The organism is Clostridium sp. AM33-3 (assembly GCF_003480315.1).
Lineage (GTDB): Bacteria > Bacillota > Clostridia > Lachnospirales > Lachnospiraceae > Brotaphodocola.
The window spans coordinates 1-52,379 of the sequence record NZ_QUIV01000021.1 but is presented as its reverse complement, the minus strand read 5'-3'; the positions used below and the strand labels follow the sequence as shown (position 1 = coordinate 52,379).

Annotated in this window: 40 protein-coding genes; 11 read left to right on the top strand and 29 right to left on the bottom strand. The window is 47.8% G+C overall.

The window, feature by feature from the left end:
- Positions 1 to 266 precede the first annotated feature (266 nt).
- From srtB to DW819_RS11915, 9 genes are all read right to left on the bottom strand, one after another.
- Positions 267 to 1,034 (bottom strand): class B sortase, encoded by a 768-nt coding sequence (gene srtB, locus DW819_RS11955; RefSeq protein WP_118733483.1) that lies wholly within the window; start codon positions 1,032 to 1,034, stop codon positions 267 to 269.
- Complete coding sequence (locus DW819_RS11950) at positions 1,021 to 1,938, bottom strand: LPXTG cell wall anchor domain-containing protein (RefSeq protein ID WP_118733482.1); 918 nt, start codon at positions 1,936 to 1,938, stop codon at positions 1,021 to 1,023. Before DW819_RS11950 ends, srtB begins: the two co-directional genes overlap by 14 nt.
- Positions 1,925 to 2,791, bottom strand: a complete 867-nt coding sequence (locus DW819_RS11945) for a class C sortase (protein WP_118733481.1) — start codon at positions 2,789 to 2,791, stop codon at positions 1,925 to 1,927. The genes DW819_RS11950 and DW819_RS11945 overlap by 14 nt, the downstream gene beginning before the upstream one ends.
- 98 nt (positions 2,792 to 2,889) lie before the next feature.
- The gene (locus DW819_RS11940; RefSeq protein WP_118733480.1) at positions 2,890 to 4,530 is read right to left on the bottom strand and encodes a SpaH/EbpB family LPXTG-anchored major pilin; all 1,641 of its coding nucleotides are present in this window, start codon (positions 4,528 to 4,530) and stop codon (positions 2,890 to 2,892) included.
- Positions 4,531 to 4,644: 114 nt separating this feature from the next.
- Complete coding sequence (locus DW819_RS11935; protein ID WP_243025828.1) at positions 4,645 to 12,990, bottom strand: Cna B-type domain-containing protein; 8,346 nt, start codon at positions 12,988 to 12,990, stop codon at positions 4,645 to 4,647.
- Positions 12,991 to 13,928: 938 nt separating this feature from the next.
- Complete coding sequence (locus tag DW819_RS11930) at positions 13,929 to 14,876, bottom strand: HNH endonuclease (RefSeq protein ID WP_118733478.1); 948 nt, start codon at positions 14,874 to 14,876, stop codon at positions 13,929 to 13,931.
- 14 nt (positions 14,877 to 14,890) lie between these two features.
- Positions 14,891 to 15,253 carry a DUF1667 domain-containing protein gene (locus DW819_RS11925; RefSeq protein WP_118733477.1) on the bottom strand — a complete coding sequence of 121 codons (363 nt, stop codon included), beginning with the start codon at positions 15,251 to 15,253 and terminating at the stop codon, positions 14,891 to 14,893.
- A complete protein-coding gene (locus DW819_RS11920; protein ID WP_118733476.1) occupies positions 15,247 to 16,482 on the bottom strand; it encodes an FAD-dependent oxidoreductase in 1,236 nt (411 codons plus the stop codon). The genes DW819_RS11925 and DW819_RS11920 overlap by 7 nt, the downstream gene beginning before the upstream one ends.
- The gene (locus tag DW819_RS11915; protein WP_118733475.1) at positions 16,479 to 17,942 is read right to left on the bottom strand and encodes an NAD(P)/FAD-dependent oxidoreductase; all 1,464 of its coding nucleotides are present in this window, start codon (positions 17,940 to 17,942) and stop codon (positions 16,479 to 16,481) included. Before DW819_RS11915 ends, DW819_RS11920 begins: the two co-directional genes overlap by 4 nt.
- Positions 17,943 to 18,119: 177 nt before the next feature.
- Between DW819_RS11915 and DW819_RS11910 the strand changes: the two genes are divergently transcribed.
- Positions 18,120 to 19,022: a LysR family transcriptional regulator gene (locus DW819_RS11910; protein WP_147353175.1), complete on the top strand. Its 903-nt coding sequence runs from the start codon at positions 18,120 to 18,122 to the stop codon at positions 19,020 to 19,022.
- A gap of 131 nt (positions 19,023 to 19,153) precedes the next feature.
- Here DW819_RS11910 and DW819_RS11905 read toward each other — a convergent pair whose 3' ends face one another.
- The gene (locus tag DW819_RS11905) at positions 19,154 to 20,494 is read right to left on the bottom strand and encodes an enolase C-terminal domain-like protein (protein WP_118531620.1); all 1,341 of its coding nucleotides are present in this window, start codon (positions 20,492 to 20,494) and stop codon (positions 19,154 to 19,156) included.
- Between the two features lie 222 nt (positions 20,495 to 20,716).
- On the opposite strand from DW819_RS11905, the gene DW819_RS11900 reads away from it, so the two are divergent.
- Together DW819_RS11900 and DW819_RS11895 are read left to right on the top strand one after the other, a co-directional pair.
- Positions 20,717 to 21,637: a LysR family transcriptional regulator gene (locus DW819_RS11900; protein WP_118733473.1), complete on the top strand. Its 921-nt coding sequence runs from the start codon at positions 20,717 to 20,719 to the stop codon at positions 21,635 to 21,637.
- Positions 21,638 to 21,826: 189 nt separating this feature from the next.
- Positions 21,827 to 23,209, top strand: a complete 1,383-nt coding sequence (locus DW819_RS11895) for a gluconate:H+ symporter (protein ID WP_118733472.1) — start codon at positions 21,827 to 21,829, stop codon at positions 23,207 to 23,209.
- 161 nt (positions 23,210 to 23,370) lie between these two features.
- On the opposite strand, the gene nagA is transcribed toward DW819_RS11895, so the two are convergent.
- The gene (gene nagA / locus DW819_RS11890) at positions 23,371 to 24,672 is read right to left on the bottom strand and encodes an N-acetylglucosamine-6-phosphate deacetylase (RefSeq protein ID WP_118733471.1); all 1,302 of its coding nucleotides are present in this window, start codon (positions 24,670 to 24,672) and stop codon (positions 23,371 to 23,373) included.
- A 153-nt stretch (positions 24,673 to 24,825) separates the two neighbouring features.
- Between nagA and nagB the strand changes: the two genes are divergently transcribed.
- A complete protein-coding gene (gene nagB / locus DW819_RS11885; RefSeq protein WP_118531616.1) occupies positions 24,826 to 25,551 on the top strand; it encodes a glucosamine-6-phosphate deaminase in 726 nt (241 codons plus the stop codon).
- A gap of 81 nt (positions 25,552 to 25,632) precedes the next feature.
- Here the strand turns inward: nagB and DW819_RS11880 are convergent, their stop codons facing one another.
- Genes DW819_RS11880 through DW819_RS11870 form a run of 3 tightly spaced genes read right to left on the bottom strand, consistent with a single transcriptional unit; the run spans position 25,633 to position 28,746 of the window.
- Positions 25,633 to 26,535 (bottom strand): alpha/beta hydrolase fold domain-containing protein, encoded by a 903-nt coding sequence (locus DW819_RS11880; protein WP_118733470.1) that lies wholly within the window; start codon positions 26,533 to 26,535, stop codon positions 25,633 to 25,635.
- Between the two features lies 1 nt (position 26,536).
- Positions 26,537 to 27,436 carry an alpha/beta hydrolase gene (locus DW819_RS11875; RefSeq protein WP_118531613.1) on the bottom strand — a complete coding sequence of 300 codons (900 nt, stop codon included), beginning with the start codon at positions 27,434 to 27,436 and terminating at the stop codon, positions 26,537 to 26,539.
- 14 nt (positions 27,437 to 27,450) lie between these two features.
- Positions 27,451 to 28,746: an SLC13 family permease gene (locus DW819_RS11870; protein WP_182432638.1), complete on the bottom strand. Its 1,296-nt coding sequence runs from the start codon at positions 28,744 to 28,746 to the stop codon at positions 27,451 to 27,453.
- A 261-nt stretch (positions 28,747 to 29,007) separates the two neighbouring features.
- On the opposite strand from DW819_RS11870, the gene DW819_RS11865 reads away from it, so the two are divergent.
- Positions 29,008 to 29,997, top strand: a complete 990-nt coding sequence (locus DW819_RS11865; RefSeq protein ID WP_182432637.1) for a LysR family transcriptional regulator — start codon at positions 29,008 to 29,010, stop codon at positions 29,995 to 29,997.
- On the top strand, positions 29,994 to 30,890 hold the full coding sequence (locus DW819_RS11860) for a LysR family transcriptional regulator (RefSeq protein ID WP_118733467.1): 897 nt from the start codon (positions 29,994 to 29,996) through the stop codon (positions 30,888 to 30,890). Before DW819_RS11865 ends, DW819_RS11860 begins: the two co-directional genes overlap by 4 nt.
- A gap of 80 nt (positions 30,891 to 30,970) precedes the next feature.
- Here DW819_RS11860 and pflA read toward each other — a convergent pair whose 3' ends face one another.
- The 5 genes from pflA to DW819_RS11835 form a co-directional block, all read right to left on the bottom strand.
- On the bottom strand, positions 30,971 to 31,717 hold the full coding sequence (pflA, locus tag DW819_RS11855; RefSeq protein WP_118733466.1) for a pyruvate formate-lyase-activating protein: 747 nt from the start codon (positions 31,715 to 31,717) through the stop codon (positions 30,971 to 30,973).
- A gap of 118 nt (positions 31,718 to 31,835) precedes the next feature.
- Positions 31,836 to 34,088, bottom strand: coding sequence for a formate C-acetyltransferase (gene pflB, locus DW819_RS11850; protein WP_118733465.1), 2,253 nt, complete (start codon positions 34,086 to 34,088; stop codon positions 31,836 to 31,838).
- Positions 34,089 to 34,430: 342 nt separating this feature from the next.
- Positions 34,431 to 37,040 carry a cation-translocating P-type ATPase gene (locus DW819_RS11845; RefSeq protein ID WP_118733486.1) on the bottom strand — a complete coding sequence of 870 codons (2,610 nt, stop codon included), beginning with the start codon at positions 37,038 to 37,040 and terminating at the stop codon, positions 34,431 to 34,433.
- Positions 37,041 to 37,148: 108 nt separating this feature from the next.
- Positions 37,149 to 38,009, bottom strand: a complete 861-nt coding sequence (locus DW819_RS11840; RefSeq protein WP_118733464.1) for a hypothetical protein — start codon at positions 38,007 to 38,009, stop codon at positions 37,149 to 37,151.
- Between the two features lie 266 nt (positions 38,010 to 38,275).
- Complete coding sequence (locus DW819_RS11835) at positions 38,276 to 38,812, bottom strand: HD domain-containing protein (RefSeq protein WP_118733485.1); 537 nt, start codon at positions 38,810 to 38,812, stop codon at positions 38,276 to 38,278.
- Positions 38,813 to 39,041: 229 nt separating this feature from the next.
- Between DW819_RS11835 and DW819_RS11830 the strand changes: the two genes are divergently transcribed.
- On the top strand, positions 39,042 to 39,806 hold the full coding sequence (locus DW819_RS11830) for a hypothetical protein (protein WP_118733463.1): 765 nt from the start codon (positions 39,042 to 39,044) through the stop codon (positions 39,804 to 39,806).
- Between the two features lie 80 nt (positions 39,807 to 39,886).
- Here the strand turns inward: DW819_RS11830 and malQ are convergent, their stop codons facing one another.
- Together malQ and DW819_RS11820 are read right to left on the bottom strand one after the other, a co-directional pair.
- Positions 39,887 to 41,443 carry a 4-alpha-glucanotransferase gene (gene malQ / locus DW819_RS11825; protein WP_118733462.1) on the bottom strand — a complete coding sequence of 519 codons (1,557 nt, stop codon included), beginning with the start codon at positions 41,441 to 41,443 and terminating at the stop codon, positions 39,887 to 39,889.
- 13 nt (positions 41,444 to 41,456) lie between these two features.
- A complete protein-coding gene (locus DW819_RS11820; RefSeq protein ID WP_347560203.1) occupies positions 41,457 to 42,830 on the bottom strand; it encodes an MATE family efflux transporter in 1,374 nt (457 codons plus the stop codon).
- A 154-nt stretch (positions 42,831 to 42,984) separates the two neighbouring features.
- Here DW819_RS11820 and DW819_RS11815 point away from each other — a divergent pair, with 154 nt between their 5' ends.
- Positions 42,985 to 43,215 carry a hypothetical protein gene (locus tag DW819_RS11815; RefSeq protein ID WP_118733461.1) on the top strand — a complete coding sequence of 77 codons (231 nt, stop codon included), beginning with the start codon at positions 42,985 to 42,987 and terminating at the stop codon, positions 43,213 to 43,215.
- 88 nt (positions 43,216 to 43,303) lie between these two features.
- On the opposite strand, the gene DW819_RS11810 is transcribed toward DW819_RS11815, so the two are convergent.
- The 8 genes from DW819_RS11810 to DW819_RS11775 form a co-directional block, all read right to left on the bottom strand.
- The gene (locus DW819_RS11810; RefSeq protein WP_118733460.1) at positions 43,304 to 43,873 is read right to left on the bottom strand and encodes an NUDIX hydrolase; all 570 of its coding nucleotides are present in this window, start codon (positions 43,871 to 43,873) and stop codon (positions 43,304 to 43,306) included.
- Between the two features lie 60 nt (positions 43,874 to 43,933).
- On the bottom strand, positions 43,934 to 44,344 hold the full coding sequence (locus DW819_RS11805; protein WP_118733459.1) for a hypothetical protein: 411 nt from the start codon (positions 44,342 to 44,344) through the stop codon (positions 43,934 to 43,936).
- A 274-nt stretch (positions 44,345 to 44,618) separates the two neighbouring features.
- Entirely contained in the window at positions 44,619 to 45,308 is a 690-nt protein-coding gene (locus DW819_RS11800; RefSeq protein WP_118733458.1) for a LytTR family transcriptional regulator DNA-binding domain-containing protein, read from the bottom strand.
- Positions 45,309 to 45,629: 321 nt separating this feature from the next.
- Positions 45,630 to 45,794 (bottom strand): hypothetical protein, encoded by a 165-nt coding sequence (locus DW819_RS15800; RefSeq protein ID WP_207665309.1) that lies wholly within the window; start codon positions 45,792 to 45,794, stop codon positions 45,630 to 45,632.
- The gene (locus DW819_RS11795) at positions 45,795 to 45,989 is read right to left on the bottom strand and encodes a hypothetical protein (protein ID WP_118733457.1); all 195 of its coding nucleotides are present in this window, start codon (positions 45,987 to 45,989) and stop codon (positions 45,795 to 45,797) included. It abuts the gene before it with no gap.
- Positions 45,990 to 46,196: 207 nt separating this feature from the next.
- Positions 46,197 to 46,973, bottom strand: coding sequence for a hypothetical protein (locus DW819_RS11790; RefSeq protein WP_118733456.1), 777 nt, complete (start codon positions 46,971 to 46,973; stop codon positions 46,197 to 46,199).
- A 393-nt stretch (positions 46,974 to 47,366) separates the two neighbouring features.
- Positions 47,367 to 47,564 (bottom strand): hypothetical protein, encoded by a 198-nt coding sequence (locus DW819_RS11785; RefSeq protein WP_147353174.1) that lies wholly within the window; start codon positions 47,562 to 47,564, stop codon positions 47,367 to 47,369.
- A gap of 410 nt (positions 47,565 to 47,974) precedes the next feature.
- Positions 47,975 to 49,150: a hypothetical protein gene (locus DW819_RS11775; RefSeq protein ID WP_118733454.1), complete on the bottom strand. Its 1,176-nt coding sequence runs from the start codon at positions 49,148 to 49,150 to the stop codon at positions 47,975 to 47,977.
- Between the two features lie 328 nt (positions 49,151 to 49,478).
- Here DW819_RS11775 and DW819_RS11770 point away from each other — a divergent pair, with 328 nt between their 5' ends.
- The 3 genes from DW819_RS11770 to DW819_RS11760 all read left to right on the top strand — a co-directional run bounded on the left by DW819_RS11770 (position 49,479) and on the right by DW819_RS11760 (position 52,013).
- Entirely contained in the window at positions 49,479 to 49,895 is a 417-nt protein-coding gene (locus tag DW819_RS11770) for a hypothetical protein (RefSeq protein WP_118733453.1), read from the top strand.
- Positions 49,889 to 50,230 (top strand): IS66 family insertion sequence element accessory protein TnpB, encoded by a 342-nt coding sequence (tnpB, locus tag DW819_RS11765; protein WP_118733452.1) that lies wholly within the window; start codon positions 49,889 to 49,891, stop codon positions 50,228 to 50,230. The genes DW819_RS11770 and tnpB overlap by 7 nt, the downstream gene beginning before the upstream one ends.
- A 142-nt stretch (positions 50,231 to 50,372) precedes the next feature.
- Positions 50,373 to 52,013: an IS66 family transposase gene (locus DW819_RS11760; RefSeq protein WP_118733451.1), complete on the top strand. Its 1,641-nt coding sequence runs from the start codon at positions 50,373 to 50,375 to the stop codon at positions 52,011 to 52,013.
- The last annotated feature ends 366 nt before the right edge of the window (positions 52,014 to 52,379 follow it).

The window sequence follows — 52,379 nt, the reverse complement described above, 5'->3', positions numbered from 1 at the left end:
GCCTACTATATGCAAGGAATATCTAATCATACTTATCAGGATCTGATTCAGGATCTATCATTCATCATCAGGGAAACCGAAGATAAGTGCAAATTTCACGTCATCAGAGTTGGAGCATCTACTATACAAAATACGAACCGTTAAGATAACAACCAAAATTATAATATATTTTTTATGGCTAATAATATTAGTATTGTAATCATTATCCACCCTGAAAATATCTGTCATTTTCCGGGAGATAGGGTTCCAAAACCTAAAACTATCTTTTAGTCCATTCTAATCAACTGCCCCTGCACAACAAACCTTGCATTTTTCGTTTCATAGGAACAGGTAGACAGCGTCATAAGCGGAGTATCATTCTTTTCCGAAAATACTGGTACAATCTTGCTCTTCCCGTCCCACCGTTTTACATACGCTTCCCGTTCCTCTTGTGATTCAAACGCCAGATGATAAAGCTCTGAATCCCCTGTTATAATGCCCGCACGCAGAATTTCCAAGCGGTAATTCCCTGTTTCCGTCAAATAATAGAAACAACTGTGTGCTTCATAATATTCCTGGCTTTTGTATTTCTGAAGTTCCGCAAACATGGAACCATTTTTCATATGATGTCCGTAAAGGATTTCATTGGAAAACTCCGACCGCTCCGTATTCCGGCAGTCCATGAAAATGGAACCGGAACTATTCTTTGACCGGTCTGCCATGTGGGTTAGATAAAAGGTATTGTCCTTTCCCTGCACAACCGGATAATTGATTTTTGTATCTTCTCCGTAGATCCATCCTACAATATCCGGATTCATTTCTTTCAGTTCTTTCCAATTTATCGCAATTGGGCAGATCTCCTGTGCCTGATTGCTCTCAGCTTCCTCATTTTGTTGTTTTTCTGGTACTTCCTGCACATAAAATTTTTCCAATTTCTTGTATTCTCTTCCAGCCTCCAAATACGGCAAGAGCGCCCTTACGGTCATCGCAAGAGCGCCTAAAAATATAATTATAAAAATGATTAAAAGTCCGATTAGTCCTCTATTTTTCCTCATGCTTCTCGTCCTTTTCCCGTTTTTTAATCAGGATAACCAAGCCGATGATGACAAGCAGGGATACCTCCATCACGACAACATAGACCCCGATAGGGGAATCATCTCCTGTTTTCGGTGTTTCCGTAGAAGGTTCTGAAGATTCCGTTGGAATATCTGGCAACGTTTCTTCCGGATCAGATGGGGCGCTTTCCGTACTTGATGTACTTTCCGTCGGAATGTCTGGTCTGGAACTCTCCGGTGTCGTGTGCGGTTTTGTGCTGCCATCAGAAGAATGATGTCCACTGGAAGGACGATCCGGTTTTGTCTCAGATGGATTCGTTTCTTCTGGAGCTGTCGGTTTATCACCGCGTGATTCACTGCTTCTGGTAAACTTCGGTTCCAGTTCCACGTTCATGTAGTCCTTATCGCCAATATGCGACGGAATTTTTATTACTGCAGGTGCGCTGCTATATGTATATCCTCCATACACAAAATCGGCTCTCTGAATCATTAGATATATACCCGGATCCAAACCGTCAAACACAATGACTCCATCGCAGTTGCTGCTTCCTTCCTTTTCCAGAAACTTCTTTTCCACAACATACTCATAAAGATCTTTTGCAGTTTTTTCCTGAGATTTTGCATCCGTGAAATCCAGCTTTCCCTTAAAATCTGCAAAATCCAGTGTCAGCATCCAGTCATTGTTTTCCCAAGCTGCCACATAATAGAGTAAAAAATCCACATCTTTAATCCCGACTTCATGTCCTTTATCATCATCAACGATGACATCGATCTGGATTTTGCCATGCTGATGAGCATCGTCTGCATAAACCGGAAATACCGCACCAAAACAGAGTTCTGCCAAAGCGAGAAGGAACATTCCACAAATCCATATTTTTTCTTTCCAGCTCTTACTCTTCATCATTCTCCTCCGATTTCTTCCGGCTGCGGAACCAACGAACAATTCGTATGATCGTCACAACTACCCAGATCAGGAATACGGCAGCCAGACCCATGATCAGCAGTTTCTGTGTCAAAGGCATCTGTGGCTTGATTTCCAGTTCTTCTGCAACTTCAACGGCTTCCTCATAAGGGATCCGTTCTCCGCGTACCAGCAGACGGTGTGTATTAATCATATATGGTGTACAGGTCACAAGCGTTACCTGGTCAGCTCCTTTTGTTACTGCAAGAGCTTCCGTTTCGCTTGGAAGTACCGTCAGGATCTGATCCACCTGATAAGCAAGCGTCTCATGCAGGACTTTAATGTAAAATACATCGCCCTCTTCCATCTGGTCCAGATCCGTAAACAGTCTTGCCGTCGTTAATCCCCTGTGTCCGGACAGCACCGCATGCGTACTTTCCCCGCCAACCGGAAGTGACGTGCTTTCCAGATGACCAACTCCGGACTGCAGAACCTCTTCCGTCGTACCATGATAAATTGGAAGCAGTGCTTTGATCTTCGGAATCTCAATGTATCCCATCATTCCGTCCCCTCTTGGGTTTAAGAGAGTTTCATATTCTTCATTTTCCTTTTTAATTCCACTCGCAAACGGATCATCTGCGGATGCACCGATCAGTCGTTTATTGTAGGCACGGGCATCCTCCAGCATCTGTTTTTCCATATCTTCCGTTGTATGTGAAACCTGTTGCTGGTAATCACTTACCACACTTGTTCCGTGCAGTGTATTGACATATTTGCTGACGGTCGGGTACAGCAATACAGAGAAGCCAATCAAATATCCGCATGTTCTGATTATTTTTCCAACCACTTTGTTCATTTCATTACCTTCTCTCTGTTGTCGTACTTATTTTGATATTCCAGGAGGGAACAAATCTCCCTCCCGGAATGAAAATCCATCATCAGCAGACGAACGGATTATTTTGCGTTTTTACGCTTTTTGCTTACAAGGCTGCTTACCATCATAACACCGATGATTGCAACGCCAACGATGGTAAATACGATACCGCCATTACCACCAGTGGACGGAAGCACGGTACCAGCATTGTTTCGTACCGGAATTTGTGCTTTGCCATCAGTAGTTACCGTAACGGTTGTGCTTGTTTCACCCGGCATTGTATAAACGACATCGAAACGTTCCAGTTTCGTTGCATCATCAGCGGCATATGTTAAGTTATTGATTTCTACTTTGATGTCGCCAACCAGCTTGTTAAATCCATCCGGAGCTTTTGTCTCGGTCAGATAGTAAGTGCCATCTTTTAAACCTTTTATAGTTACAATTCCAGTATCGCCTGTTGTAATATACTCAACTTTATCCTCTTTATCATCCTTTGCCTGACGGTAAACTCCCTTCGTTTCATCGACCAGACTGATTTCGTCGCCCTTTGCATCGCCATTTGCTGCATACAATTTGAACTGTGCGCCAGCTAATGCGGTTCTATTGCCTTCTGCATCCGCCTGCTGATCATTTGTTAATGTATATTTGTAAATATCAAATGCAAAGGTATAAACATCTGCATGTACTTCCTCAGAAGTACCGGTTCCATTCGTGCTCGGATCATTGCTGTATGTAACACTTGCCTTATTGGTATTTGGATTGATGCCAGTAACAGCCTTCTCATTTACAGTTGCAGTGTAGGTAACCGTAATGGTTGCACCAACCGGATAAACTTCAATATTCGGAGTCATGGAACCATCTGTTCCTGTTGCCATATTTTTTAATTCCAGGGTTAATTTCTGTGCATTCTCCTCAGCTGTCTTTGTTAATGTATAGTTTGTTTCACCCAGATCACTATCGTCGATCTTTACACTTGTCAGTTCCTTAAAGGTTAATCCTGCAGATAAAGTATCGTTAATCTTAAATACATAACCTTTGTTGTAACCGCTGACATCCGGTACCTTGGAAGTAATGGTATAGGTGATCGTATCGCCAGGTTTTACCGTTCCGGCAGCTCCGTCAGTACCATCTGCAGTTGTTTTTACTGTTTTCTTTACCGTCGGATATTCACTTTTTAAGTCGGCGTTTACAGTAGAAGTACCATCTACATCCAATAACATAGCTGGGGACTTTGCTGCATCTTTCAGCACGCTTGCACCTGCAGGGAATACCAGATAATAACCAGCATCCAGAGAAAGAGTGGTTGTACCTGCTGTTGCATCAACCGTTGCATCTGCTGTCATACCAGACTGACTTGCAAGCCATTTCCACATATCAGCAGCAAACTGTGATAAGTCTGTTGCTTTTTCAGCACTGCTTAATCCAGATACATATTCGTATGCTGCAGCTGATAAAGCGTCACCTGTTTTGCCGTCTCCGACTTTACCGGTCTGAGTAAAATATCCTGCATACCTATCATTTAAGGTATATGCGACTACTTTCTTTTCATTAACAGTTGATTCCGTTCTATTAAACAGCTTGAAGGCTTCTACCTTTCCGTTTGCCTTCGTTCCACTGATATTCAAGTTTGATGCTGCCAGTGCGCTCATGTTCATTCCCAATACCATCATCATGGCCAGCGCAAATGCCATAACTCTTGAGATCCACTTTTTCATTTTCATGTTGCGTCCTCTTTTCCGCTTTCGCTTTTCAATTATGATTTCTTTTTCATTCTGCACGCTTTTCTGTATCCGGTGGCCGTGCCTGCAGCCGGAAATACCCGTCCCCCTTTCTCATCATTCGCCATCCTCCTCCCGTTTCCTGCCGGATCTGCCTGTCCTGTGCACGATGACCAGGATTGCCATACCAAACATGAAATTTATATAAGGTCCGTATCCGCCTGTATCCGGCAGTACACGGAGATGACTGTTCGTGATCGTGACGGTAAATTCATCGCCGTCACCATATGCGATCTTTGTGAGGTAATCGGATATTTCTGCCTCTGTAATATAGTAAGTGTAGTAATAAGTGTTTGTCGTTTCTGTTCCATCTTCCGCCGTAATGGTTTCCGACTTATATGCTGGCAGGTCGTTCCACACCGTCTGCCAGGTGCTGTCTGAAGAATCATCCGGTGTCCAGACAAACGGATCGTATCCCTGTACGGCTTCCGTCTGTTCGACTCCATTTCCATCCGTCCACTTTCTCCAAAGTGTCAGGGTAATGGAATTCGGTCTCAGATGCTCGATATTATACAGATCCTGCCATACCTTATTGACTGTGATATGCAAAAACTCATCACACGGATCCTGCATCTGGGACGGAGGCGGAGTGATGCCGGCCGATGATGTTTCTGTCGGGACATCATCCATCAGCACCGCTTTTGCATTGGATACGTAGGCGTCCAGACTGCCACTTGCGGAATTACCCGCTTCTTTCAGACTTGCATTTTCCAGATCATCATACGCTTCCACCGTGTTCATATGTAGGATGGTATAGATGTTGTACTGGTCCCTGCCATTTGCCTTCTGGAATTCACCTGCCACATCCAGACGGCTTCCGTTTGTACCCTCAATCTCAGTCGATCCGTTTCCAAATGCATCCGACAGCTTCCGGTAAATCCGGTAACGGTTTGCATCTCCCTCGATGTTCTTCTTTGTATTGAATGCGTAAACACTGTTTAAATCACTGACTCCGGTAAACGGTCCCACTTTGTTTTCCGTACCGCGGATCGTATCACAGCGATACATATTGTTGCCTTTCAGCAGACCCTCATCATTGTATCCGATGAAACCGCCGCTGAGTCCGTCGTTTCCGGCACCATCTTCTGTATTTCCGGCACCGCCGCCGTACACGTCATATCCATCCCGGATCCCGTATACCGCACAGTCCTGGATCTTGGTCCGGTTTGCCTTGATCAGCGCAATGTTGATGTTCTGGGTACTGTCATCCCCACTGATTCCTTCATCCGTACATGGAAGTTCAATGGTGGAATCTCCGATCGTAATGATCGCCAGGTCTGTCTTCTGTTTATTTTCGTCTGTCTTTTTGGAAAGACCGACAGAAATATCGAGTCCCAAAAGATTGACATGAAGCAGATTTCCATCATACAGCGCCTGAACCGTAATGATTCCAAGATCGATATTGAGTAACTGCAGATCCTGAAGATTATCCAGATACAGTGCTTTGATCAGGGTATTCAATAGTTTCAGAACAACATTGAGCGCTGTGGAATCTAACTGAACGTCAGCCAGGTATTTAAAGCTTGTCCGGCCAGCAAATCCTCCGGCAATCTGTCCGCTTGCGACCTGTTTTAATCCATAGGATTCCGTATCCGGATCTCCAGCCGTACTGTCGATGACCTTCGCAAGGTTTGCATAGCCGATAAATCCTCCGGCGATTGGCTCCTCGCCGTTTCTGCTCAGTACCGTATAACCTTCCGGAATGCCTGTTACGCTGCTCTTTTCAATGTGGGAGCCAAACACATCCAGGACTCCTAAAGAACCGCCAAGAAGCTGCGTTACACTGCTTCCCAGTACATTAAATTTGTCAGCTCCAACAACACCGCTCTTTCCGCTGTATCCGACAAAGCCTCCGGCACTGTTCATGGCCGTGACACTTCTTAGTCCGGTAACACTGCTGTTTTTTACAGAGCCATTCATCAGGCTTCCGCCAAAACCTCCGGCATTTCCGCTATAAGTAACTTCATCGTTCTGTCCGGATTTCACCGCTGTATTTGCAGAAACCGTCAGACCTGCATCTTTGCTTCCACTGACAATTCCGTCATAAACGTAGGTCCGGAATGCGTCCAGAACATTGACACTTCCAATTTGAAGAACCTGTCCTAAAAGATCCGTTTCTCCGTTCTTTGAAATATCAGCAACCGCAGAGACATCGGCAATACCAAAGCATCCTCCGGCATATTCCCCGCCTGTTACGGTACGGATCCCTTCCGCATGGATTCCGGCTTCTTCCGTATTCTTTTCGCCAAGCACAGCTCCCGAGATACTTCCGGCAAATCCTCCGGCTGCTTTCGCATAAGAGGTGTTTGCTTTTGTCTGATCCAGATAGATACCGTTTACGATAATTCCCCAGTCATCCCAGGATTCCACATCCGCATAACGGATCGTCGATACTGTTGCGCTTAATACCTGTACCAGATTAGCCGGAGCATTTAAGAGATGCGGCTTATGAAGAATACCATTCAAAAGTCCCTGGCTGGTTGCCGTATCCAGTGCAACCGCACTTCCCGGATCTACCTTTCCGGCAAAGCCTCCAATGTAGGACGTTCCGTCCACTTCCCTCAGCTTGCTGATCCTGCAGGAAGTTTCCGCATCGCCCCAGATCTGACCGCCGATCATCCGTCCAACGTAGCCTCCGGCATAACCGGCCGGATTGTTTTCACTGACTCCGGTGGATTTTACAACAGCTCCGGACTGATATCCTGCCACATCAGACTGCTTGATGACCGGTACGAATGTCTGCAATGCTGACAGACTTTCCGTTCCGACCAGTTCAATCTTTCCAAGATCGATACCGCTTGTATTGGCTACGGATCCGGTGATCATCTCACCCGCAAAACCTCCGGCACTCCGGAAGGCTTCCGTATCCATAAGGTCCATCGCATGGGCACTTGTGATCGTGCCGCCTTCCATACGTCCTACATAACCTCCGGCAACTCCGCCTTCGTCCACTGCGGCAGACGCTTCGTTTCTTCCAGCTGTTACTGTATAACCATATGCGTATTTACGGATATATCCGTCTAATGTTTCCTGATCCTGCACCGGACCAAGTTCATGCATCTCATTTCCGTAGCTTCCGTAAGAACCAACATGAGTTACCCAGCTGTTCCAGGTATCCACATCGAGTCCACGAAGCGGTCCGTAAACGGCTGTATGTTCTTCTGTCGGATAAACCGCCTGAAGGACACTTAATGGATTGTTTAACTTGATGACTCCATATAGAACGCTTAAGCTTCCTGTATCTGCCACGTTCGCACACCGCATGAGTCCGGTATAACCGCCGCCGTATTCCGTACCGTAAACGGAACGGATCCGGACAGCAGCACAGTCTCTCTGGGTTCCGGTGTATTCTGTCCCTCGCCATTTTTTCCCGTTTTCTCCGGAAATCTGACCGCCGTAGTTGTATCCTGCATAGCCACCTGCAAGACCGCGAAGAATTCCATCGCTTCCTTTTGCATCTGCTCTTACAACACCGCCACATGGGATACAGGTCGTTTCGCTGTTGCGTACAGCCGGAACAAAGGACTGTAAAACGGTCAGTACATCACTGCTGACATTTACCAATCCTCCAAGAAGACTTGCTCCGCCAACCACGTTGGCTGCGCTTCCCGGTTCCATGGTTCCTGCATATCCTCCGGCGCTTTCCCGTCCGATGATGTGGTAGAAGTTGTACGAGTTGCTGTCCTGGATCTGTGTTCCAAGCAGATGTCCAGCATATCCTCCGGCTTTTCCGACAGTTCCCGTCTGGGTCCGGGTATCCGAAGCCAAAACATTAAAGCCTCCGGTTGCTCCGTATACATCCGAATGCTCAATGATCGATGTGATCACACTGAGCGCGGATGCAATGTTGGAAAGGTTCAACACTTTCTTTAATACATTGATACCGCCAACGGATGCCGTACTTCCCATATCCGCTTTTCCGATATATCCGCCCGCATTGCGATAACCATATACGGAATACACACTGGCTGCATCAAAATAGCCACTTCCGTCCGTTGTCTGAAGATCCTTCGGTTCGTAAACCCTTGTATTCTTCAGCTTATTGACATCCGATGAACGGATCTGTACGCCTTTGCCGCATCCGATAAATCCTCCGGAGCTTCCGGCATCAGTATCATTCGTATCATCGTTTTGCAAGGTTCCTGTCACCGTAACCGTGAATCCACTTGATCGAACACTTGCATGTTCGATCACTGGGACAAATGCATTTAAGAGTGTTAAAAGTCCTGTGATATCTGCCACTTTTCCAAGCAGGGAAGCGTTGTCTGCAACTTCCGCCACAGATCCGGCCTTTACCAGTCCGCCAAATCCTCCGGCATAGCGAAGACCGCTTACTTCTCTTAAGTTTTCTACCGCAGTTCCTTTTTCTCCATCAGCGGCATTCGCCTGATTATTGATATCACCGCTCTGCATCTCTCCGATGTAGCCGCCGGCATATCCTTCTGCGTCCGTTTCTGAATTTCCGGTTCTTACCGCCTGTTTGACAATCAGTCCATCTTCCGATCCGGAAACTTTGGAATTTAAGATTTTTCCGGAAGCCGCCTGCAGAACACCTGCAACGTCATTCAGATCGAGAATCTTACCAAGCACGCTGTTTAATAGTGCTCCGGTATCATCTCTCGCATCCACGGCACTTCCGGACCGCATCAAGCCGATGTAACCTCCGGCATGATACGCACCAGTTACTGCTGAGACGTTCGTTACATCGGAATTTTCGATCATGATCGCTTTTCCGTATCCGATATAGCCTCCGGCATCACCAACGGTTAAAATCCCGTCTTTTCCATCCGCCGTAACGGTCAGGTTATTTCCAACAAGCGAAGATTCTGAGATCCTCGGATATGCTACATCCATAACACTTAATAACTGTGAAATGTTCAGCAAACCAAGTAGCTTCACCGATCCCGTCTGTGCCACATCACCTGGAATCAGTCTTCCGGCAAATCCTCCGGCATAAGTAACTCCTTCCACGCTGGAAAGACCTGTAATGACAGTTGTGTTCTTTGTATCTGCCATATCGGCATCCAAAGCGCTGTCAGAACTGTTTTCATCAGACTCCGTCGTGTCAGAATTCTTTGAGGTTGACGGATGATTGCTTCCATAGTTAATATCAACAGCTTCTCCGTCACCAATGAATCCCCCAGCCATATCGGCCTGTACCTGTGTATTTTCGCTGCCATTCGCTACATAGATAAGTTTTGTCTGATTCAATTCCGGTCTTAACGCGCTGACAACACCAAGCAGGTTCGTAATCTCTACTGCGCTTAAAGCTTTTACCGAAGTACCTGCACTTGCCAATGCATCACCGGCTTTTGCATAACCGATAAATCCACCGGCTTTTCCTTCTTCCATGGAAGCTGTTACCGCTTTCAAGTTTGTCACTGAAGAGGTTCCGGTTCGTCCGCTGATGCACTCGCCAATAAATCCGCCGCTCATACCGTCTTTTGCTGTCGTGGAAACCGTAAATCCGGTATCCACACCTGCCACACTGCAGTTTCTGGTGAATGTCTCGATCATGGCTCCTACGGAAAGAAGTCCATCGATCTTTACCAGGTTGGCTCCAAGCAAGTTCACGCCTCCGATATCCGCAAGTTTTCCACTTCCGAAATATCCGGCAAATCCACCCGCAGCGCTTACCGCCCGGGAAGAAAGAAGATGCTCTACCGATACATTCCGGACTTCGCCCCCCATTCCATGTCCAATGGCTCCGCCTGCATAGCTTTCCGTTTCATTTTCTGCTTTTACCGTCAAACCATGGGTTCCGCCGTCCAGTGTGACATCCTTTAATTCAAACCGCATGTAATCGGCTGCTCCGACTGTGCCATTTAAAACAGCTGTCGCACTGGTCATTGTTGCTTTTCCAAGCAGCCCGCCAGCATTTATAGCGGCTGTTACCGTCATTTTAGAAGCAGCCGTAACGGTATTTTTATGATCGAACAGTTCATACTCCAGTCCGGTCTTCGTCAGCATACGACTTAGATTCTTGGAAGTTGCCTTACTGTCATCCGCAAGTTCTACGGTATCTGAAATCTGTACTGCACCGGCATATCCGACCAATCCGCCGGCATATGTTCCGGATGCCTTTACGTTGATGGAATCTCCGGATACTTCGCAGCCTGTAATTACGGACGGGCGTAAACCGACCAGACTTAGTAACTGAGCATCTGTTGATCCAGATAAAATCGCAGTTAATAGCTTCTTTACAACATCAAGAAGGTCTTGGTTTGCGTTAATATCTGCTACATCACCAAGATCTGCTTTTCCAGTAAATCCGCCGACATAGTCCTTGCCTTCCACGCTTCCAAGTCCGGATAGACTACAGTCAACCGCATAGCTGTTGCTCATGGCTCCGACAAAGCCGCCTGCATAGCCGCTTTCCGTACCTGTCGGTTCTGCTTTTACCTGGGTAATCCCGTCCACTTTGCAGTTCAGCAGGATTGTATTCACCGGGAAATTTCCCATCACGTCAATGCCGAGATTTTTCAACACTCCGGCAATCACTGCATTGGCGGATCGTCCAATAAATCCACCGGAATAATTCGTTCCAGATACAGTGTCTGCATCCGTTACCATACAGTTTTTGATAACGGTTCCGATTGTCTCACCGGCAAATCCGCCAGTGTATTGTTTACCTTCGACTGTTCCGTTACCGCTATAAGAAACACTGCAATTGGTAAAGACCGGATTGACATAGCCGATCGGAATCAAGCTGTCAATTTTTAAAAGGCCTCCATTTAAAAGAACCGTTAAAAGATCACCGAGTCCAAGAAACGGAAGTAAATTTAATATCTTCGCTAACGTATCAACCGACATACCTAAATAAGCAATAATTTTTTCATAACGCGTCATACCAGAAGCGTAACCGACAAATCCTCCAGTCCAGTCGTTTACATTAGAAATACCATCTAACTTCTCAATGTTGCAATCAGAAATCTGAACATTGCCTTCTATAGTGCCGGCAAACCCACCTGTTGTAAAAGATTTCGGATCTGTACTTAAGCCACTGTCTACCCGAAGTAATTTCAGAGCGACTGTCAATAAACTTCCAACCAACGAAAAATCTCGATGTACTTTCGTTGCCGTCGTAGTAACAGACATATTTGATAAAGTCAGATTTTTGACTGTGATCGGTGTTTCCGAAAATGTCAGATTAGCACTATACGGTGTACTGATACTTCGGAAAAATCCAATTCCGTACTCAGATTTTTTATCTGTCTGTTGTAAGTTTTCACTTTGTTTGATTGTGATATTGCTGATGGTAACGTTTTTGTCATCTTCCATTCCAAGACGGCCTTCCATGTTACCCTGGAAGTTTTCGATCGGTGTCCAGTTCTCACTGGAAAGATCAATATCCCGGAAAATGATGTAGTTGGCATCATCACTGTACTTATACTGGCTTACCGTTGTTGCGCCTGGAGAAGAAATATTGATATTCTTTGTTGCAGTCGTATCGTAAGTAAGTTTGTATTTTTTAATATCGTCCGGTGCTCCGCTTGCAACAATCGGTTCAGGTTCATTCTCACCACTATCCGTTTCGCCGTCTGAATCTGACCCATTGTCACTGGAATTATCATCTGTCGTATCCGTACTCAGGCTTTGCGTCTGTGTATCATCTGTTTCTGGCACTGCAGCTGTTTCTGTACCTTCCAGCTTGCTGCCGACATATAAATAGCATTTTTTTGCACCTGCAATGGTAAGGCCATCCAGATGCTGCCGATCACCAAGCTTATGCGTGCCTGGATCATCTGCATATAACTCCGTTTCTGACCAGTCCATGGAATCATTGAACTTAATCAGATCTGCATCACCCGGATAATACAAAGTTGCAGTAACCCCATTTTCATCCGCAGATGTTTCCCAGCTATGCAATCCATTTATTCTTGTCTGGTAAACCTGCCAGATCGGCTCCGTTACATTTTTATCCGTGCCAATCGCACGAAGCTGTTGTTCATTTCCGATCAGGATGTAATCTACGTCGTTGATTGTTTTTACGACCTGACCAAAATAGTTTCGTCCATCATACCAGTTATCATCCGGATAATACGCACTCATATCCGTGGATGCTGCCTGATAGTATGATACATCCTGTGTATCAACCCCAAAGGTTGATGCGATTACATAATTGTGTTCCTTTCCATAGGTTAAATGACTGCCATCTTCCAGTGTATATACCTGACCCATGCCAAAGGTATCCACCGAATAGTCTCCGGTCATAACCAATTCATTTTCACAATTTTCAGAATTTACAAGGTAAAGTTGATAGATATTATGAAGATAGATGGTATCGGTCTCTTCATCGTATACCCGCATATCTTCATCGTCATCAAGATATGGAATAATTGATCCAGAAAAGTCTTCCGGCACATTCCAGGTTTCTCCATCTGGAATGCTGATATCATTCATGATGTAATAATCTGCAAAAAGTGTATAGCCCAGATCATTCTTATCTGATCTGTTTGTGTTACGAGTTTCTAGCGAATCTTGTATGTCGTCCTCGTACGCGTCCTCATTGTCCTCATCAAAAGAGTCTTCATTTAAAATTTCTTCATCAATGATATCGTCCGTCGATATAGAATTCTCAGAATTTGTATATTGGATTTCGCTTCCTATCTTTGAAAGCTGTTCATAATTATAAATGCATATTCTACCGTCTATAGCATATGCTTCAAACGGCAGTGTAGCATTTGAGTCCGTTGCTTTTACTGCATCAGAAGCAGTTGCATTCGATGCTGTCGCATGTGATTTATGTGTGCTACCCCCCCCCAAATTGGAAGATGTGGCTTTCCACTCCTCATATGCACCAGTTAAAACAGAATCATCCAAGTTTGAATCTGTTGCTCGATGCGACCGCACTCCGTCGGACCACTCATTCATTTGCTTTCCTAAAAGCGATCCTACTTCTGCGCTTGCTTGTATGATATTTGTTTGTGTTCCCAAAATGGTACAGCATAACAGCCACGCAATATCTCTTCTGGCTTGCGAAAGACTGTGCCATTTCGGCAGTTTGAAATGCTTTCTCATATGTGTTTCCTACGATCCTGTCTGCATTTTTTGCACGCGTTATTATTTCTCACACAAGACTATACCTATGTAAAATTTTTGTCAATGATAATTCATCGGAATTTGTCGATAATTCGTCGGAATTTGTCGACATGTCCATCATTACTGGTTAAGTATCTCAATAACTATTCAATTGGTACTAGCTATTTCCTTTCATAGAAAATGCCCACATAAAAGCGGGCATGCTTCAGCTAAAGAAAACGCCGTAAGCGGTCTTTCCTATAAAAAAAGTGCAATCTTCACTTATTTTTCAGGACATCCAAGCGAGGATCCTCGGCCATTCAATGACCGAGAGGAATCGCCCGCTCCATTGTATATTGGTATCCTGAATTATTTTGCAGCAATCTGCAGAATTGCGACTTCACTGTGACCAGTGATCCATGGATCGTCTTGATATCGAATGACCCTGTTGTCCTGACCATGACCCGTCCAACAAAACGTCCTTCGTATTTGAACGGCTTTTTATCACGGTGCGGCACCTCCGCCACGACGATATCACCGGTCTGGAATCCGTCTGCCGTTTTGCTTCGGTTCATCCATTTATGGACAATGATGCCGCACGCATTGAGTTTCCCCCGGAGTCTTGTTCCTCTGCCGGTTGCTTTTGCGTACAGACAGTATCCGTTTGTACGGTCTTTGAATCCCTGTTCCGGTACCTCGCCGACACACAATGCATCGTAGTGATGGTCTTTCGGGAGTTCCAGTTTTGTACGGTTGTACTTCGTTTTCCCTCCGCTGGAACATTCCACTGTCTCAAACTGTTCGAACAGGCGCCTCTCAATATACTTCCTGGACGCGGAAACCCATGCGGCATACCGGAGCGGTTTTGTCCCGGGTTTCCCATCCATGACGTTTTGTATGCATGTCATGCGTGTCTGATCGAGTTCCTGTTTCTTTTTCGTCTCGCGAGTGATGCGCGCCTTGATGACCTTGAGCCATTCTTCCAGTGTCCGGTCATCCTTGTCCTGGTTGCATTTGCTGCATGCGAGCGTTGCGTTCTTCAGCCTGTCGGAACCGCCGCGGCTCTTTGGCCGGATATGTTCCCACTCCAGTACGCTGTCGCCGGCCTTTCCGTTGCAATATTGGCAGGTATGTCCATGTTTCTCCAGCAGATACTCCTTGAGTTCATATCCAAACAGTTCCCCTTGCTGATACCGGACACCTTCGATATCCGGCTCCTCCAGAAGCTGGGTGTCAAACCGGACAGCCTCTTCAACCTGTCTATTCACACATTACTTCTCTTTTATTTCTCTGCTTCCACCGTTCTGGTCACAATGACATTGCTTCCCAGTCCCAGCACATTTTCAATCACGACCTCGCCCTCATGAATCGGCGCGGTGCGTTTCACTTTCCGGATCTCATTCATAACGTCAAAGATCTTAGCCTTCGGGATCGGCGCGCTTAAGCGGACGCTGGCCAGCGGCATCTCACCGCCCTCCACCAGAATGGAGGTTGCGATGTTCCGCATCGGATTTACCAGTTCCTGCTCTACATATTCATGGCCGCGTTTGCACTTGTTTCCAGTGATGGAATACGGCGCTTCGCTGCCCTCCGCGGTAATCTCACAGCCCTGAGGGCACATAATACAGGTAAAGGTTCTTAACATACCACTCTCACCTCCAGGTTATCCTTCTCATTCAGTTCTTCCGGCTTTAAGGCGATCTGGATCATCTCTGCCGGGAGAGCCTTCGGAAACTTCTTCTGTTTTACCAGATGGTCACCCTGCCACAGCTCTACGGTGCAGTTTCTCACCGGTTTTCTCATACGGAAAGACACCGTTACATTTCCGGTACCGCTGAAGCGGGCCGGGGTAAGCTGTCCTACCATACTGTCTCCCGTAATGGCAAGGCCGCAATCCGGAAGTGCTCCCTCTTTGATGTAGCAGGCTGCTCCGTCTGCCAGCTCCTCTGCCTCCATGGAAACAAAGTCTACCAGATCATGTACGTGAAGCACGTTTCCTGCCGCGAATACGCCTGGAACAGTGGTCTGGAAGTTTTCATCTACGGACGCACCCTTGGTTCCATCATCCTGCTTTGCGCCGGCCATCCAGGTCAGCTCATTTTCCGGGATCAGGCCCACGGAAAGGATCAGGGTGTCACACGGATATTCCTTCTCAGTTCCCGGGATCGGCTGCAGCCTGTCATCCACCTCGGAGATGACTACACTCTCGAGACGGTCCACGCCGCGGATCTCCGTTACGGAATGGCTTAAATGCAGTGGAATCTGATAATCATTTAAGCACTGTTCAATATTTCGCGGCAGTCCGCTGGCATATGGCTGAATCTCAAACACGCCCAGTACCTTCGCCCCCTCCAGGGTCATACGTCTTGCCATGATCATGCCGATATCACCGGATCCAAGGATCACGACATTCTTTCCCGGCATGCGGTTCTTTAAATTGATATAAGCCTGAGCCACACCGGCAGTGTACACACCGGCCGGCCGGGTTCCCGGAGTGCTGATAGCTCCGCGGGTGCGCTCCCGGCAGCCCATAGCCAGGATCACAGCCTTTGCCTGGATCTCTAACAGTCCCTCCGGGGATGCCGCAAACACCTGCTTATCCGGTGTCAGCTCCAGCACGGTGGTATCGGTCATATACGGAATGCCCAGCTCTTTCACCTGCTTTGCGAAGCGGGATGCATACTCCGGTCCGCTTAAGGTCTCGCCAAAACGGGTCAGGCCAAAACCATCATGGATGCACTGGCGCAGGATTCCGCCCAGTCCCTTTTCTCTCTCCAGGATCAGAATATCATGAATGCCCTTTTTCCAGAGCTCCAGCGCAGCCGCCAGTCCGGCCGGGCCGCCGCCAATAATTACAACATCTACATTTTTCATTTTACGTCCCTGACCTTTCCTGTGAAAATATAAGAATCCCGTTTGGAGTACCGAACCTCTTCCGGTGCAAGGTGCTTCTCCTGCTCGATCATCTCGGTGATACGGGTCTCGCAGTAGCCGCCCTGGCAGCGCCCCATGGTGGCGCGGGTACGGTTCTTGATGCCGGTCACGGTACAGACGCCCAGCGGATTGCGGATCGCATCCAGAATCTCGGCCTTAGTCACGGTCTCGCAGCGGCATACCACCTCACCGTACAGCGGATTTTCTTTGATGGCCGCCATCTGCTCCTCATGGCTCATCTCATGGAAGCGTTTCTTTACCGGACGCACCGGATCAAAGCCTTCATTTTTCTGCGGCTGTTCCTCTTTCACTAATAATGCCACAGCACGGCGTGCCAGCGGCAGGGCGCAGGTCACACCCGGAGACTCAATGCCGACCAAGTTTACAGTATGCGGATGCGCTCCATCGGACTCTAACAGGAAATCCAGGATTTCTCCGGTTTCCGGATTATAGCGTTTCCAGCGGATGCCTGCAAAATTCCGGATAAAGTACTCACGCTTCATCTGCTTGAACATCTTGCTGCCATCGCGGAACAGACCGTCCATATGCTCCTTGGTTACAACGTAATCCTCGCGGTCTTCTGTTACATAGGAATCCGGTCCTACCAGCACATTGCCGTCCACAGTCGGGGTTGCATGGGTGGAGAAGCCGCCCTTATCATTCGGAGCCGGATAAACCGGGATGGAAAGGAATTTTCCAGCCTTTTTATCCAGTACATAGTACTCACCCTTAAAGCCCTTTACCGGGTAGTTCGGGTAGCCAAGCATCTCGGAAATCTCCGATGCATACATACCGGCACAGTTGATGACCCATTTTGTCTCAAAGGTATCCTGCTCCGTCTTTACTACCCAGACATCCTTCGCCTCGTCCCGGGTAATGCCGGTCACCTTCTGTCCAAAGTGGAATCTGACGCCATTCTGGCAGGCATTCTCTGCAAGACCGATGGTGTACTGCATCGGATCCAGAATGCCGGAGGACGGCACATACATGGCAAACTCACCGCCTGCATTCGGGTCAATGCGGTTGATCTCATCTTTGTCGATCATGCGCATGCCCTGGACACCGTTCTGCTCGCCAATGGCCTTGTATTTTAAAATGTTTTCCCGGTCATGGTCGGTAAAACCAACTACCAGCTTTCCGGTACGCTTAAACGGCACGCCAAGCTCCTTTGCCACCTGGTCAAACTCCTGGTTTCCCTCTACGGCGCACTCTGCCTTTAAGCTTCCCGGCTTATAAGTAAATCCGGCGTGGAGCATGCCGGTATTGCGGCTGCTGTTTCCGCACGCCACATCCAGCTCCTTCTCCAGCACCGCAGTCTTCAACTGGTAACGGGATAATTCCCGCGCCACGGCCGATCCGACAACGCCGGCGCCGATCACGATCACATCATAGGACATCATTTTGATCCATCCTCCTCATTTCTCCTGTGAAACTTGTCTTATTGATAATCACATTGTATAATAGCTCTATACGTCAGTCAAATTTATATAAATAATATTTATGTTAGTTTTTCTAACATTCATTTCAAAGCACGATTCCGGTATTACATAGCATTCTTATGACAGGAGGGTTTTCGGTTGGATACCAGACAAATGGAATATATCATACAGATCAGTGAAGAACGCAGCATTACCAAAGCTGCAGAGAAACTTTTTATCACCCAGTCCGCCTTAAACCAGCAGCTGCAGAAGTTGGAAAAGGAGCTGGGGCTCCCGCTCTTTGTGCGGACCCGCTCCGACTGGCACCTGACTCCGGCGGGCGAAATTTATGTAAATACGGCAAGACAGATCCTGAACCTGAAAAAGGATGCCTACAGCCAGATCCAGGATTTAAAAGAAAGCGGGAACCGGCGTATCAGCCTGGGACTTATTCCGGAGCGCGGCGTCAATATGTTCACTGCCATCTACCCGGAATTCCACCGGAAGTTCCCGGATATCCGGATCGAGCCGGTGGAGTGCAACGTCCGGACCATGCAGAATCTCATCACACGCAATGAGCTGGATCTTGGTCTTATCACACTGGTGGAATCCCAGAAGGACGACAACACCTATCTTTCCATGGCAGAGGAAGAAATTTTTCTTGCTGTCCCCGCCTCCCATCCGCTGGCCTGGCTGGGAAGTACACAGACCGAGGATGCACCCACGATCAGTCTGTCCCGTTTTCTGGAGGATCCGTTTATCCTGATCACCCGCCGGTCCACCATGTTCCAGCTGGAGGAGGCTCTTTTTCGCGAAGCGGGGTTCCAGCCACAGGTGCTCTTTTCCACCAGCAGCAATGTCAGTAAATACCGCATGGTCCTGGCTGAGGTGGGCTGTGCCCTGCTGCCGCGGATTTTTGCAAAGACAGCTCCGGGGGTTGTCTATTTCCGGCTGGAAGGACAGCCGCGCTGGGAAGTGACCATGTGCTGTCGGAAAGGAGCCTATCTGAGTCATGCAGAGCAGTATTTTCTGGAGCTATGCCGGGAGTACTGGAGAAAATGACACGTTCCCGCCGCTTAGCTGACATATCATTTCTGATCCTTTTATTATATACCACTACAAAAAAGAAATGCCAGGTTCCGAAACTTGCCGGAACCTGGCATTTCTTTTATAAAACTTTATGAAATATTCAATTACCGAACCATGCACGGTTTCTTGTTATCGAAGGTCCAGCCCGGGATCAGGTACTGCATACCAACAGCGTCGTTACGAGCGCCCTTGCCGTAGCACTTATCCATGTAAAGCTGATGAGCCTTCATGATCTGGTCGCGATCAACTTCTACACCAAGACCCGGTTTCTTCGGCAGCTCGATGCATCCGCCTACGATCTGCATCGGCTCTTTGGTCAGGCGCTCACGGCCCTCCTGCCAGATCCAGTGAGTATCGATACCGTTCATCTTGCCCGGGATTGCAGCTGCACACTGTACAACCATAGCCAGGGAGATATCGAAGTGGTTATTGGAATGGCAGCCCCACATCAGACCGAAGTCGTTGCACAGCTGGCCTACACGTACGGAACCTTCCATGGTCCAGAAGTGCGGATCTGCTAACGGGATATCTACGCTCTGCAGAGCGATTGCATGGCACATCTGACGCCAGTCCGTGTTGATCATGTTGGTAGCGGTCGGCATCATGGTTGCTTTTCTGAACTCAGCCATAACCTCACGGCCGGAGAAGCCATCCTCTGCGCCACACGGATCCTCACAGTATGCCAGAACCTTCTTTAAGTCCGGAGCAACTTCCAGAGCCTCTTTTAAGCTCCAGCAGCCGTTCGGGTCAAGGTCTACACGTGCGTTCGGGAATGCCTCCTTGATTGCGGTAACAGCCTTTACCTCTTCCTGAGGAGCTAAAACGCCGCCCTTTAACTTGAAGTCTTCAAAACCGTATTTCTCGTTGGTAGCCTTTGCCAGTGCCACGATTGCTTCTGGAGTCATAGCCTCCTCGTGACGCAGACGGTACCAGTCGCACTCTGCATCCGGCTCTTCCTCGTACTCAAGATCGGTTTTCTTGCGGTCTCCAACATAGAAAAGATAGGACAGGAAACGAACCTTATCTCTCTGGATTCCGTCACCCATCAGAGCTGCAGCCGGAACGTTTAAGAACTTACCAAGCAGGTCAAGAAGCGGAGCCTCTACTGCAGTAACTACATGTACGCCTACACGCAGGTCGAAGGTCTGAAGACCACGCTTGTCATCTTTGATGTTTGCAGACAGCCATGCGCGGATCTTGTTTAAGGTCTGCTTGTAATCACCGATGCTGGAACCGATTACGAGATCTTTAATCTGCTCTAATGCAGCAGTGATCTTCTCACCGCCCGGAACCTCACCGATACCCTCGTTACCGGTGCTGTCGGTCAGGATCACGATGTTACGGGTGAAGTACGGAGCGTGCGCACCACTTAAGTTCAGCTCCATGCAGTCATGTCCTGCAACCGGGAAAACTTCCATCTTAGTAATTGTAGGAATTGCGTTCATTTGAATACCCTCCTTGAATAATATATAAATGATATTTTGAAGTTCTTTGTATCTCTTACTGATGCTATCATAGCACCTTCATGCAAATAAGTAAAATTAATAGTTTTTATGTTTCTCTTAATAATTTTTCTTGTTTATTTTCTGTTTAGAAACTGCTATAATCAAATGTGCTTTATTTATAGAAGAAACACATACAGACGCATTTGTTCATGGGAGGTTTACATGGATACCAAGCAAATCGAATACATATTAAAAATTGCAGAGGAGAACAACATCACCAAGGCTGCGGAAAAACTGTTCATCACCCAGTCTGCCTTAAACCAGCAGCTTTTAAAGCTGGAAAAAGAACTTGGCACACCTCTGTTTCACCGCTCCCGCACCAACTGGCGCCTGACAGAAGCCGGAGAAATTTATATTGAAGGTGCAAAAGCCGCTCTTCAGATTAAAAATACTACATACAACAGAATCTACGATGTTGTCAGCGCCCGCAAAGGCCATCTGACTATCGGCCTGACACCGGGACGGGGACTTCGCATGTTCACCGCTATTTACCCGGAACTGCACCGCAGCTTTCCGAACCTGGATGTGCGCCCCATCGAGATGCGGGTCCGGGCCCAGCAGGATGCCATTGCAAAAGGGGAGATTGATGTAGGTCTTATGACCCTCGCACGACGGGACCAGACCAGCGATACCTACTATCCGTTAAAGCAGGAGGAGCTGGTACTAATCATCCCAGCCGGGCATCCGCTGGCAGAAAAAGCTGCGCCTTCCGGCGAACCACTGGCAACCCTGGACCTGACCGAGCTGCGCTATGAGCCCTTTGTGCTGATGGACAAGACCTCCACGCTTCGTTCCTCCTGCGATCTGCTGTTTGAGAAAGCCGGTTTCGCCCCAAATATTCTGTTTGAAACCAACAATACCAGCGGTATCGCCGCCATGGTACAGTCTACTCTGTGCTGCGGCATCATTCCACGCTATTATACGCTGGGACTCACCGAGGGAGTCGCCTGCTTTTCCCTGCCGGAACGTCCTTCCTGGGAAATTGTTATTTCCTGTCAGAAAAATGCTTACTTAAACTCCGGTGCACGGGAATTCATTCGGCTCGCACGGGAATACTGGGAAAACTCAGCGCCATTATTTTAAGAACAAATATTAAATATTTTAAGAGTTGGCTAAGTACAGTTAATTTTACTTATGTATCAATTTTCGCTATAATGCCTCTTGTCATAATTTTATCACTTCGTTCGCAGCCTTGCAACAGCGGCCTTGCAAATGCATCCCCCCATATTTGATGCATACGAAGTGAGCACACTACAGAAAGAGGTATGAAATATGTCACATGAAACCCAGATGCTGCTTGGCCTGTTCTTAGGCATCGCGATCATGATCTTCCTGGTTATGAAGACCAAGACCCACACCTTCATCGCGTTGCTGCTTGCTGCACTGATCACAGGTCTGATCGGCAAAATGTCCCCGTCTGATGCCATTACCGCAATTCAGGATGGCTTCGGAAACACCTTAAAAAGTACTGGTATCATCATTGGCCTCGGCGTTATGATGGGCGGTATCCTCGAAAAGACCGGCGCGGCAGAGCGTATGGCTTATTCCTTCATCAAGAAAATCGGAAACGGCAAAGAGGAGCTTGCCCTTGGTATCACCGGATGGCTGGTATCCATCCCGGTTTTCGCAGATTCCGCAATCGTAATTTTCGCACCGTTATGTAAGGCAATGTCCCGCGTAACCGGTAAATCCGTTATCGCTCTGGCTCTGGCTCTGGCCTGCGGCCTGCAGTGTACCCACGTAATGGTTCCGCCGACTCCGGGTCCGTTAACCGCAGCCGGAATGATGGGCGTAGATGTTGGCCAGATGATCATCGCAGGTGCCCTGATGTCTGTTCCGATCCTTATCGCAGCTCTGCTGTATGCACACTGGGTCGGCAAGAAGATCTACCAGATCCCGCGTGAGGATGGTACCTACGACCGCAAGGAGTTCAAGAAAGAGTACTTAAAATCCATGGATCAGTTAGATGAGATCATGGGCAGCAAAAAGCTTCCGGGCCTGGGCGAGTCCCTTGCTCCGATCCTGATCCCGCTGGTACTCATTCTGAGCAAAACCGTTTGCGATTTCGCAGGTGTTGACAAAGAAAGCTTCATTTACAGCATCATTACCCTGGTAGGTTCCCCGATCGTAGCCCTGGCTCTTGGTACCACCATTGCTGTTTACGGCATCGGTAAAGATATCCCGAAGGATAAGCTGATGAACATCATGGGCGACAGCATCAAGGATACCGGTATGATCATGCTGATCACCGGTGCGGGCGGCGCTCTCGGAAACATCATCAAAGTCAGCGGTATCGGCGATGTACTCGGTGCTACCGTAGTTTCCTGGCCGATCCCGGCTATCCTGATCCCGGTCCTGATCGGTGCCCTGATGCGTCTGGCTCTTGGTTCCGCAACCGTAGCAATCACCACCGCAGCATCCCTGACTGCTCCGCTCATCACAACCCTGGGCTTAAATCCGGTTCTGCTGGCACAGGCTTCCTGTATCGGCGCAATCGCATTCAGCTACTTCAACGACAGTGGCTTCTGGGTGTTCAATGGTATGTTCGGCTTAACCGAGATCAAAGACCAGCTCCGCTGTAAGACAGCCGTATCCTTCGTCATGACAGGTGTCGGTATCTTAGAGCTGCTGATCTTAAATATGATCTGGAAATAAAATATTGCTTTATCATGAAACGAAAAAGAACCTTGCCCGATGGAAATATATCCATCAGGCAAGGTTCTTTTTCGCATCTTGTCATTTTTAATACGCGGCACGCACTTCAAAATTTTTCCGTGCTCCATCCACCTTGAAATACCTCACACTGTGGCGGTATTTTAAAGAAATGGCAGTTGACCGTCCTTGATCACCATTTTCAGTTCCAGGTTTTCATCCAGCAGTACGATATCTGCTTTTTTTCCCTCCGTAATGGAACCATAGGTATCATACACACCCAGGCACCGGGCCGGGTTGGCTGTTGCGCAGGCCACTGCCGTTTCCAGCGGGATCTCCATGACCTTCACTACCGTGCGCATGCAGTCCATCAGATTGGTCACGGAACCGGCCAGTGCACCGCCATCCACCAGGGTTGCCCGGTTTCCGTTCACGCTGACATCCAGACCGCCCAGCGTGTAAGTACCGTCCGGCATTCCGGTGGCCCGCATACTGTCACTGATGAGGATCATCCGGTCCGCTCCCATCATGGTAAAGGTGGCCCGCACCACTGCCGGATGAATGTGTACGTTGTCACAGATAATCTCAGCCATCACATGTTTGCTGTCTGCCACTGCACCAATAACACCCGGAGCCCGATGGGTAAAGGCAGGCATGGCATTATACAGATGTACCGCATGGTTCGCCCCGGCAGTGAATGCTGCCATGGCCGTATCATAATCTGCATTGGTATGCGCCAGGGAAATATCCACGGAATCTTTCATTTCCTGAATAAAAGCAACTGCCTCACTGCTCTCCTCCGGCGCAATGCCGATGAATTTCACCAGACCCTCTGATGCTTTCAGGAAACGTTTTGCGATCTCCACATTACAGGGAACAATGTTTTTCTCATCCTGCGCACCCTTCTTGACCGGACTGATGAACGGGCCTTCCATATTCAGGCCGATAAGATCTGCCTCCGGAAATTCCAATTTTCCTTCCGGCATCCCGTCTGCTTCCTGTTCTGCCTTCTGCATACTTTGGCCTGCTGCCGCATTCGCCGCCCTGTGCTCGTCCTGCGCCCGCTTATAAGCCGCCGCATTCTGCAATATTTGCTCCAGCTCCTCCACCGGCAGCGTCATGGTAGCCGGAGCAATGGCTGTAACTCCGACAGATGCCTCATACTGTGCAATCTTTTTCAGCGCCTCCGGTGTTCCATCGCAAACATCTGCCCCCACGCAACCGTGGAAATGCAGGTCAATAAGACCCGGAATGGCGTAAGCACCTTCCCCGTCCACCACGACCTCTTCCGCTTCTTCAGCTTCCGAAAATCCGTTTACTGAAGACTCCGTTTCCAGAGCTTCTGCGGCAGTCTGTCTCTTCTCCCCATCGGCACGCACCTCTGTGATCCGGTCTCCCAGAACCACGATTTCGCCAGGTACAAATTTCTGTTCTTCTGTGTAAACCTTTACATTTTTAATGATCATGCGTATGCACCCCCTATGGGCGTAGTATAGTTGACTCTGCGCAGAATTACAATAGTTTTTGCTGAACTGTTTTTTCTATTGTATTTCTGCAGAAAACCGATATACTTAAAGGTGGAAGGGGTATTTTATAATAATAAGGGGGTATTACTTACTATGAATATCTGCAAAGCAAAAAACTATCAGGACATGAGCCGCAAAGCGGCTAACATCATCTCCGCACAGGTTATCATGAAACCGCACTGTGTATTAGGCCTGGCCACCGGCTCTTCCCCGATTGGCACCTACAAACAGCTTATCGAGTGGTACAACAAGGGCGATCTGGATTTTGCCCGGGTTATGAGCATCAACCTGGATGAATACAAGGGATTAAGCCCGGAAAACCCGCAAAGCTACCGCTATTTTATGAATACCAACCTGTTCGACCATGTCAACATTGATAAAACCCGCACCTTCGTGCCTAACGGTCTGGAACCGGACCCGGAAAAAGCCTGCGCGGCATATGAGGAAATCATCCGCCAGTCCGGCGGCATAGACTTACAGCTTCTCGGACTTGGCCGCAACGGCCACATCGGCTTCAACGAACCGGCAGACTCCTTCGCCCGCGAAACCCACTGCGTCAACCTGACCGAAAGCACCATTGATGCCAACAAGCGCTTCTTTGAGTCTGAAAACGATGTTCCGAGACAGGCCTACACCATGGGCATCGGAAGCATCATGAAGGCCCGGAAGATTCTGGTGGTAGTCAGCGGCGAAGACAAAGCCGATGCATTAAAAGCCACCATCTGCGGACCTATCACTCCGCAGGTTCCGGCATCCATTCTGCAGCTGCATAATGATGTCACGATCGTGGCCGATGAAGCTGCGATGAGTAAATTATAGCAATATCCCTAACGTAACAGGACCGCGGAAATTACCAAAGGCAACTTCCACGGTCCATTGTTTTACGCTCAAATTATTCACTCATTTTTCCAGGATTTCCCGCACCATCAGGTCAGCTGCTTCCTTCCAGCCATCCATGAAATGCGGAATAAATCCGTGGGATGCTTCCGGGAAGCGTTTTAAGATGACTTCCGCACCTGCGTCTGCCAGGCAGATCGCGTAATCTTCGTCTTCATAACGGAAATTGCAGAGACCTGCGGACAGAATCAGGGTTTTTGGCTGCTTTGCCAGAATCTCTCTCGGCGCATAAAGCGGAGAATTATGAATATCCTCAAAATTTTCTTTCTTATCATCGAAGTAGAGATCTGCAAATGCCTTGCACCGCTCCATTCCAATCTGGCGGTCGTAAGCATCGATCTTGTACTGATCCGGGATACGGTATTCCAGCGGAGGATAACACAAAATCTGAAGTTTTGGCACAAAGCCGCCGCGCTCTGCACAGCAGATTCCCATTGCTGCTGTCAGGGCGCCGCCGGCGCTGTAACCGCCAACGCTGATATCTTTCGCCGACGCGCCCCACGTGTTTGCATGCTCTGCCACATAATCCAGCGCATCCATGCACTGATGGAGTGCCACCGGATATGGTGCTGCATCAGAAATGGTATAGTCCAGATCTACCGTAATTCCATGAATCTGATCTGCCATGTACGCACTGAAATAAGTATCGTTTTCCCGGTGCGGACCAATAAATCCGCCTCCATGGATATTGATAAACAGCGGGCAGTTTTCTCCCCGGTTCTTTGCCCGAAGAATATCCATGCGATAGGAAAAGCCATCCACGGTGCGGCTGATGCTTTCCATCTCTTCACAAAGATTGGGATATGCCATAATTTCTTCCGGGTACAGCGGTTTGCCGGTCTGTGCCGGTCTCCGGTTTGTATTTCTTATGATTTCGAGAATTTCCTGTTTTCTCTCCTCTGTCATCTTACTTTACCTCCCTGTACTCTGCTTTTTTCAGATACCGTATGATGAGGTCCTGGGCTTCTAACCATGCTCCTGTCATGCGGATGGTAAATCCATGGGCACTTCCCGGGAAAAGCCGAAATGCCACTTCGTTTCCGGCCTGTGCCAGCCGCTGTCCATAACGCTCGGTAACCGTCCGAAACGGGCAATGCTCTGCGTTGATGATCAAGGTGCGCGGCTGATTTTTCAACATTTCACCGGACGCAAAAACCGGAGAACAGTATGGGCTCTTTAATACACGTACATTTCCATCGCAGTAAAGCATGGAGAACGCGCGGCTGCGTTCATTTCCGCCCGGCTCAAACGACATTGCATTATCCAGTGCCGCATAATCCAGGATCTGAAGCGCAAATTTCATGTTTCCAGTTTTTGCTGCACGCAAGCAGATGGCTGCAGTCAGCGCACCTCCAGCGCTGTGACCGCCGATGGAAATCCGGTTCGAGTCTGCGCCAAGCTCTTTTGCATGTGCAAAAGCCCATTCTGCCACATCCCAGACCTGCTCAAACGCCGTTGGAAATACATATTCCGGTGTTACCGCATAATCGACATCCACTACAATTCCACCGATTTCGGCTGCCACCCTGGCGCAGAACAGGTCGTCATCTCCATCCTGCGGATGGACAAATCCGCCCCCGTGCAGATTAATAAACAGCGGGGCATCTTTCTCAAGATTGTTTGCTTTTGTGATCACACACCGCACCGGCACACCGGTTGACGGGCTCTCAAGCATCGTCTCTTTCTGTTCCACCTGGTTTTTGTAAGCCAGATAGCTTTCCGGGATCACGCGTTCTTTTGCTGCGTTTTTATGCATATTGGTGCGATCCAGGATTTCAAGCTGTTCCTGAAGCAACTCTTTCGTCATATCACTTTACCTCCTTAACTGTAAACCGGGAAAAAAATACTTGCGGAAATGATCAGGGAAACAGATCCCAAGATCAAAAACGGCAGCGTAAACCGAAGCAGCTTCATCGGGTTATGATTTCCAATGGAGAATGCCATCATCGCTGCGGCGCATCCGGTTGGGAATGCAATCGCCAGGCAGGATGCACCGAATACAACCAAAACAACTGCCTTTGGATTCATGCCCCCGGCCAGTGCCGTCGAAACTGCGATCGGTGTCATGATCGCAATGGTTCCATTGTTGCTTAAGAACGTAGTCATAATCACGGTAACAACACAGAACACCGTAATAACCAGGATGCTGGACGGATTGCTTCCCAAAAGCTTCAGCACAAAATCACCGATCAGCTGACCTGCACCGGAAGAGTTCAGCGCTGAAGAAACAACCAGAACACCCGCTACGCAGAATACCATGTCACCGGCAAGTGTGCAGGAAGCTTCCTGACTGGAAACAACACCGGTCAGCACCAGGATAATGCAGCCTGCGATCGGAAGCAGATAAACCAGATTTCCAAGCTGGGTAGAAAATACAAATGCCAGCATGATGACTCCAAATACGCCCCAGACAATCTGCTCCTGACGTTTTGTCAGCTGGGATGCCTTTGTATCTTTGTTGGTGTGCTGCATCGCATTCACGTCCATCTTTGTCTTTGGAATCAGCTTCCATGCAAACAAGCAGTAGATCGTCAACACGATGGACGGGATCAGTCCCACTTTCATATAGTCAAATACACCAAGCAGGAATTCCGGATGCTCTGCTACCAGCCCCTCATAGTAAGAGTTATGGATCATCGGCAGGGTTGCACCCATACCGATCGGAAAACGTCCGAACCAGGCTGCATTGACCGCTGCGATCAGGAAATAAATTCTGGACTGTGCCAGATCACTGTCATCATCCAGTGTAACGACTAACATCAGCATGACAGACATCAGGGCAGTCATACCGATCAGCTGGGTCAATAAAATGGTGAAACCAAGAATCGCCAAAAGCAGGAAAATTCCGCTTTTCTCCTGAATGGAAGACATCCGCTTGCGGATTACGCTTACCAGACTTGTCTTTCCGATACAACCAGCTACCAGCATCATAGTTGCAACCAGAATTGTGGTTTTATTGGAAAAACCGGAAAACGCCGTGTTTAAATCTATGACTCCGGTCACTGCCAGTGCGAGCATGCAGATCATGCCAGTCAGACCGAATGATATTTTTCTCACCATAAACGATACTGCCATGAATACCAGCACCGCCAGGGTAATGATCAGTTGTGTGTTCATTTTTTGTTGCCTCCTCCCTTGTACCATAAGAAAACTGCATCGTAATGATTTTGAATCCAGGCCTGATTCCAACAGGTTACTGTTTACACATGCGTACCCAGCACCTCTTATAGTTCCATCATACGCTTGAATCTTCGGATTTTCTAATATATACTAAACATAATACTATAAGAAAAAAGCATAGCATCTCTGTCCATACGCGGAATTACTGTCTCCACCGTATTTCTGACAGCAACTCAGATGCTTTTCAGGAGGAGACTCGTGAACACACTCCACTACGATTACTTCATTGCCATCGCTGAAAATAAAACACTTTCCCAGGCTGCCCGGACGCTTCATGTCTCACAGTCCGTGCTGAGCCGCTACTTGAAAAATCTGGAGGAAGAAACCGGGATCCGCCTTTTTCTCACCTCTTCCGGCTGCTATACCCTGACCCAGGCCGGACAGATTTATCTGAAAAGCGCACGCAAGATCCAGCTGCTGCAATCCCAGCTTCATCAAAAGCTGGCTCTTCTGGAACAGGATTCTCCAAACGAAGTACGTTTCGGGATTCCGCCCATCCGTGGAGGCGCTGCGCTTGCCTATATTTATCCGTATCTTCTGGAGCAGTATCCATACATTCAGGTTTCGGTGACAAACGAGGGATCTGCCTCTCTGCATGAAAAGCTTCTCGCCCATCAGCTGGATTTTATTCTTCTGATGATCGATGACTGCGAACTTCAAAGAAAATCCGACTACCTGTTTTTCTCTCTTGAACAGAAACAGATCCTGCTTGGCATTCCCAGTTTTCACCCGCTCTATGACAAAGGAGGTACTGCCACCGCGCCTGCTGCCTTATCCGTTTCAGAGCTTTCTGCCATGGAAGATGCCCCGTTTATTCTCCCAGATATCGGAACCGTAATCGGGGAACGCGTCAGCCGTTTTCTGGAACAGAATCATCTGAAGTTCAATATTCAGCTCAAAACTTCGAATCGCCTGACAAACGAACATCTGCTTGCAGAAGGAAGCTATGCCGGTTTCCTGGATGAAGCAAGCGCTTTTGGTCTTCCACAGCTCCATTATTTTTCACTTCCAAGTATGCCCACTCTTTTCGAAGGATTTGCCTTTCGCAAAGGGCATGTTCTGACCCCAATGGAAAAATTTTTTATTTATCTGGAATACCGACGCCTGCACCAGGCAAATTCTGAATTTTTGTGTCCGGACGAAAACACCAGACAAATTCTGAGAGAATATGGAGAAGACTGCTTATGAATTCCAGAATTTACGAATACCTTCTGGCCATTGAAGAAGAACAGAACATCAGCCGCGCGGCAGCGCGCTGCCTGCTTTCCCAGCCAGCACTTTCCCAACAGCTGAAAATCTTTGAAGAAAAACTTGGTTTTCCGGTTTTTGCGCGTTCCAAATCTGCTATTCTTCCGACTGAACGCGGAAAAATCGTGCTGGAGACCGCAAAGCAGATTGCAAAAACAGAGCAGGAGCTTCAGGATGCTTTAACCTCCCTGAAGCAGACTGCTCTTCAAAATGTCCGTATCTATATTGAATACACCATGCGAAACATGTTCCTGAAAGACATCTGGCCAAAAGTCCTGAAACTTTATCCGCAGGCGCGGCTTACACTCACAGCCGGAGACTGTGAAAATGCCTGGCAATTTCTGGAAAATGATGTCGTTGACCTGCTTATCGTAAATACCCGGACCATGTTTTCCAAGCCCTGCATTCAGCAGATCTTTCACCAGGATTCCTATCTTCTCGCCGCATCCCGCTCCCGGTATCAGCAAATGGATCTAATCGAAAGAATGAAATCCAAAGGCTCCTGGAAGTATGACCGCGTTTTTATGAAAGAAAATTTTTCCCTTTTCCCATCCCTACAGCAACAAGCCATGGAACAAACCGGGCTGGCTGACTGCCCAAACATCGTCAAAACCAGCACGTATCAGGAAGCCGCACGCCTCTGCTGCGAAAAAGAGGGACTTAGCATTCTTCCGGAAAGTCTGTTTCATATAATAGAAGCAGACCTGCTCCATATTCCTCTGCCGGAACCATTTTTTGTAAAAGGGCTGCTTGTCTGGAGAGAAGAGCAGGCGCTGAACCCACTCTACCCCTGCATACGGAAACTGTTGGAAGAACGATACCAGGAACTGTAGCAGATTACTCCTGCTGGCCAAACAGCAGATTATCCGCTTAACTGCTCTTCCGGTCAACAACCGGATGACCTGTCAGCCAGTTATCTGACAATTCCCAGAAGCTTCTCGGCCCGCTCCACTTCTTCCTTCGTCGGAGCCGGTACACCTTCCAGCGTGTACGGAATTCCCAGATTCTGCCACTTGAACAGTCCCAGACTGTGATACGGCAGGATTTCTACCTTTTTCACGGTCTTTAATTCATCAAGCATACCTCGCATAGCCTTAAGATCATCTTCCTGGTCGGTGAGCCCAGGTACCAGCACATGGCGGATCCACATATCTTTTCCGGTGTCGGAAAGATACCTTGCCAGATCCAGAATGTTGTCATTCGCAACACCTGTCAGTTCTTTATGGCGCACGCCATCCATCTCTTTAAAATCCAGCATGACCAGATCCGTCAGTTCCATTAATTTCCGGAACTTACCGAAAAACGGTTCTTCCCTGGTGAAAGGATTGCCTGCGGTATCCAGTGTAGTGTGAATGCCTTTTGCCTTTGCCAGCGCAAAGAACTCCAGCAGGAAATCGATCTGCAGGAGTGGCTCGCCTCCGCTGACGGTAATACCGCCATTGTTCTTCCAGTAGGTGCGGTAGCGGTAAACCCGGTTAAACAGATCCTTCGCGCTCCACTCCTCGCCGCCGGACATGCTCCAGGTCTCCGGATTGTGGCAGTAACGGCATCGCATGCGGCAGCCCTGTAAAAATACAACGGTGCGAACGCCCGGTCCGTCTACCAGGCCAAAGGTCTCCAGGGAATGCACATGACCCACAAGTGCTTTGTTCTCTTCCATGAACTCTCCTCCTGTATTGTTTCTATGATTATAGTATCTCCCGAAAAGTAAAAACACTCCGGTATAGGGAAATTTTCGTTCCCCCCGGAGTGTTTTTTATCAGACTTCCGTCCGTAAATTACATGCTAGCGTGGCAGGTTCTGGAGATTACATCCATCTGCTGCTCTCTGGTTAAGTCGATGAACTTAACTGCATAACCGGATACACGGATGGTGAAGTTTGCGTACTCCTCTTTCTCCGGATGCTCCATAGCATCGATCAGCTTCTCGGTACCAAATACGTTTACGTTTAAGTGGTGAGCGCCCTGATCGAAATATCCGTCCATAACCTGTACCAGGTTGTCGATACGCTCCTGAGCGTCGTGGCCCAGTGCATCCGGGTTGATGGTCTGGGTATTGGAAATACCATCCAGAGCCCACTCGTACGGAAGCTTTGCAACAGAGTTCAGGGAAGCTAACAGTCCGCTCTTCTCTGCGCCGTAAGACGGGTTTGCACCAGGAGATAACGGCTCGCCTGCTCTTCTTCCGTCTGGCATGTTGCCAGTTGCCTTACCATATACTACGTTGGAGGTAATGGTCAGGATAGAGGTGGTAGCCTCGGAATTTCTGTAGGTGTGGCGTTTCTTTAACTTCTCAAGGAAGGTCTTTAACAGCCATACTGCGATATCATCCGCACGGTCATCATCATTACCGTAACGCGGGAAGTCACCCTCAGTCTCGAAGTCCATGATCATGCCTTCCTCATCACGGATTGCTTTTACCTTAGCGTACTTGATCGCGCTTAAAGAGTCTACTACGTGAGAGAAACCAGCGATACCGGTTGCGAAGGTACGGCGGACATCGGTATCGATCAGCGCCATCTCAGCTGCCTCGTAGAAATATTTATCATGCATATACTGGATCAGGTTTAAGGTATTTACATACAGACCTGCCAGCCAGTCCATCATAACATCGTATTTCCGGATGACCTCATCGTAATCAAGATACTCAGAGGTGATCGGTCTTAACTCCGGACCAACCTGCTCTCTGCTCTTCATGTCGCGGCCGCCGTTCATAGCATACAGCAGGCACTTAGCCAGGTTTGCGCGTGCGCCGAAGAACTGCATCTCTTTACCGGTCTGGGTAGCAGATACGCAGCAGCAGATGGAGTAGTCGTCGCCCCATACCGGCTTCATCACGTCATCGTTCTCGTACTGAACAGAGCTGGTGTTGATGGAGATGTGAGCTGCATATTTCTTAAAGTTTACCGGCAGAGAGGAGGAGTAAAGAACGGTCATGTTCGGCTCCGGGCTCGGTCCCATGTTCTCTAAGGTGTGCAGGAAACGATAGTCGGTCTTGGTTACCATGGAACGGCCATCTACGCCGATACCGCCAACCTCCAGGGTAGCCCATACCGGGTCACCTGAGAACAGCTGGTTGTAGGACGGGATTCTTGCGAACTTCACCATACGGAATTTCATTACCAGATGGTCGATCAGCTCCTGTGCCTCTGCCTCGGTGAGCACACCATTTTCAAGGTCACGCTCAATGTAAATATCAAGGAAAGTGGAGATACGGCCGACACTCATTGCAGCACCGTTCTGGGTCTTAACTGCGGACAGATATCCGAAGTACAGCCACTGAACAGCCTCTTTTGCGGTCTTAGCCGGCTGGGAGATATCGTAGCCGTAAGACTGAGCCATAACCTTCATATCCTTCAGAGCCTTGATCTGCATGGACAGCTCTTCTCTCTGACGGATGATGTCATCGGTCATAACGCCATCGCCACAGTTAGCAAAGTCATTCTGCTTCTCCTGGATCAGGAAATCGATACCGTACAGAGCAACACGGCGGTAGTCGCCTACAATACGTCCGCGGCCATAGGTATCCGGAAGTCCGGTAATGATCTTGTTGTGACGAGCCTTCTTCATCTCAGGAGTGTAAGCATCAAATACGCCCTGGTTGTGAGTGCGGCAATACTCGGTAAAGATCTTATGCAGCTCCGGATCCGGCTCATAACCGTAGTTCTGGCAAGCCTGCTCAGCCATCTTGATACCGCCATACGGCATGAAAGCTCTCTTTAACGGCTTGTCGGTCTGAAGACCAACAATCTGCTCTAAGTCCTTATCAGCTTCGCTGATGTAGCCCGGGCCATGGGAAGTGATACCGGAAACAATGTGGGTATCCATATCCAGAACGCCGCCCTTTGCGCGCTCCTCTTTCTGAAGACCCTGCAGGATTCCCCACAGCTTGTCGGTAGCCTCTGTCGGGCCGGCCAGGAAGGACTCATCTCCCTCGTAAGGCTTGTAGTTATGCTGGATAAAATCACGGGTGTTTACTTCTTCTTTCCACAGGCGGCCGTCAAATCCATCCCACTGATCAAAGTTAGTCATTTGGTGTTTTCCTCCTTAAATTGTACTGTGTTTTTGCATACTGTATACATAGCTGACAGAAAAAAATATAACTTCTCAAATATTTTGCTATCTGATTAGTCATATTGTCTGTCCGTCATCTGCAGCTGTCTTTTTCATGGGGGATCAGCAGCTTCTCTGTATACCTCAATACCGCTATGATTCGTTAAAATCATAACGATTTATTCTATAGCAGGCCATTCATCTGACCTGCATATAGAATATCATATTTCCTTAAAATTGCAAGCGGTAAATCTGCGTTTTTTTCTCAATATGATCCAGGTATCCATTTTTGTACAATCTGCATTCTCCTGTATGCACAGTCTAAGATACTGCTTCGGCCAGCATTTTTGCGGACTGGAGCACCAGTGTCGGTACAAACGCACAGACCAGCACTGCCGCAAGCTGCCGTACGCTTAAATCTGCCACTGCAAACATAGCCTGCAGCCCCGGTAAAAACAACACCGCTGCCAGAAGCAGCGTTCCCGTTTCAAAAGCCATCACACTCCACATATTGCTCCAAAGCCCCAGATAAAGAACAGATCTGCTGCTCCTGCAATTAAATCCGTGAAGCAGCCTTGCCAGCGTCAGTGCCGAAAATGCCATTGTGCTGGCTGTTCCAGCTCCTCCGGTTTCCATCCCTATCTGATAAGCAGTCATGGTAGCCCCTGCGATCAGGATTCCCTGCACCAGAAGACGCCACAGAAAGGAGGGCGTCAGGATTCCTTCCTGCGGATTCCGCGGCGGACGGTCCAGAAGTTCTTCCTCCTGTGGCTCCATTCCGATCGCAATGGCCGGAAGTGAATCCGTCAGCAGATTGATAAACAGCAGATGCACCGGAGCAAACGGCATCGGCAATGCAAGAACGGAAGCATACAGCACGCAAAAAATCCCGGCCATATTTCCTGACAGCAGAAACTGTATCGCATTCCGGATATTCCGGTACACATTCCGGCCATTTGCCACTGCCTTGATCATGGTGGCAAAATTGTCATCTGTCAGGATCATGGAAGCTGCATCCTTGGATACTTCCGTTCCCATCATTCCCATGGCCACACCAATATCCGCCTTCTTCAGTGCCGGGGCATCGTTTACACCATCTCCTGTCATAGCCACGATCTGTCCCCGGCGCTGCCAGGCTTCCACGATCCGGATCTTGTGCTCCGGCGATACCCGGGCATAAACCGCAGCCGATGACAGCTTTCTGTCCAGTTCCGCATCCGTCATCTGATCCAGTTCCTGTCCTGTCACCACCAGATCTCCCGGTTCCCAGATTCCGAGCTTTTTCGCTACCGCAAATGCGGTAACCGGATGATCTCCCGTAACCATGACCGGGTGGATGCCGGCTTTTCTCGCCGTCAGCACTGCCATCTTCGACTCAGGTCTCGGCGGGTCCAGCATGGCGGCCATTCCCAGAAAAACACCGGAATTTTCCAGTTCCGGGCTGCAGGCCTGCATCTGCTCTAACGGACGGTACACTACAGACAGCACACGGAGTCCGTCAGCTGCCCATTTCTCATTCTGCTGCCGGAGCTGCTTTTTTTGCTCCGGCGTCATGAGCTTTATTCCCTGCTTTGTCAGGATCCTGTCGGTCCGTTCCAGAAGCACATCCGGAGCGCCTTTTGTAAACAGCACAAAACCTCCGTCGCAATAATGCAGCGTGCTCATCCGCTTTCTTTTGGAATCAAACGGCAGTTCCCCGAGACGGGGCATCTCCCTGCGGACCGCCTCCGGTGAAACCTCTGCCCGCAGCGCCATTTCCAGAAGCGCTGCTTCTGTCGGATCACCCGTGCAGACACCTTCGTGCAGTACCGCATCGTTATCCAGGACCGCTCCATATAAAAAATACCGCTGTACCGGATCATACAGCTTTAGCTGCCCCGGCGAAAAAACAGTTCCATCCACCAGTATCTGCTCCACCGTCATGCGGTTTCTGGTCAGGGTGCCGGTCTTATCCGAACAGATCACCGACACACAGCCCAGGCTTTCCACCGCCTTCAAATCCTTGATAATGGCATGTTCCCGGGCCATCTGCTGGGTTCCCATGGCCTGGACAATGGTCACGATAGATCCCAGTGCTTCCGGGATAGCCGCCACAGCCAGCGCCACCGCAAACATCAGGGCTTCCAGCACACCTGTCCCCCGGTACAGACTTAATCCGAACACCAGCGCACAGATTCCAAGGATCAGCGCTGCCAGATGGGTGCTGAACTGATCCAGACTGATCTGCAGAGGTGTTTTCTTTTCCTTTGCCGAATTCATAAGACCGGCGATCTTTCCGAGCTCCGTCTCCATGCCGGTAGCTGTCACCACAAAAACGCCCCGGCCGCCGGTTACCAGGGAGCCGGTGAATGCCATATTGGACTGATCGCCCAGGGGAGGCTCTGCTTCCGTCTTCAGTACGCCCGACCGCTTCTCCACCGGCAGAGACTCTCCGGTCAGCGAGCTCTCATTCATCTGAAGATTGTGGCACTCCAGCAGCCGTCCGTCTGCCGCCACCAGACTTCCTGCATCCAGCAGCACAATATCTCCCGGCACCAGCTTCGCCGCTGGAATTTCCCGCTCCCGTCCATCCCGCAGTACCCGGGCAGCCGGTGCAGAAAGTTTTTTCAGGCTTTTCAACGATTTTCTGGCCTTTTCATGCTGGATCGTTCCCAAAACCGCATTCATCGTGATGACCGCAAAGATGACCACCGCACTTTCCCCACTTCCGGAAAGAATGGAAATGGCTGCCGCCGCGATCAGAATCAGCACCAGAAGATCCTGAAACTGCTCCAGAAAGACCTGCCAGGTCTTCTTTCCCGGATACTCCTGCAGTGCATTCTCACCATATTGTGTATACCGCGCTTCTGCCTGCCGCGTCGAAAGCCCGGACCGGCTGCTCTCCAGCCCGCGCAAGGCTTCCTCCGCTGTCATCCGATACCATGTTTTCATTTCGCCACCGCGCTCCCGGAGATTTTCAGGTTTCCGCGCGCTCATACAAAATCTGCCGGGAACCGTTCTTATCTATGAGTATGTATCTGCCAAGCTGTTCAGTACCTTTTATTTTCTCCGGTCATTCGCTTTCCGCAGCTTCCGGCCGATCCACAACAGCGCCAGAACAAAAAGTCCTCCCACAAAGAAAACAACTCCGATTCCCACCGCGACCAGAAAAATCCTGGTTACCTTTTCCAGATATTCCTGCAATCTGGATTTTCCGTGGAGCGGCTGCTCTTTTGGCTCTTCACCCTCTGCTTCTGGCATCTTTTCCAGCGTTTCTGTGACCGCCCCTATCGTCTCCGGCACAGTTTCTTCCTGCCCTTCCTCGTTCAGTTCCCCGTCTGCGCCGCCCCGCTTCAGCTCCTGCCACCGCTCCGTTTCTACAAAGCCCTCATACTGCACCCGCCAATCCCGAAGCAGCCGGTTTCCGTACGCCATGGCATCCCGGCACACGATACCGTCTTCCTTCTCATATGGTGTGCCGGTCCAGACAATCTCCTTTACCTCGTATTCTTCTGTCGAAAGTCCCATGCTCTGAAGCAGCTCTGTTCCATACTGCTCTGCCAGCTCTGTCAGCTGCTCCGGCTCTTCCAGATCTGTTTTCTTTACCGTTATCTCCCCCAGCTGATATGCTCCGGCTCCGTACTCATAAAATGTTATCGGAAAGGAAAAATCATCCTGCCAGTAAGCCGCTTCTTCTACCCGGCCCACCGCCTGACATGGAACCATTTCCCCGTCATGGCCTGCCAGGACAGAAACCATAATCTCCTCCGGAAGCGCTGCCTCATCCTCGACCGCTTCGTATGTTACTTCCCGGTGCACTGTTTCCGCGCGCACCTCCAGACAGCCAACCACACCCATCTGCACCAGAACCAGTGCCGCCCAGAGTGCCGTCTGGATCCCTTTTACTGCATCCTCAGTCACTTTATCCCTCCATAATCCAATTTTCCTGTTGCCCTTACCAGTCAGTTTTCATTTCTGGAATTCCCTGCCGCGAACGGGCCGGGTTGTCTGCACATACCGGAACCGGCGAACTGTGCTGAATGATTCTTACCCTTTATTCTACTTTGGGCCGGAACACACGTCAAGCGCATTCCAGCCCATTCCTTTTTTCTCTGCCGCATGATTCGACAGACATGCGTTTCTTACTGCTGACACCATCCATATACGAAGCAGCAGCGCGATGATGCTCATCTGGTTTCATATACCAGCTGATACAGCCGCTCCAGCTCCTGAAATGCTGCCAGATCCTTTAAATCCTGCAGACCATCCAGAATTCCGGCCAGATACCAGCGATGGCTTTCCCGGTTCTTTTCATTGAACCGCTGCCAGATCTCATCCCCGATCACCATGTAATCCCGGGCCGTGCTGCGCATATTGCTGAGCTTGTCTCCCAGCGTCAGCAGCTTCACCTCGCGGGAAGCCTGCTTTAAATGCTCGATCGTACTGGCCTTTCGTTCCCTCCAGGTCCGCTCCTTGTCCTCACTTTCCTCCTGCACCAGGGACAGGATCCGGCCGCCAAAGGTCCGCTCCAACTCCTCCGGCGTCACACTGGTATCCTCCAGCACATCATGAAGATATGCCGCCGCAATGACCTCCGGGTCATCTGTCATCTGCGCCACAATGAGCGCCACCTCCATAGGATGATAGATGTAAGGGATCTTGCTTCCCTTCCGCATCATGCCCTCATGAGCTTTTGCCGCAAAAACCGCTGCTTTCTGAATCATTTGTTTATCCCCGTTCATAGACTGCTTTCCTCTTCTGCACAAAATACTTAATCTGATTGTAACACACTCCCCGACTCCCCGAAAGGGGCAAACTCATATTTCACTCATGGAATCGTAAGAAAAGTTATCTTGTAAATCCGTCGTTTTTCTGCTATGCTAATGAACAGATTGTAACTGTCCAGGCGACAGATCATCGGGCATTTTGCCTTGCGATAAAAGGAGTTTTTTTATGGAACAGAATCAGCAGTCCACATCCCGCCGTGACCATCGGTACCGCAGGAAAAAACAGAGTGAATGGCCTCACATCCTGTTATTTTATGTGTTTCCCTTCCTTGTATTCAACAGCATTTTATTTTTCTGTCTCACCACAAAGCCCAAGCTCAGTGTTGTGGTAGAGGACACCAACGACTACCTTTCCACCAACGTTGTCCTGACCGTAAAGTCGTTCTTTCCGACTAAATCCGTCAGCATGACCCTGGACGGAGAACCGCTGGAGCTGGAAAAAGGCAGACACCGTACATACACCGCCACCGTTTACAAGAACGGTTCTGTCGAAACCTCCGTTGTCAACTTAAACGGCATGCCGGCTACCGTATTTGAACATGTCAATGTATTAGATGATAATCCGCCTGAATTTTCCAGCACGGACATTCAGGACGGCGTAGTTACCCTCACGGTAGCAGACAGCCAGTCCGGCATCAACTTTGATTCCATCTACGCACTGAATTCTGCAGGTGAGCGTGTGGAGCCGCTGAGCGTTGACCGTGCCGGCAACACCCTTTCCTTTGAAATGGACCCGGCAGGACTCCATGTCTTCGCCCGCGACAAAGCAGACAATGAAGTACAGGGCACCTTCACCTCCCACAAGGAGGGCAATGTAGAAACTCTGGAGGGCGGCGCAGTCGATCCGGAGTCTGCCGAGAGTGGTGAACAGCTCCCGGATGCAGAATCCGATGCGACATCCGGAACCACAGAGGTTTCCCTTCAGCAGTAACACACAAATCTGAAACAATATTACCAAAACAAAACGCACAGAACCTTCGGGAACCATTTCCGGGTCTGTGCGTTTTTCTGTCATGCTTTCTGCAATTGTTCCGTTTCTTTTAGCGGGCCGGATTTCTCTTTTTTCACCCGACCATAGGTCTCTGCCATCCCCCGGCACTTTGCCAGAAGCTCCGGCGTCAGATCATCCTTCTTCATACGCCAGCGCCAGTTTTTCCCCAGCGTAGACGGCTCATTGGTGCGGGCCCAGTCCCCAAGTCCCAGATAATCCTGAACCGGGATCACCGCCAGCTTTGCCACACTTGCCAGTGCGAGGCGGATATAATCCCAGTGGATCTCGCCCTCCGGCGTATATGGATTGCCCAGATATCGGATCGCAAATGCCTTAGCATCCGGCTCTAAGCTGCGGTACCAGCCCTGCAGCGTCATATTGTCATGGGTCCCTGTATACACCACACAGTTTTTCGGATACCGGTGCGGCAGATAGCTGCTCTCACCACTGGCATCAAACGCAAACTCCAGCACCTTCATGCCCGGAAAGCCGGTCTTTTTCACCAGTTTCAGCACCGAAGGCGTCAGAAAGCCCAGATCCTCTGCAATGATCGGAAGCTTGTCAAAGCGTTTCTTCATCGCCTTAAACAGTTCATAGCCAGGTCCCTTTTCCCAGTGGCCAAATTCGGCGGTCCTGTCCTTTGCCGGAATTGAATAGTAGGCATCAAATCCACGGAAATGATCCACACGCACAACATCATACAGACGGAAGCTGTACTCCATGCGGGACAGCCACCATGCGTAATCCGTTGCCTTATGATGCTCCCACCGGTAAAGCGGATTGCCCCACAGCTGGCCGGTCGCGGAAAAGGCATCCGGCGGACATCCGGCAACTGCCTCCGGCTGTCCGGCTTCATCAAACTGGAACAGCTCCGGATGAGCCCAGCTGTCTGCACTGTCCATGGCGACATAGATCGGGATATCACCGATGATCCTTATGCCGCGCCCGTTTGCATAATGCTTGAGCTTTGCCCACTGCTCCTGAAACTCATACTGCAAAAATTCATAGAACAGGATTTCCTCCCGGCAGGCTTCCCGGTAAGCCTTCACCGCCTCCGGCCTTCTGGTACGGATATCCTCATCCCATAACAGAAAGCTTTTTCCGTCAAAATGATTCTTTACTGCCATAAAAAAGCAGTATTCTCTGGTATCTGCCGTAAGTGCGTCCGCAAAAAACTCCATCAGCTTTTTATCACTGCGGCCCTTTTTCTTCTGCTGCTCTCTCCAGCGCCCAAAGGCCCTTTTCAGCAATGGGAAGCGGTGAAAATACTGCTTCTCATAATCAATATCTTGCGGATCCGTTCCAAGATCTGCAGCGTCACACTCCGCCTTTGTCAAAAGTCCCCGCGCGATCAGCTCCTCCAGATCGATAAAATACGGATTCCCGGCAAATGCGCTAAAGGACTGATAGGGCGAATCCCCATATCCGGTCGGCCCCAGCGGCAGGATCTGCCAGTAACGCTGTCCCGCCTCTGCCAGCTGGTCTACAAACGCATATGCCTCCTTTGAAAATGCTCCGATTCCATACTCCGACGGCAGACTCGCCACCGGAAGCAGCATGCCACATGCCCGTTTCATACTCCGTTCCTCCTTATACCTGACGCACCCGCGTCGAAAATCCCTTAAACCTCCACACAAACACGATCAGACGGAAGATCCAGTCTGCAAACATGGCGTACCAGATACCCAGAACGCCCATGTGAAGTCCCATTACAAATACATAGCTCAGTCCGATGCGGAATGTCCACATGGAAAACACCGAAACCAGCATGGTAAACCTGGCATCCAGCCCGGCACGCAGTGTATTTGGCAGCGCAAAAGCCAGCGGCCAGAGCACCATGCCAAAGGAATGGGCCAGCAAAAGCTTCTGCGCCAGATCCGATGCCTCCGGGGAAAGGTTATAGATTCCTACCACCTGACTCCGGAAAAATGCCATGCATGTGCAGATCAAAAGCAGCAGTCCGTAGTTTACCGCAATGACTTTTTTCGTGTAAGCCTTCGCCTGCTCCGGCTCTCCGGCACCCACACACTGACCTACAATGGTGATCAGGCCCAGCCCAAGCGCCACCCCCGGCAGATACTGGAATGTCACCAGATTTGTTGCTACCGCATAGCCCGCGATAGATGCCGTACCAAGCGTGGAAACCAGACTCTGCAGCGCAATCTTTCCAAACTGGAACATGCCATTTTCCAGGCCGCTCGGAATTCCCACGGAAAGGATCTTTTTGATCATATCCGGCTGAGGGATCAGCTGGGACAACCGGTTTACCCGGATACTGTTTTTCGGGCTGCGCACCAGAAGCACCATAACCACTGCCGCAAACATACGGGAGAGCAGGGTAGGAATTGCCACGCCCTCCACACCCATGTGAAGTCCGAATACACAAAGGGCATTGCCTGCCACATTGATGGCATTCATGGCCAGGGAAACCTTCATGGAAACCTTGGAATTTCCCATGGAACGAAACAAAGCCGCGCCGGAATTATAAAGTGCCAGAAACGGATATGACATGGCAGTGAACCAAAAATACGTTGCCGCATTGTCCATAACCTCTGCCTCGACTGAGCCAAAGATCAGCCGCAGCAGATGACGGTTTCCGATAAATGCCGCCGATGCGATTAAAAGAGAAAGAACCGCCGTGATCAAGACCAGCTGTCCCGCTGCACGGCACGCCTGGTCCTGCCGCTTCTTTCCTATATATTGAGCACAGACCACTGCACCTCCGGTAGCCATGGCTGATAATACCTGAATGACCAGCACGCTGATGGAATCCACCAGCGCCACGCCGGACACTGCCGTCTCTCCGACAGCCGCCACCATCACAACATCCGCCATGCCTACCAGCACCGCCAGCAGCTGCTCGACTAGAAGTGGTCCGAAAAGCCGGACCATATCCTTTCGTGAAAACATACCCATTTTCTTATCCTCTGTTTCTACCGCATCATACGGGAATTTCAGTTTCATAACAAATTTATGATACCTATTTTGCCTTAAATTTACAAGTATTACTTTTCAGGGAACCGATTCTGGGCTATACTAAAGAATGTTGCCGGCCAATTCAAGGCCGGCAACGATATCCGCTCTGACAAAAATGTTTGAAATAAGAAAGTGAGACACTATGATCAATCCAATGAAGCTTATGAAAATAAAAAACGCCTGGTCCCGCTTCGCGGCAAACCATCCGAAATTCCCCCTCTTTCTCAATGCCATCGTAAAAAAGGGCATTCAAGAGGAAACCATTTTTGAATTTAAGGTTACCTATCCGGACGGTCAGCAGCTCGTCACCAATATGCGCCTCCGTGCGGAAGATATCGAGCTCTGGAAGGAGATTTCCGAAGCCGTGCGCTAAACTGTTTTTTTCAGTCAGTCCGCTGCGCCGGACGCTTCACCAACGTGCTCATCGACTGCACTGGCGCCGCTCTGATCTGGGTTCTGGTTTATCTTTTCTCCCGCCCTTCCAGAATATCCAGAGCTGCATAAAGCGCCGCCACATGTACTGCCTGCTCAAATGTTCCTTTCCGCAGTGCCCTCCGCGCATCCTTTACATCCATAAACTCCACCGCCACGTCCTCCATCGCATCCAGATGCTGTGCCGCCACCCACTCAGCATCCGTCGCGAGATAGCAGTACGCATATGCGGTGGAATTGGCCGCATTCGGCGCTGTTTTCATCAAAAACTCCAGATGTCCGGCCTGATAGCCTGTTTCCTCCAGAAGCTCCCGTCCGGCAGCCACCTTCGGATCTTCCCCTTTTTCAATCGCGCCGGCCGGAAGCTCCAGCAGCACCTTCTCCACACCATGACGATACTGGCGCACCAGCACCAGACGCTCATCCTTTGTCAACGCAACCACCACTGCAAAGTCCGGATCCCTTCTGATATAAAATGGTTCAATGATCCGGCCATCCGGAAGTTCACAGCGCGATGCCTCCAGCTGCACCCAGGTATCCTGAAAGACAATGTCACGCTTCAAAACCTTCCAGGCCATATCGTTTCTATTTCCGCTCATGAATAAGCCTCCCATCTCTGAAATACTTTTTTGATATGCTTTCTCTGCGTTTTTTGTTTTTTACAGCGAATACTCCTGAATTGCCGCCACGATCACATTACGCTGATACCTCACAGTCACCCGGCAATTGATCTGCATCCGCTTCGGCAGCGGGCTCTCATCCCGGGCCTTCACCCCCACCAGCGGCTTATGGAATTCATTCGCCGCATCGATCACAAGATCCATCCATTCCCTGTACTCTTCATACATCTCCGCAAAAAGCACCACACAGCTGCATGTCTCAATCCTTCGCCGCAGCAGCAGCCGGCGCCGTTTCAGCTCTACCCCCTCCAGTTCATCATTGTACGTCACCGAATCATCCGTCCATTTGAAATAGTTTGTCGTATTTAGCCACTCGCTCACAGTCTCGTAAATCTCACGATGATCCTTCGAACGGCTGACCACAAGATGTCTGTCCTTCAGTGCTGGCATACTCATTCCCCCCATTAGTGAAAAAAGACAGCCGTTACTGTTTACGAAATAAGTAAACCATAACGAAGCTGTCTTCTCGTAATTTGATACTCCTATTTTACCGCACTTTTCTAAAAAGGAACACCCGGCTGTCAATTTTTTTTATTATTTGTCACCTTTCAGCGCAATGTTTTCTGCTTTCGCCATAAAAAAGAATGTGCCTTTGCGCCGAGTGCGCATCCTCGCGGAGCGTTTTTGTATGATAGGAGGCAATTTCCTATCATACAAAAAACGCTTACCAGCCAGCCGCCATACGCTGCGCGATCTTTTCCCGGTACTTCGGGCTGATGCGGAATGCCTCACCATTCTTCATGTAGACTGTATGACTCTTCACAGACTCCACATACTTCAGATTCACCAGATAGCTGACCTGCACCCGCACAAAGTTATAATCCTGCAGAATCTTTTCGATATCATCTAGCTTTCCGCGGATCAGCGGCTTATTGCCATTTTTCATATAGACATCAATGTAATGATTCCGGCTGGCCAGATACTCAATCTCATTGACATCCCAGACATGATACTTTGCCCCCTCCTGCACGATCACCTGCGTAGCGGAAATCTTTCTTTTATAGGAAATAATCGCCTGCTCCAGATCCTCATCCAGATTCGTTTTACGGACAAAATATAACGGATTCGTATCAAATGATGCAAACACCTTGTCATCGTGTGCAGATACAAACACGACTTCATCGAAACGGCCGGAATTCTTCCACTTTCTCGTAATACGAATGCCATCCTGCTCCGGCAGCACAATATCCATAAAGGCCAACTGATACGTCTTATCACATGCCTCCAGCTGTGCCAGGCTGTTCATACGGTCTACCTGAAACTCCAGACCGTACTTTTTAAACAACGCCTCCACCTTCATCTGAATAAGCTCTGATAAGATCTTATTATCATCAAAAACCAACGCATTTTTCATACTTTTTCTTCATCTCCCAACGAAGTTCACGTTCTTATGAATGAAACGAACTCATTATACTAAAGGGAAATCCCTTTGTAAAATGTATTTCGAAGATTCGGAAGTTCGCACAAATAATATGAGAGATAATGGAAGAAGATGGAAAAATTGCCATACAAAATCAGGGCTTCTGATCCCGCAGCGTGACCCGATACGCCCATACCAGTATCGAATACTGATACGCAGCCTGTTCGTACAGCCGGATCCGATCTGCTATTTCGGTCTCCGTAATCCACCTTTTCGCCGCAATCCAAATCCATGCAGATAGATTTCAAACGGCAATTATTCCCTGCTCTCAAACATATTTTTTTCTAATTCATCCAATAATGCATCCATTTTTATGTAATCCTGCATTTCTTCTGTTGAAAACTCCTGCATTTTTTCTTTGAGTAATCTCTTTTTTTCCAGTAACTGCATGCACTGCCAGATTTCTTTCAGCGGTCTCAATCAGAACTCCAAGGCCTCCTCCATATATCGTCCCTTTTCCGTTTTTCCATATATCATTCCATCTTCCCGCCACTCCATATGTTCATCATAATCCTCCATGGCTGGATCTACGAAGCCCTTCTCACCTAAAAATTGTATACATTTATTACAGGAGAATAATGTATGCCGGATTATAAGAACATCATTATCAAACATTATGCGCTTTCTCTTTCAGGAAGCGAAATTGCCTGACAGCTGGGTGCAAGTAAATTGGGAGTGAACGACTTCTTAAGAGCATTTGATAAATGCGAGTCACCTGTATCCAGTCTTTCTCTATGCCATGCATAGACGGCCTCAACTGATATTTCCAGTATAACAATGCCTTCTGCGCACATTCTACTGAATTGCAATTTTTACACCCTCTTACCACTCAATTTCTTCCGGATACTCCAGTTTCGGATCTTCCAGTTCATGAATACTGCAATGATAAATCATCGCTGAATCTTCCAAATCCTGCTTTAATCTTTTATAAGAATCTGACTGCTTAAGGAAACGCTTTGCAATGTTGCGAATCTTGTCTTTTCGTTTCTCCACAGCCGTTTTCAAATACTCAGCATTGCATTTATATACATACTGCTCTATATAATCCCAAAAAAGAAATGTATAACAGTTTTCTTTCAATTTCATCAGTTTTTCTAACTCTTCATCCCCAATTACTTCTGCCAATGCACTAAGAATTGTCACAGATAATTTATCTATGACTGCCTTGTCTCGTATGTAGTCTACATAAGAGAATACCGGAAACATTTCTGTTTCCTCGTTCCTTTTTGCGCAGATTCCATAATCACGCCGCGCCCGGACGTAAAGTTCTGACGATGATAATGCCACAAACAATGCTTCAGGAAATAAGAGATTCACACTAAAATGCACTTCTGTTTTTGGCATTTTCATAGAATGCCATTTCATCATCTCATCATGAACTCCGTTATCAACCTTCTTCGCATCACGATATCCCATAAAAGCATGCCTTATCTCATAACACACACTGAGAAGCATATTTTTAACAGCATAATACTCATCGCAAACGTCCTCTTCCAGACCGCTCATTCTATGGATACTGTCCACGATCTCATAGAAATCATCATAATCACCTTCTAAGGTAATTCCCGTAAGTTTTTCTGTTGGCTTTGCTGAAATCATAGCTGGTCTCCTTTGTCTGATAAAATAGTTTGTAATTGCCGCACTGTTCTAAATTCACTGCTTATAATGATTTAATCAGCATACCACTTTTCTTTGCATCCATGTAAATATTTTTCAATTTTCTTTTCATGTTGCTCCCGATCAGAATGTTATATGGCAGATTATCTCCGCACTCTTTTAAGAATCTTGTCACATCATTCCATATCGCCTCAGTTATCTAAAGATTTTGCTCATTATAATTCAATAAAATCAATGAATTTTAATGTCCGGTAGAATTTACCACTGCACTGGAATTTACTTTTTCAAGTCAGCAGAAAATGTTATCATTATTATCTTTTTATATTTAAATAATAAATATAACAAAATTGTAAAAACTAATATAATGCATATTTTTTAATAAAACCAGAAACCTTTACCTGATATTTCATTAAACCTTTCTGCCACTTGTTCTAACTGCTCCCGCTCCGTAGCAGTTGTCATAGTCAATGTAATGAAAGCATCCGTCATTTTCAGATTTATGTACTGTTTATACTCCATCATTTCATTTTTATTATTTTCGGAGTGTATCACTTCAAATTTAACTTTACTCATCGTTGAAAATTCATCCGCTATTTTATCATAGGCTTTCCTGAACATCCTCTGATACTCGCCAAATGACAGATTATCCGTGTTACTATAATTTAATTGATGCAAAAATTGATTACTGGCAACATTGGTTGGGCACTGGAATTTAAAATTTCAAGTCAGCTTAGGGCATTATCAACTGTTGTCCGTATTTATGCCCTTGCCGGAGAATTCCTTTGCGAATGGTCAAAAGCAATAAGAAAGAGCCAGTGGTCCACGAATCCGAAATATCTGCCGGATAATTATAAAGGATTTACCCAGTGGAATGGTCCTTACTATATTCAAAAATCGCAATGACAATCTTCCCATATATTCATAGAAACATACTTGGTCATGGGTTACTTGGACGAGTTTGAGTTCCTAAGCCTCATTCTACATTAACTCTCTTTCTCGCGCCGTTCAAACATTTTATCAATATCTTCTGTAGACGCTGACGTCATGTCCGGCGTTATGCCTGCTTCTTTCATTTCTTCTAATGAAATTTTCTGGTTTATCACGTTTGACTTCGATATAATCATATCTGTCACCAACCAAGTCAAAAACAATAATATTATACTGAATGTAAAAATTGCTCCAGCAGTTATCCATTTATTGGAATTTCCAATTTCCCCAAATACTCCCAATAAGTATCCAACTCCTATATAAAAAAAGGAAATCTTATTCAAATAGCTCGTTCTATATGCTTCCTTAAATGCTTCTTCTTTATAATTAAGTTCTTTTGTTTCTTTATCATATGTAATGATTCCTCCGTCACCAAACTTTCGAATAACATCCACTCTTTTTGTTGAAACAGAAAACAACAATAACAGCAGCGCACCAGTCACTTGTAAACTAATTGCCCCAATATAAACTAATGTATTTATCTCCGTTATTATCCCCACTCTGTTTTGTCCCACAGTTCTTTGTACTTGAAACATTAATTTAATTCCATTTTCGCCATAACTGCTTGCAAGAGCCATTTCTTCTGCAACTATACAATTTAATTTATAAGAATACTCAATCGGAACACTTTGTATATCTGTATAAAGAACTTTTAGATTCAGGCCCGGCAACTCCATAGGCCCATTTCCCTTTTGAGCATAAATCTCACGCAAACATTTCCAATATATTTCTGGCACTTGAAAAACCTTAACTTCATCATTACCAATCAATACATATGGATACTCTATACTCAAATTTTTTTGATTTAAAAAATAAGAATAATCCTGATCTGGATTTATTTCAGATAATATTGCTACCCATTCTCTAAGTACTGCTTCATCGAACTGAACAACCACATTATCTGCATTTCCATTTCCAATATTGGTTAATGTTAAATCTAATTGCGAGTATTCTATATTCTGTTTATCTTCGCCTTCTTTCCATCGAAACTCAATCATAGGATTTTTCTCTAACGTATCTATTTTTATACATGGCAAATACGCGCTATTTCTTGTTTTCACATTATCTTTGAATGCCAAAATAGCTACGAACAAGCCGATTATTGTTGCTATCTTATACAAAAATTCTATAATTTCATTATTCCTTTGTAAAAATCTCTTGAAATTTTCCATCCACCCTCCCACATATTTCGCTCATCTAAAAATTCCCCTATATAAACGGGCTTCCCCCTGTATACGCCAGACATAAAACCAACACACAAAATTGTCACAGATTTCTGAATCTTTCAATTCAAGCACAACATCTGAATTGGAATAAATCATTTTACTAATTTCTAACAAATATTCCTTGACTTTTATTCCATTGTTAAAGTAAAGCGTAAGCGCTTAAATTCTGGGTAACTAGCTATCGTCTTCCAAATACCTCATAATGATTGTAAGTAGATTTTTACTCCATTTTTATGGTAGAAAGTAAAAATTCACTCTACTTGGAGGATTTATTATGAGTTGTAAACGTGCTTCAAAACGTTCCCTGGATGAATGGATGGAAATGGTGACAGCCTGCAGGCAAAGTGGTATGACGGATGCGGACTGGTGTGCAGAACACGGAATTGCTCCCAGCAGTTTCTATAATGCAGTTACCAGGTTGCGAAAACAGGCCTGCCAGATACCAAATCCGATAAAAAAAGCCAGTACTCTGGATCTTACATCCCGTAAACAGGATGTGGTCCGGATTGCTATAGAACCGGAGAATTCTCCGGAAGAACTGCTTCCAAATCCCATGGACAGTTCTATGTACCTTGACAATTCATATACAATTGAAATCGAAACGAATGGGATACTGATTCGCATGAGCAATTCTGTCCAGCCATCTCTTTTAAATCTGTTGCTGAATGCACTGAGGAATCCTGTATGTTAGCGGATATTTCAAACGTCGATGCTATTTACATTGTATGTGACAGAACGGATATGCGTAAATCTATTGATGGCCTGTGCGCGATTATTCAGGATCAGTTTTCCATGAAGCTTGATCATTCACTTTACCTTTTCTGTGGTCGCAAATGCGACAGGATCAAAGCAATTCTGAAAGAACCGAATGGGATTGTCCTGATCTATAAAAAGTTGACGGCATCCCAGCGTTCTTACCGATGGCCAAGGAATAAATCTGAAGTGCGGAATCTCACATGGAGGGAGTTTGACTGGCTGATGTCTGGCATTGATATCGAACAGCCAAAAGCAATAAAAACCACCTGATCCAAGACTAAAAAAGTGCACATAAAAGTGCTGCTTTTCCTTGTATTTTCGGCACTTTCAGGTCTGTTGGAAACGTTGTTTTACTGAGCTTTTCCTGCTCTTTTTGGTATAATAAAGGTATCAAAAACAGGAGGAGAAAACCGTGGCAGACAGTTCCAAAGATCTCCAGCTGCGTGAGCTGAAAGATATGATCACCGATCTGAAACAGATGATAAAAACGCTTCAGGCAACTGTCGATGCTGCCAACAAACGGGAAGAAGAACTTATTCAGGAACGTGATAACCTGAAAGATGAAATCGCACTTCTTCGTAAGAAGTTATTCGGTTCTTCCAGTGAAAAATCTCCTGTTGATTTTCCAGGCCAGCTGAATCTTTTTAATGAAGCGGAAATGGAACAGAATCTGGCTGCCATCGAAGCTGAGAAACTCTCAGATTCACTTGCTGAATCCGCAACAAAAAAGCGTAAATCCAGAACCACAGATGCAGACCGCTTTAAAGGAATCCCAATCACCCGCAGATACTTTGATCTTTCAGATGAGGAAAAAGTCTGTCCTGTTTGTAATACCCCATTGAAAAAAATCGGTGAGGAGTTTGTGCGCAGGGAACTGGTTTTTATTCCGGCTAAGCTGCGTGTGATTGAATTCTACAGTATAAACTATGCCTGTCCCAACAATAGCGAACATGCGCTTCCTGTTATCCGAAAAGGAAAAGACGGAAAACCACACATGCTTTACGGAATGGCATCTGCGAATACCGTTGCATGGGTTATGTACCAGAAGTTCTGTAACAGCATGCCATACTTCCGTCAGGAAAAGGACTGGAAACAATACGGAGTCTCTATTACAAGAGCAACCATGGCAAACTGGGTGATCCGTAATTCCCAGGCATTTTTCCTTCCGATGTATGAATACTTTCATCGGAAACTTTTAGAGCGTAAATTCGCAATGGCAGATGAAACTCCCTTGCAGGTGTTACAGGAACCAGGACGCCGTGCACAGACCAAGTCTTATATGTGGCTGTTTCGCAGTGGAGAAGATGGAGAAGCGCCAGTCATCATTTTTAAGTATTCAGAAACCCGTGCTGGTGACACTGCGGTTGAATTTCTTCAGGGTTTTAGAGGATACCTGATGTGCGACGGATACAGCGGCTACAATAAGGTTCCAGATGCAAAGAGAACAGCTTGTTGGGCACATATCCGCAGGTATCTGACAGACGCCATTCCCAAAGGGAAAGAATTGGATTACTCCCAGCCTTCTGTACAGGGAATCATGTATATCAATCAACTTTTTCATATGGAAGAAGTGATCAAAGCGAAACAAACTTCCTTCGATGCTATCAAGAAGGCTCGTCTTGAAAAAGAAAAGCCGATAGTAGAAGGCTTTTTGTCGTGGCTTGATAAACAGAACCCTGTACGTGGATCCAGAATGGATAAAGCAGTTACCTATATCAAAAACCGCCACTCCTATCTTGCAACTTACTTTGAAGATGGCAGATGCAACTTTTCCAATAACCTTAGTGAAAACGCTATTCACCCATTTACTGTAGAGCGGAAAAACTGGCTGTTTTGCGACACACCAAATGGGGCACAGGCAAGTGCTATCGTATACACGATGGTAGAAATGGCAAAAGCGAATGGAGTAAACGTCTACCACTACCTTACCTACCTTCTTGAACATCAGCCCAACGATAAGATGAGCGATGAAAAACTGGATGCGCTGGCGCCATGGAATGAATCTGTCAAAGCGGAAATCGCACAGCGGGCAGATGACGTAAACCAGCAATAATCGTATATGAATTGTCAAGGTACTCCGGTCACTGAAAGGTGACCGGGAATTTTTATATCAGCGGCTAAAATTTAAGCGCTTACCATCAATACAGTACGAGGAGCCGATGCCAGCGCAATCATCTACAGTGTTACGGAGACCGCCCGGGCAAATGGCCTGAATGTCTACTACTACATAAAGCATTTACTGACAGAGTTGGCGCAGGTTGTTCGTGCTGATGGAAGCATAGATGAAAAAGATTTAGAACCACTCATGCCATGGTCAAAAGACCTTCCGGCTGAGTGTTACAAGCGCCGCAAATAAGCGGCGGAGACCGTTTCAAGTTTTGTGTAAACGTTAAAAACTGATATAAGATTTGTGAATAGT

Coding starts and splice junctions, on each gene's coding strand:
- srtB (WP_118733483.1), bottom strand. CDS start 1,034: ATGAGGAAAAATAGAGGACTAATCGGACTTTTAATCATTTTTATAATT.
- DW819_RS11950 (WP_118733482.1), bottom strand. CDS start 1,938: ATGATGAAGAGTAAGAGCTGGAAAGAAAAAATATGGATTTGTGGAATG.
- DW819_RS11945 (WP_118733481.1), bottom strand. CDS start 2,791: ATGAACAAAGTGGTTGGAAAAATAATCAGAACATGCGGATATTTGATT.
- DW819_RS11940 (WP_118733480.1), bottom strand. CDS start 4,530: ATGAAAATGAAAAAGTGGATCTCAAGAGTTATGGCATTTGCGCTGGCC.
- DW819_RS11935 (WP_243025828.1), bottom strand. CDS start 12,990: ATGAATGATATCAGCATTCCAGATGGAGAAACCTGGAATGTGCCGGAA.
- DW819_RS11925 (WP_118733477.1), bottom strand. CDS start 15,253: ATGTTAAGAACCTTTACCTGTATTATGTGCCCTCAGGGCTGTGAGATT.
- DW819_RS11920 (WP_118733476.1), bottom strand. CDS start 16,482: ATGAAAAATGTAGATGTTGTAATTATTGGCGGCGGCCCGGCCGGACTG.
- DW819_RS11915 (WP_118733475.1), bottom strand. CDS start 17,942: ATGATGTCCTATGATGTGATCGTGATCGGCGCCGGCGTTGTCGGATCG.
- DW819_RS11905 (WP_118531620.1), bottom strand. CDS start 20,494: ATGAACGCAATTCCTACAATTACTAAGATGGAAGTTTTCCCGGTTGCA.
- DW819_RS11900 (WP_118733473.1), top strand. CDS start 20,717: ATGGATACCAAGCAAATCGAATACATATTAAAAATTGCAGAGGAGAAC.
- DW819_RS11895 (WP_118733472.1), top strand. CDS start 21,827: ATGTCACATGAAACCCAGATGCTGCTTGGCCTGTTCTTAGGCATCGCG.
- nagA (WP_118733471.1), bottom strand. CDS start 24,672: ATGATCATTAAAAATGTAAAGGTTTACACAGAAGAACAGAAATTTGTA.
- nagB (WP_118531616.1), top strand. CDS start 24,826: ATGAATATCTGCAAAGCAAAAAACTATCAGGACATGAGCCGCAAAGCG.
- DW819_RS11880 (WP_118733470.1), bottom strand. CDS start 26,535: ATGACAGAGGAGAGAAAACAGGAAATTCTCGAAATCATAAGAAATACA.
- DW819_RS11875 (WP_118531613.1), bottom strand. CDS start 27,436: ATGACGAAAGAGTTGCTTCAGGAACAGCTTGAAATCCTGGATCGCACC.
- DW819_RS11870 (WP_182432638.1), bottom strand. CDS start 28,746: ATGAACACACAACTGATCATTACCCTGGCGGTGCTGGTATTCATGGCA.
- DW819_RS11860 (WP_118733467.1), top strand. CDS start 29,994: ATGAATTCCAGAATTTACGAATACCTTCTGGCCATTGAAGAAGAACAG.
- pflA (WP_118733466.1), bottom strand. CDS start 31,717: ATGGAAGAGAACAAAGCACTTGTGGGTCATGTGCATTCCCTGGAGACC.
- pflB (WP_118733465.1), bottom strand. CDS start 34,088: ATGACTAACTTTGATCAGTGGGATGGATTTGACGGCCGCCTGTGGAAA.
- DW819_RS11845 (WP_118733486.1), bottom strand. CDS start 37,040: ATGAAAACATGGTATCGGATGACAGCGGAGGAAGCCTTGCGCGGGCTG.
- DW819_RS11835 (WP_118733485.1), bottom strand. CDS start 38,812: ATGATTCAGAAAGCAGCGGTTTTTGCGGCAAAAGCTCATGAGGGCATG.
- DW819_RS11830 (WP_118733463.1), top strand. CDS start 39,042: ATGGAACAGAATCAGCAGTCCACATCCCGCCGTGACCATCGGTACCGC.
- malQ (WP_118733462.1), bottom strand. CDS start 41,443: ATGAAACGGGCATGTGGCATGCTGCTTCCGGTGGCGAGTCTGCCGTCG.
- DW819_RS11820 (WP_347560203.1), bottom strand. CDS start 42,830: ATGAAACTGAAATTCCCGTATGATGCGGTAGAAACAGAGGATAAGAAA.
- DW819_RS11815 (WP_118733461.1), top strand. CDS start 42,985: ATGATCAATCCAATGAAGCTTATGAAAATAAAAAACGCCTGGTCCCGC.
- DW819_RS11810 (WP_118733460.1), bottom strand. CDS start 43,873: ATGAGCGGAAATAGAAACGATATGGCCTGGAAGGTTTTGAAGCGTGAC.
- DW819_RS11805 (WP_118733459.1), bottom strand. CDS start 44,344: ATGCCAGCACTGAAGGACAGACATCTTGTGGTCAGCCGTTCGAAGGAT.
- DW819_RS11800 (WP_118733458.1), bottom strand. CDS start 45,308: ATGAAAAATGCGTTGGTTTTTGATGATAATAAGATCTTATCAGAGCTT.
- DW819_RS11795 (WP_118733457.1), bottom strand. CDS start 45,989: ATGTTTGATAATGATGTTCTTATAATCCGGCATACATTATTCTCCTGT.
- DW819_RS11790 (WP_118733456.1), bottom strand. CDS start 46,973: ATGATTTCAGCAAAGCCAACAGAAAAACTTACGGGAATTACCTTAGAA.
- DW819_RS11785 (WP_147353174.1), bottom strand. CDS start 47,564: ATGAGTAAAGTTAAATTTGAAGTGATACACTCCGAAAATAATAAAAAT.
- DW819_RS11775 (WP_118733454.1), bottom strand. CDS start 49,150: ATGGAAAATTTCAAGAGATTTTTACAAAGGAATAATGAAATTATAGAA.
- DW819_RS11770 (WP_118733453.1), top strand. CDS start 49,479: ATGAGTTGTAAACGTGCTTCAAAACGTTCCCTGGATGAATGGATGGAA.
- tnpB (WP_118733452.1), top strand. CDS start 49,889: ATGTTAGCGGATATTTCAAACGTCGATGCTATTTACATTGTATGTGAC.